The following is a 56,920-nucleotide window of genomic DNA, read 5'->3' on the forward strand; positions in this document are numbered from 1 at the left end:
GCCCGGGCCTTCGCCTTCTTCGGCGGCATCTGCACACGCAGGATATACGACAACATGACGACCGCGGTGGATGCGGTGTTCCCCGGCAAGGAACGCAAGTTCAATCGCCGGTTCCTGCAGTTGTGCAACCACTACCTGTTCGAGCCCGTCGCATGTACGCCGGCGGCGGGATGGGAGAAGGGCCAGGTAGGTATGGTGCGCGAACGCTTCTTCACGCCCCGGCTGCGCTGGGACTGTCAGGAATTCCGTGTGTGGGCGGGCATAATGGGTAAGAAGGAGTCCCACTATGTCCCGACGCAAAGAACCTGCGATCCCCAATGAGCTGCTGGACCAGCTTTTGGCTGGCGGTGCTGCCAGTGCCGCTTTCGAACAAGGCGGCTTGCTGGATTCTCTGAAGAAGGCGCTGACCGAGCGCGCCTTGAATGCGGAGATGGATCACCATCTGACCAGCGACGAAGAAGCCGGGAACACGCGCAATGGCTATGGCCGCAAGAGCGTGACCACCGATGCCGGCAAGCTGGAGATCGATGTCCCGCGCGATCGTCAGTCGAGCTTCGAGCCGCAACTGATCGCGAAGTACCAGCGCCGTTTCCCCGGCTTCGATGACAAGATCATATCGATGTACGCGCGCGGCATGAGCACCCGGGAGATCACCGGGCATCTGCACGATCTGTATGGCATTGACGTGTCGCCGGACCTGATCAGCACCGTGACCGACGCCGTGCTCGACGAAGTCGCCAGCTGGCAGCAACGGCCGCTCGATCCGGTTTACCCGCTCGTTTTCTTTGATGCGATCCGGGTCAAGATCCGCGATGAAGGCATGGTCCGCAACAAGGCGATCCACATCGCGTTGGGCGTCCGCGCTGATGGCGCCAAGGAGGTGCTGGGCCTGTGGCTCGAGCAGAACGAAGGCGCCAAGTTCTGGCTGCGGGTGATGAACGAGCTCAAGAACCGCGGGACCGAGGATATCCTGCTTGCCGTGGTCGATGGGCTCAAGGGCTTCCCCGAGGCCATCACCGCCGTGTTTCCCGAAGCCGTGGTCCAGACATGCATCGTCCATTTGCTGCGCAATTCCATGGACTTCGTGTCCTGGAAGGACCGCAAGGGGCTGGCGACGGCGCTCAAGGAAATCTACCGCGCCCCCAGCGCCGAGGCCGCCGAACAGGCGCTCACCTCGTTCGAGGCTGGTCCCTGGGGCAAGCGTTATCCCGCCATCGGCCAGAGCTGGCGACGTGCCTGGGCCGAGGTCATCCCGTTTTTTGCGTTCCCTGATGAGGTTCGCCGGATCGTTTACACCACGAATTCCATCGAGGCCCTCAACTCGAAGCTCCGCAGAGCCGTCAGGGCGAGAGGCCACTTCCCGAGCGACGAGGCCGCCACCAAACTGCTTTATCTGATCTTGAACCGATCGGAGAAAGAGTGGAAAATGCCGCCGCGTGAGTGGACCATGGCAAAGGCCCAGTTCGCCGTGATATTCGGTGAGCGCTTCATCAAAGCCATGGCGGCGTAATGTTCAACCGCCCGTCCATACACGGAATTCCTGACAGTCCCCACGCTGCGGAAACCATCTTGGCCAGCAACTACACACAGTTGCATCCAAAGGCCGAACATATGCACGCAAACGATCCGATCAAAAATCTTCTACTTCGCCTCTTGTAAGAGGGAGCCGTCCACATACGCCAGATGATCTTGACCAGCGATCCCGTCCGCCCTCGGAACACGAACAGGTCGCCGCCATGTGGATCGCGCTTCAGGCCCTGCTGAACCTGCAAGGCCAACCCCTGCATGCCCTTGCGCATCTATGGACACCCCTTGCTGTGCAAGGTTTTTCTGATCATGTGCAGATCGGATTGGCTGCTGCCATCTATCCGGCCTGAGCGGCAAAGGCTCGGCCTTGGTGAGATCCGCCCATCGACTTCCCATCATATCATCGAACTCAAGGTTCAATGCGCAAACCGGGCTCGTCGACGCCGGTCACCGACCGGTCCTGCCACCATGTTCAAATTGCCCTCACAGTCTCGTTCAAATGTTCGTTATGTCACTCCGATCACGCGTTGATCATGCCGGCTTCCACCGCGTTCCTCGTGCCTGGATCGCCCAAGCGACGCGCGCGAGTTTATTCGCGACCGCGACCGTCACGACGTTAAATGACCGCCTTTGCAGCAGGGCGTTTATCCAATCCCAAAGTCCACCCGATCGTCCGTCCGCAATTCGAACAAGTGAGCGGGCGCCGTTCACGAATTGTCGGCGCATGTAAGCGTCTCCCCGTTTGCTTATGCCGAGCAAACGTTCTTTGCCGCCACTTGAGTGCTGTCTCGGCGTCAGCCCGAGCCAGGCAGCGAAATGTCGCCCGGAACTGAAACGCGTTTCATCAGAGACCGCGGCCGTGACCGCTGTTGCGATCAGCGGTCCAATACCTGGAATTTCGACGAGACGTCGGCAAGCCTCGCTGTCACGCGCCGCATCTTTCACCCGTCGATCGAGGTCGGATATACGCGCATCCATCGAAACGATTTCGTCGACCAGCATTCTGAGGACGGGTTTGAGCGTAGGGTCGAGGCTCTGGTCTTGATCGTCAATGACGAGATCGAAGAGTTGCCGCAACCCGGTTCGCTGAACCTGCGCAACGACACCATACTCCGCTAAATGGCCTCGCAAGGCGTTGATAGTCGCTGTCCTCCGACTGATCAAATGGTCACGAACCCGGTGCAGCGCCATTGCCGCCTGCTGCTCGATTGTTTTCGTTGGGACAAAACGCATCCCCGGTCGCTGGACGGCCTCGCAGCATGCCCCGGCATCGGCGGCATCGTTCTTGTTTGTCTTGACGTAGGGCTTGACGAATTGCGGCGGCATTAGGCGAACGTCGTGCCCCAATTTGGCCAGTTCGCGTGCCCAGTGGTGAGCACCTGAACCCGCTTCAAGCCCGACGATACAGGGAGGCATTTCTCCGAAAAGCTTGAGAAATCGATCTCGCGTCAGCTTCCGGCGCAAGACCACGCCTCCGGTCGCCGCTCCTCCTCGCTCCAACGCCGCCGACGCTCCGGCCCCGTCATCAACGTGATCTGACCCATGGTCCGCTCCTAAGCTCGCTCATACGAGCGCTCTTAAGACCGGTCGTTCACTCGCCGGACAAGGCGGGCCTCACCGGGTGGGTACGGCGCAAGCGGCCCGAACACGTTAGCATCCATGAGGCACTAGCTTTTCAATGAGCCGCCGCAACTCTGCAGGTGTCGTATGGCCGGCTACAACCTCGTGATAGCCGATGCCAGCCTTGCGCAACGCTTCCTTCTTCACCGCGTCGCGGGCAGCTGCGCTGCCTTGGTGGTGCCCATTACCTTGATATTCTAGAGCATGGCGAACGCGGCAATCGGCATCCATAAGAGCGAAATCGACCCGCTTGGAATTTATAGCGGCGTAAGCGCTGCGGTCCGGCGAGGAAAGAAACTCACCGAGCGAAACTTGCGCCATGACCTGCCACGATGGATTCCGCGCTACAACCGCGGCATCAAGCGCCTTGAAGACCTGCGTTTCAGAACGATTAAGCAAGGCACGTGATTTGAAGTCGGCAGCCATGACACGGCGCAATTGCTCCGAAGCACTGGCAAGCGCTTGATCCTCGCCATTCCTAGCGATAACTTTCCAATCTGGCCGAAAATTCCCACGTGCTTTGGGACGGAACCGGTAGTGCCTAGACCTGTTGCGCCGAAGCAGTTCCTTTAAAACCGTGGCCGCCACAAGAAACACTACAAGAAAGATTATAAGCGACGCATTGTCGCCCAAACCAGCAAGCATATCCATCGGCGCCCCCATCGCGCATTCAACCGAATTTTAGTACACAATTTTGCGATGTTCGTACCCCGAAAATTCCTTTTCTGGGGGCATATCCGATGGTTCCAGGAGTACGGTTGCTACCGATCGCTTGCTGGACGGATCAATTCCATATCTCGGAACTACAAAGAGCACATTTGCCTATTATCGGTCGTTCGTCGTGTTCGCGGCCGAACTTGGGCCGCTGTTGTCGTTCGGCCAATGGGCTGTCTACGTACACGGCGTTTTGGTCCGACAGCCTGTTCCACTTGAACTGCGAGCCGCCGGCGCTAATCATAGAACAAAGAGGGTGCGGTAGCAGTGCGAGCAGGGGGAATTTGGCGATGCGAACAAAACCGAACGAAGCAGCTCATGCCGCTCCGCTGCTTTTCCGACATGCGACTCCGCGTACATCGTCGGCGGATCTTCCTGGCTATTACAATCCCAGCATCCAACTATGGGTGATCGAAACCGCCGCTGGGGTAGTGCCTGTCGTGGAAGCAGCGGCCTCCGCACTCATCGAAAACAACACTTCGACCCGTGTTCGCCAAGAAGGCGATGACCAGGATTGCTCGAACACGGTCGGACTGGCGGTGATCGCCTTTGCGGAGACGACCCTGACCGCCATACAGATGGAAGTCGACGACCAAGATGCGTCAACCGATCTCAGAAGCTTTGACGCGCTGCTCGATACCAGCACGCTGACCAAGGTTCGGCAGGAAAGCGCGGATGACGATCTGACCCAAGACGAAACGCTGGCACCGCGTCGCCCTCTTGTCACTCTCGCCGAACTCGCGACCAAGACCGACGTCCAGCAGGAAAGCGATGATCAGATGAGTACGGGCGGCATGCTCGAACTCGAGACTCGAACACTCAACAATCAAGAGGGTGTCGATGATGATTTCCCGGCCATTCTGCTTGAGCTGCAGACCAAGACCTTTAACAATGTCGAGGGAGACGATGACGACCTCTCGATGATCCATTGATCGGATCGTCCAAGTCGTGATCTTGCTCGTCACCAATAAACGCGATCTCACCACCGACTTCATCGTGGTGGAGTTGCGCCGCCGCGGGCGCGCCTTTCATCGCTTGAACACCGAGGATCTGCCACAGGCCAGCGTCCGGTTCAACCCGCGCGCTGGTGGCAGCTGGGCAATCGACTCTTCCGACCTTAACCTCCGGCTCGAAGACGTTGGCGCCGCTTATTATCGCCGTCCCGGTTCGCCCGAACCGGCAGGGGCGAGGGACGAGGCGACCGCCAAGTATCTCGCCGACGAATGGTCGGCGGTTACCAAGGGGCTCTGGAATGCGCTGGAAGGCAGATGGCTGAGCTCGCCGTTCGCGATCCTGCGCGCCGAGGACAAACCGCGCCAGCTGGCGACGGCGTCGGCCTTGGGATTTGATGTCCCCGAGACGTTAATCTCGAACGATTTCGCGGCCGCGAGCGCGTTCGTTGCCAAAGCTGGCGCGATCGGCAAACCGCTACGGCACTCGCTGGTCGAACGCGGCGAGGCAGGTGAAGTGCTGTTCACCGCCCGGCTCGATCCCCTCAAGCCGATCGATCGGACAGCTGTGTCGCTGGCACCGGTCATCTATCAGCATGAGGTGCGCAAAGCCTATGACGTGCGCGCGACCGTGATCGGCGATCGCGTGTTTGCCGTTGCGATCCACTCCCAGGACCATGACGAAACCACAGTCGACTGGCGATCGGGTACGCGTCTCGACCTTCGCCATGAAGCGATCGAGCTTCCCGCCAACATTATCGATAAATGCCGGGCGCTCACCCAAAAGCTCGATCTCCGCTATGGCGCGATCGACCTGATCGCCGACCAAGATGGTCGCTACTGGTTTCTCGAGATCAATCCTAATGGCCAATGGGCATGGATCGAACGGCGCACGGGTTTGCCGCTCGCATCTGCCATCGTCGATGAACTCGAAGCAATCTCGGCATGAAAGCAGCGTTCATCGCAGGAGCCAGCGCGGCGTGGCGCTGGCTCGCCAAACGGTGCTTCGCGATTGGCCAGGTGCTCTGGCCGTGGCTCGAAAAGCTGACGCCGGAACAAAAGAACACTCTCAAGGATAACCTTACGAGAGATGAGGCGCGGATTGATGCGCTTGACTTCGGCAAAGATGGCGATGCGGCGCTGGAGGAGGCCCGCCGCCTCGCCGAAAGCGAAGCGGAACGTCGCCGCGGCACCGACCAGAAAGCGGCGACCTATCTCCCGCTCGTTGCTGCACTGATCCCGCTGGTCCTGACGCTGGTGAGCGCACTGTGGGAGAAGAAAGCGGGCAGCGCGCCGATCTGGCTCAATATGTTGCTACTCGGTCTTGCGGTCGCCTATATTGCCAACGCTGGTCACTGGGCGTTCCGGGAACTGAAGGTCGGCGTCTCGCACGAACCCGGGCTGACCGATTTCGAGAGGGCCTGGGGCGGCCCCCATCCGAGCCAGACCTTGGCGCGCCGCCTGTTGCTTCACACGCGGCGCAACCGCGACGGGCTAAATTGGAAGGTCACCTGCATCAAGATGGCGCACGAATATCTGTTACGCGCCTTTCTAACATTTTCACTGCTACTGCTCGTGAATATTGGGTGGTATCTCGCCGCACCGCTGATCCAGACTTGGCTGTCCGCGCCCGGTCCAATCTTGACGACCCCAAGGTAGGCGATCGCTGCCGTCGCCGAGGTCGATAGCCCCGCCGCGCAACTTCGAACGACCGAGACTTGGACAGTACTCGATAATGACTGTCGGAGACGGACGAATGGCCGGACTGCGCTGACCTTCGCACTGGGCATTGTCACAGCACCCGCGAAAATCCCTTTGATCCTTCGGCCTGCGAAGGGTGAGACGGGCGCCGCGCAAAACATCCGTCTAGCTTGTGCGGGCAAAGCGGTTGGTCTGGCGCGCGCCTGGTTCATCCCGATGCGGTTGGCTGGTTTAAAGCGGTCACCTGGCTTGCCGGATCCGCTCGAATTTTCGGCGACCCACAAAGTCGTCGCAATCATGGGGAATTGGCCGCCGACCGGCACCAAGGATGATCCTGCCAAATTGCCCGCTACGCTGCCTCAACAGGCAGACTTGCGGCGCGACGGTAAAGGCCGGCCAAACGTGTTGGCCATCAACGCAGTCGGCCCGGGTGCTGTTACGACCCTGTAAGTCTCAGAGATTATAGGCGTGGCGCAGCCGATCGATAACGACCTCTCTCGTCATCGCGACCCCAAACTGCTTCGGTGCAAAATCGTCCTGCTCGGCGAGGACGTCAATGAATGTCTGCATATCGGCCTTGATCATCTTGGGCAGGTCGAACGTAGCCTCCGCGCCCAGGAGCTGGAGCAGGCGAGCCACATCGTTGCGGTGCTTCTTTACGTCTCTGTCGTCGACTTTCTCGCCTTCCGCACGACGGCGGCTGAGATCAATATAGGCACGCGCTTTGAAGGGAATAATGCCGGCTTCGTCGAGAACCGTCACGCCGTCCAGCGACCGCCCCATCGTCTTGAGAAACGCATAATATTCGGCGTCGAGCAGGATGGCCGACAGGCTCGCAGCTTCCTCGGCGATCGGGATCGGCGTGAGCTGGCTACCGGGCACTAGCTCAAATCCTTCCGGCGCACTGGAGAACAGCTCCAACATCGTCGGGTAGCCCTCCGTCGACGGTTTGGCGAACCGGTATAGAATCCGTTTGCCTTCGCTCCGCTGCCGGACCTCGTATCCACCAGCCTCGACAAATGCCATGAAGGTCTCGGAGAATGCCGGATCGAGCGCCTCGACGATGAGGACAATATCGAGATCCTTGGTCGCGCGGAAATCAAGACCGACCTCCTCCATGATCAGCTCGCATGCGGCTCCGCCGATCAGCACATATTGTTGCTCATGGCCGGAAAAATGTGCTCGAAAACGGTCGACGCCAGCTACCATCCAAAGGGCTCCAAAAGGTGATCGGCTGCCTGCGCGACTCGTTCGTCGGCGTCATGCCGTGCGCTCAGATAGAGCGAAAGTCGGTCGGCAACCTCATTGTCGCTGAGGACTTGAGGATCATAGGCCCATGTCTGGACCTCGACCCGGTGTTCGTCATAGGCCCAGGCAGTTTCCAATCCGTGATGCCGCGCCATTCGCTTCCATGCAGCGGCCGGCGCCGCCCTGCATTCAATTCGCGGTTCGTTGAGCATTGTATATCGAGCGAGGGCGCTTTCGCCTGCCAACACCGCCTCGTTCAGAGGCAAATTGCCCGTGACATAACGAGTCTTGCGCACCGGCGATTGCAGGCGCCCCTCGACCGCGCGCCAAAGGTCGCCGCCACCAAAGCGAAGGCTGAGGCGACGTTGGCGGCCGACGCGGTGTGGCCGCGCCAGTTCGAGCGCTTCCAGTTCATCGAACGCCCGGCTCATGCTCATGATCGCGACTTGGTAGCGGTCGGCGAGCTGGGTCAGGCTGGCATCGTGCACATCGTGCCCAAGTAGGGCGGCCAGAATGACGACCTGAGTGGTGGGAGACACCTGCTCGGACGACGGCCCCGGTTCGCTGGAATAGGTCTCGCGCAGGTCGACAAACGCTTCGGGCACATAGAATTGTGCACCCGGCGAGATGAACGCGACGCGCTTCTCCACTAGGCGCCGACGCAATGCCGCCGGTACGGCGTCGAGCAACAGCACGAACAAGCGGGCATCGATATGCCGTCGCATCTGGTCCCGATGCTTCAGGAACTCGTCAACACCGCCTATCCCGCCGCTATGCGGAGCGATGAACACGGTCGGGTTGTCGAGCAGTTCCCCGCGCCATAAGGCATAGCGATCATACAAGAAGTGCGGGAGCCCGAGCGGCTTAATGGGATCGAAATAAAGTTGCGCACCAAAAGCCTCGCGCGCATAAGTTTCCGATGCGTTCGCCAGCGCGCGTAATCGCAGGTCAGGGAATTCATCTAACATCGCCACGGCTATTTAACAGCAGTAGTGTTAAACATCAACTTCAATGTTAGATAGCATAGTTCCCATTTGTTCGGCAGCGATCCGCTCCTCGATTTCATGAGCCTCGGACACGCCCAGGCTAAACCAGTTGAGCCCAGCAAGGCCTCAGGGTGTACGTGTTCCTCTAACAGGAAATTTCGTTCGGAATGTCGCGTGAATAGGACGGCCTTTGTCCCAGGCTACGTCATTCCGATCCGTCAATCGGCAATGCACGGAAGGCCGCTCGCGACGAATTCCCCGTAGTGTGCGAAAAACAGCACTGTTGGACAATAACGAAGTTGAACCCCAGTCAGCGCTTTTTCTTGGCTATCGTAGCCGTGAAATCGGGGGCCTTGTTCGCCACCCAATCGACGAATTTGCGGACTGCAGGGTCGGCCAACAGGCTCTCTATGTCCGTCCCAAGCCGTTGCAGTTCGGAATTGGTAAAATTGGCGATCAGCGTCTGCTGACAAATAGAATGCATGGGAACCACGTCTCGCCCGCCTCGGCTTTTGGGCACGGGGTGGTGCCATACAATGGTCTTCCCGGTCGGACGAGCGCAGAGCCAGCAGTGGATCACGCTTTCCGGAACATCTTCCTCCTCGTGCAAGTCGCTATCGGAATCACGTCTGGAATGTTGCGTGCCATCGGTCTGAGTGAATTTTCGTTGTCCGCCTCATAGCGGGTGCAGTCGGGATTACCATCCTTGCTTCGTCAGTCGGAGTGTTCTCCTTCTGATTGAAGATTATCGGGCGGCCAGTGGCAAAACCGGCGATGATCCCTTTCAGATCGTCGCGCCGCGCTGACGGTAATGAAGCACGTCCACCGCCAACGCTCCAAACGCCCAACCGCCCATCACATCACTGGGCCAGTGCGCTCCCAGAAAAAACGGCTGAGCCCGATCGCGCCGGTCAGTGCCACGGCGGCGGTTATGGTAGGGCGGGGGTCGGGCGCAGAGCATGGTTAGGGTTAGATAGAGCGCGGTTGAATTGGCAACATGGCCGCTGGGACAGCTGAACCTCGTCTCGACGATCCAGTGCTCGACATCCGGCGGGCCCGGCCGAATATTTGCTTCTGCATGCCGACGGCGATGCGAGTTGCCAGAAGTACGAGAGCAAGCGCTAGCGCCTCTTTCCTTCGCTGTTGCCAGAACAACCAGAGGGTGCCGAGCACGGCCAGCGGGACGAGAATGGTCCAGTCACCCAGCCAGGTCAGATACTAGGCCGCATGGCCCAGCGCCCCATCCCGGTCCGCATAGAACGCCAACAGCATGCGGCGGTCCCAATCATATTCGGAGCCGCCCAGCAGAAATGCGCCGATCCACACCGCGATCAGGCCAATGACGGTTAGACACCCGGATACGCCGAGAACGCGCTTTTCGGATTTTGCGTCTGCGCTTCGCGAGCGAGCGCCGCGTCCATCACCCATTCAGCGCCGCACCCAGGGTTCGTTCGTCCGGTCGAGGTGCATGGCGCTTCCATAGGGTGTGCATAAGGCCCGTGCCTCTTCCAGCGCGCCGTCCTGCCATTGCGCGCGGTCATTGGGTGCGATGATGACCGGCGACCGGTCGTGGATGCCCTGCATACCGATACATTCCTCGGTCATCACCATCGAATAGACCGGACCCCATTCGTCGCTCTCGCGCCAGATGCCGGCGACAGTGAACACAGGCTGGTCTGGCAGGCTGATCCATGTCCGCGTCTTGCCACCCTTCGCCCCCTCGGCCTCGGCAACGGCCGTCATCGGGATCAGGCAACGCCGCTCGGCAAAGCTGTAGCGCCACATGAAGCTGTCGAGCTTATCCGCTCGCGCGTTGTTAACTGGCTTCGGCTTAAGCTTTTGCCCCGACTTCCCCGTCAAGGAGAGCGGAAAGCCCCATGTCATGGTGCGCACATCACCTCCGGCGAGGACAAGGCCAGGATAGCCGGGATAAATTTCTTCTCCGGCATTGGTGGGGTTCACGCTTGCGCCGAACATCTTGCGATTTCATCCGGGGCTTTTTTCAGGCGATATAGATTGCAGATAGGGACGCTCCCTCTGATAGCCGCGGCGAGTGGACTAGGAGAAGAAAACCTTATCAGACGCCGCCGGGACCGGCACAGAAATTGCGCACAAGTCACGCGTTCTTACCGCAAATCTTATGGCCACTTCACTATGCGTATCATACGATCCCCGGCATTTTACCATGATGAGAATTGCCGAGCCTTAAACCGTTACTAATTGCCAGATGATATGGGGCCTTCATGCGTAGATTACTTATCCTGGCGGTGCTCATGTTTCCGGCGTCGGCGCAGGCCCAGATGCTGTTTGAAAACCCTCGCGTCGTCGATGGGGATACGCTGGCCTTTAACGGATCATACGTTCGTCTGCATGGTATTGATGCTGTCGAACGGGACCAGGAATGCATCCGCGCCAGTGAACGCTGGCGTTGCGGCGAGGAGGCAGGGACTGTCCTCTCGGAACTGGTCGCAAGGGGCACCGTGAATTGCAGGCAAATGGGTACTGACCAATATGGGAGAGCTGTCGCCATTTGCTCTGTCAACAGGGTCGATCTGGGAAAGCGCATGGTGCAGGCAGGTCTTGCAGTGGCTTTGCCCGCCTACAGTCAAGAATATGTCGCTGATGAGCAGGCAGCCAAGGCACAGCAGATTGGCATCTGGGCTTCAGAGTTCGAGCAACCTGCCGATTATCGCGCAGCATACCCGCAAAAGGCGCTGCCTCAAGCGCCGCGACATACCGGAGGGCCGATGCCCACCATCGTTCCGACGTCTCCCAGAAATGAGGTTTATTTCCGGAACTGCCGGGAAGCGCGCGCTGCCGGCTATGCGCCCATGTATCGCGGCCAGCCCGGCTATCGTCCGGAGATGGACGGCGACAATGACGGTGTTGCGTGCGAACCGTATCGTGGTCGCTGAAAATACTGGGCCAGATGCACGGGCGACTGCGCCATCGCCTGCGGTTCGGTAGTTTAACCTCCTCTCGCAGATTTGGATCGTTGGCTCCGAACGTGCTCTTGTCGAATGACTTGTGACAAGTCCTCTGATAATGGAGAAATCCATTCTAGGAATTGTCACATGCTTGCAGCGCCAGTACCCCAACGGGCCAAGCTTCGCGATCTATTCGCTGACCGTACGATTATGCGGGCTGGCGAGCTGCGCGCAGCGGGCATTGGTCCGCAAACGTTCGCGCGTGCGGTGGAAAATGGCGAGATTGAACGGGTTTCTCGCGGCGTATACCAGCGCAGCGAAGCAGACATCGAAGAACATCATATTCTGGCCGAGGCGGCGGCGCGTGTTCCCAAGGGGGTGATCGCCCTCACTTCCGCCCTCGCCTTTCATGGGCTCACCGATCAGATACCGCGTAAAATCTGGATGGCGATCGGCCCAAGCGACTGGTCGCCGGTGCAATCATATCCGCCGCTGCGCATTGTCCGCTTCACCGACCGCTATCTGCGCCACGGCATCGAACATCATGCGATCGCCGGGGTCGATGTACCGATCTACTCGATTCCCAAGACGCTGGCCGACGCATTTCGCAATCCCAAGCTGGTCGATCGTTCGGTCGCAGTCGAAGGGCTGCGGACGGCCCTCGAACAAAGCAAGGCAACGCCCGGTGCGATCGCAGAAGGCGCCAGGGCCGGGGGAGTATGGAAAACCATGCGACCATATCTCGAGGCCCTCACCTCCAATGGCTAAGTCTCCCGTGAACCTTGCCAAATCCGTCAAGGACTGGCTGCTCAATATTGCCCGGAAGGAAGGTCGCGCCTTTGACGTCCTGCTGGTCCGCTTTGCACTCGAGCGCCTGCTCTTTCGACTGTCGATCTCGGATCACAAGGAACGCTTCGTGCTCAAGGGCGGAATGCTTGTCACCGCGTGGATCGACGATGATAACCCGGTCACGCGGGATCACGGACGCAGCAATTCACGCACCAACGAAGGCTTCTTGGCGATCATCGCGAGCAGCACCTGCGCTGGGCCAGTAGGACGGCGGCGGCCATGTTCCCAATTGAGCAGCGTGCCTTTGGCAACGCCGATGCTGCGCGCGAACGCGCCCTGCGAGAGGCCGGTGCTGGCGCGTATCGCGGCAACGTCGACGGCCGGCACTTCCACCTGATGGATCTGCGCTCCGGCCTCGTTGCCTTCCGTAAACGCCAACGCTTCGCTCAGACCTTGCTTGATGCTGTCATAGGCGGTCATGGTCGGTCTCCATAATGTGCGAGCAGAACTTTGCTCATAGCGATCAAATCTGCCTGCTCCGCTTTGGTCAGGTTATCCTTTTCCTTCTTGGCGAATACGGTGACAAGGAAGATGGGAACCTGCACGCCGCCGAACACATAGATAGTCCGGTAGCCGCCGCTTTTACCGCCGCCCTGCCGGGCGATACGGACTTTACGAAGACCTCCGCCCAGTGAAACACCTGCCTCTGGATTGGCGGCAATGTAATTGACCAGCGCCGTTCGATCCTCATCGGACATGATCGCCTTGGCCCTCCGCAGAAATTCGGGTAATTCCACTACAATCTGCAGGTTAGCCATGGTTGCCGCAACTATACGTCATTGGCGTATGCGTCAATGACGTATCTAGGTGCTGTAGCACATCTAGCATTTGATACCGGCATTCTCCTTCGGCCGATCTGGCCTGTGGAGAAATGTCATGGGACCTCAGCGCTCGCCTCAATCAAGAGATATCTGGACGACCCGGTCTTCCTTGATGAGCACAAGCGCATACGAGACCGTGCTTTCAGCCTAGCTATGGTGATGTCGCCCCGTCTCTATCCCAATGGAATAAAGTTAACGACGGGTGATGGCCCCGTGAGGTGCGCATGCCATCCGCATATCGATCTCGGTAGTTTCAGCATCTTAGAGTCGGTTTCGAAACTCAGTCTGATTGCGCCAATCTGCGGATCATGAGCATGGCGGCAGCGGCGTAGAGGAAGGCGGCGGCGGATTTCAGGGTTGCCTCGACGTCATTGGCGAGGCGGCGGTTTCGGTTGATCCATGCGAAGAAGCGTTCGACGACCCAGCGTGTTGATTTCCACTGAGAGCTGACCCGGGAAGTGCACAAATTTCCACTGAGAATTGACCCATGTTCTGATCGTTCTCCTGGCTTGCAGGTCGGGAGATCCTGGAGTGATCGACATGGCGTTACTGAGTGTAATTCGACGCTGGCATTTCCGGCAGCACATCCCAATCCGTGAGATTGAACGGCGCACGGGATTGTCGCGCAATACGATCCGCAAGTACCTGCGGGCGGATACGGTGGAGCCGAAGTTCAAGGTCCCCATCGCCCGAGCAAGCTGGACCCGTTTGCCGAGAAGCTCTCGGCCTGGTTGAGGATCGAGGCCGGCAAGTCACGTAAGCAGCGGCGCACGGTCAAGCAGATGCACGCCGATCTCGTGGCCTTGGGATACGACGGTTCCTACAACCGCGTTGCCGCCTTCGCACGGACCTGGAAGGCCGACCGACAGCGCGACGCCCAGACCAGCGGGCGCGGGACTTTCGTGCCTCTGATCTTCCAGCCTGGCGAGGCATTCCAGTTCGACTGGAGCGAGGACTGGGCCATGATCGCCGGCAAGCAGACCAAGCTGCAGGCCGCACATACGAAGCTGTCGCACAGCAGGGCCTTCATCGTCAGGGCCTATCCGCTCCAGACCCATGAGATGCTGTTCGATGCCATCACCCAGGCCTTCCGGGTACTGGGCGGGGTGCCGCAGCGTGGAATCTTCGACAACATGAAGACCGCGGTCGACAAGATCGGCAGCTGTAAGGCCCGGCAGGTCAACGCCCGCTTTGCGGCCATGGCGAGCCACTACCTGTTCGAACCGGAGTTCTGCAATCCCGCCGCGGGATGGGAGAAGGGTCAGGTCGAGAAGAACGTTCAGGATGCGCGGCGGCGACTGTGGCAGGCCCATGGTCCTTCTGGGCCTGCCTTCCCGGACATCGATGCGCTCAATGCCTGGCTCGAGGCGCAATGCATTGCGCAGTGGGGAGAGATTCCGCATGGCGTGCTGCCCGGCACCATCGCTGATGTGCATGCCGCCGAGGTCGCGAGCCTGATGCCGCTGGGGCGCCCCTTCGATGGCTTCGTGGAACACACCAAGCGGGTGTCGCCGACATGCCTGATCTCCTTCGAGCGCAACCGCTACAGCGTGCCCGCTTCCTTCGCCAATCGGCCGGTAAGCCTGCGGGTCTATCCCGAACGCATCCTCATTGCCGCCGAGGGGCAGATCCTGTGCGAGCATAGGCGGATCATCGAACGATCCCATGATCAACCGGGACGGACGATCTATGATTGGCGGCACTATCTCGCGGTGATCCAGCGCAAACCGGGAGCCTTGCGCAATGGCGCCCCCTTTACTGAGATGCCGGAGGCGTTCCGGCAACTGCAGAGCCAGCTTCTGAAGCGCCCCGGCGGCGACAGGGAGATGGTGGAGATCCTCTCGCTGGTCCTGCACCATGACGAACAAGCCGTGCTGTGTGCCGTCGAACTGGCCCTCGATGCCGGAGTTGCGACCCAGACCCACGTCCTTAATATCCTGCACCGCCTGATCGACGGCAAGGATGGCACGCCGCCCCGGATCGATGCCCCGCAGGCCTTGACCTTGCAGTGTGAACCCAAGGCCAACGTCGCCCGCTACGATACCCTGCGGAATAAGGATCTTCGCCATGCGTCATGACCCTGCCAGCGCCGCCGTCGTGGTCATGTTGCGCTCACTCAAGATGTACGGCATGGCCCAGGCTGTCGGCGAACTCATCGAGCAAGGGGCGCCCGCGTTTGATGCGGCCGTCCCCATCCTCTCCCAGTTGCTCAAGGCCGAACTTGCCGAACGCGAGGTCCGGTCCATTGCCTACCAGATCAAGGCGGCCAAGTTCCCGGCCTACAAGGATCTGGTCGGCTTCGACTTCGCTTCCAGCGAGGTGAACGAGGCCATGGTCCGCCAGCTTCATCGCGGCGAGTTCGTCGATGGGGCTCACAACGTCGTGCTGATCGGTGGTCCCGGCACCGGCAAGACGCACATTGCCACCGCGCTTGGCGTTCAGGCTGTCGAACATCATCGCAAGAAGGTTCGTTTCTTCGCCACGGTCGATCTGGTCAATGCGCTGGAACAAGAAAAAGCGATGAACAAGGCCGGTCAGCTTGCCGACCGGCTGCTGCGCCTCGATCTGCTGATCCTCGACGAACTGGGCTATCTGCCGTTCAGCCCGTCAGGCGGTGCGCTCCTCTTCCACCTGCTCAGCAAGCTCTATGAGCGCACCAGCGTCATCATCACCACCAACCTCAGCTTCAGCGAGTGGGCTGGCGTGTTCGGGGACGCCAAAATGACGACCGCGCTGCTCGATCGGCTCACTCACCATTGCCACATTCTCGAGACCGGAAACGACAGCTTCCGGTTCCGTGCCAGTTCGGCAGCGCCCAAATCCAGAAAGGAAAAATCACCCGCTTGACCCACCGCCCGCACAGCGGGACATAATACCAACCCGGGTCAATTATCGATGGAAAGCCCGGGTCGGCTCTCAGTGGAAATCAACATAGTACCGTCCGGAAGGGTGAAGCTGCTTTGTACCCCGCTAGGGGCAATACTGCACTTGGCCGAGATCGCGTTTGCGGTGGCACCCGGCGCGCATGCTGTCGTGCTGATGGATCAGGCCGGTAAGCGCATGACCGGCAAGCTCAAGGTGCCTGCCAACATCAGCATTGTCGCGCTGCTGGTCAAGTGCCCCGAGTTGAACCCGGTCGAGAACGCCTGGCAATTCATGCGTGACAATTGGCTCTCCGATCGCATCTTCACCTCCCATGACAACATCCTCGATCATTGCTGCGAGGCTTGGAACAAGCTCGTCGATCAGCCGTGGCGCATCATGACCATCGGCCGCCGCAAATGGGCCCGTGGGTTCTGATCAATGCAGGTTGGTATAAAACGCGAGCTGAAGCATGAGATGTTCAGCCAGCGAGGTACTGGCCGAACCTTTATTCATAAAGGAAGTTGTCGATGGTCTCGGTCTTTAAAGTTCAGTGTGGCATGCAATAAAGCGCTCCCAATTTTTCAGAGAATACGAAACCTCCATGTTTGCCTACTTTACGATAACTATTATACTTCACAGACTACTTTACATACGACCAATGAACCATATCTTGTATCGTATAAGCAGCGCCAAAGAAACGAACTAACTGAATGTTATAAGATAATTATTAAGCTGCGATATTAAAAATGGCGAAAATAAAGGTAGCGGTAACAATTATAAATAGGATGAGCGAAAAATTCGCACTAGCCCATTGCTGCTCACCTTTCGCCAGCATCTGCTCAATTTCGATATCCTGATGCGACGCTTCGTCACGCACATCTTTAGGCCGATCGAGGTGGGGGGACAGTAACTCTGCGGCGCTTACGGTCGCCTTGGGTATAGGAGCCAGAAACCTGCAGCCATGCCGAACTCCGTCGATCCATACGATCTCCGCTGCGCATTCCCCTGAAATGGGCAGGTCAATGTATAGAATATCGTTTGGCTCAAGCGATGCGCGGGTTTCCAGCAGAAGCCCGGTTTCAGACAGGTTGCGCACTATTGCCGGGCTTCCGTCGTGTCCGGTCCTAGCCTCAACTTCAATTTGAATGATACGACGAATTTTTGTGCGACCGTCGCGGAGATAACCTTGTGTCTTAATCCTACCAACGAACATATGGCTCTCCAATTGGGGAACCAGAACTGGTTGATAAAGCTTAACAATTTCTAAATGCGAGTGCAATATGCACGTAAATTAGATGAGCGACCCATCACCAAACGCACATATCATTAGGATGCCACTCTGCCCTCTGCGGATAATCGCGAAAGCGTATCAAAATAGGAATGTGGAGGCCGCCTTCGCTTAAGCTTTCAGCCACAACCGGGAAAGAGCCTATCAAAAAGCAGGGTGGCTCTGCCCTAGAGAATGCAATACTTCGTCATTTTATCCGAATGCGCGTTCGCATCGATCACGTAGTGAGTGTGTCATATGCGACGGCTTGGATATTTTCAGACCATGAGGCCAAAGGCTATTATGTAAAAATTTCTGTTAATAAGCAGATTGTAAGACAAGTTCGACCCCAAACGTCATGTCTGCTTTGGAAGCAAACTACTGAAACATGTAAGCACGCTAGAATAATAATCATGCTGAACTGGCGTATTAGCGGGCATTTCGGCATTCGCAAGCACAGCCGCACACGATGCTGCTCCATAAGAGAGCCCGTATTCCGCCACTGCCCCTGAGCGAACATCAACCCATGCCGGCGGTGTTTCACCCTTAGCAAAATAGCTCTGCCAGAAGCCGATGACGGGCCTAACCTGTCCTTCCAGTCCGCTGAGGCCGAGATATAGGGGAATACGAACCGCCTCGAAACCGAACCGAGGTTCCCATCCCGCCGCGGGCCCGGCAACCTTCCCGCCGGAGTAAGAAACCCAATCACAGGGAAGTCGGTGCTCGCCAAACCGGCATTGTTCAAGAATCCAAGCGCCGTCTTCCATCACTTTCACCCATGGGCCATGGGGCTCCATTTCGGCGAACTCAGCCAACGCGGGCCATATGTAATATGCCAGATTGAGGACGATACTATCGCTCTGGACGAATCCCTGTGCCGCCGGCAGTAACAACGACCTCCCGCTATCAATAATGAGATGGCGGGCGACAGATGCTCGGATGGATGTTGCGCGAGTTTCCAAAGCAGAATTCTGCCATCGAGAAGCTGCGCGGCCCAGCGCCCATGCAATCAAGATGTCGCCATCGGTGGCATTATTGGAGTCGGCTAACGGATTGATTGCTCCGGGATCATAGCGCCATATAAATAGCGCCTTATCCGGCTGTGCCAAATTCTCATTTGTCCAACGCCAGACGCGGTCGAAAACCTCGCGGTCCCCGGCCAGTTCGGCCAGAACCAGTGCGTACCCTTGACCTTCGCTATGGCTGATCCCACCGTTTCCGTTATCTACGACGCGGCCGTCTTGCTGGATGTGACGACTTTTGAAATCGGTCCAGGCAATGAGGAACGAGGTCGTTTCGCCAGCCTTGGCCAAATGTTCCGTACGCACTTTCGGCGATGGTGCAGCATAGCTGCAATTGGAACTGCTCATGGCCGCAAGTGCGGCAAGAAAATGCCGACGTTCAAGGTGCATGACGGAGTTCCAGCCGGGAGCCGGAATGCGATACAACCCATGTACGCAATGGAGCTCCTTTCTGGGCCAGCGACTCAAGCCATGCTGAGTAGGCGCCTTCCAATATAGCCGGAATGGCATTGACGATGGCTTCGCTTGCGCCGCTTTCCCGTGAAGGTAGTCCGGCGTGCACGATGTCCAACCCGTGATCGTCAAGTTCGAAATTGACCGCTCCAAGTCTCATTCGGTTCCAGACAATATTCAACGTCAGCTGGATATCATCGACGTTACTCAGATCACCTAGCTGTGCGAGTGCTGCCATGCGCCGTCCTGTTGCCACGAAAAAGCCGTGGGTCTGATCCGCCGATGCCGATGCGCGTATCTGTTCGATCACCATTTCCAGCATGAACTGAACCGTTTCAGCGGTGAAATGCTCATCGACAGGACCAAAAACCGATCCATCCGCTTCAACCGTATTATAAGCCGAATTCATCATTTCGCTCCGAGTGATTGTTTGAGGCCAAAGACGGTCTTCACCTCATTATATTCACCGAAAGTGTTGAGATCCAATTCGCCGCCGATCCGCGTCTGCCCGTTCAGGTCATACCAGAACGAACCACCCAAATTGATGCCAAAGCCTGTTTCGCTGCTGGCATCGTGATAGGCCGTCACGTCGGAATTGAGCATGGAGAGTGCGTCGAGTTCGCCCTGCGCGGCAGGATCGGTGGGATAGAACGGCTCGGCATCCTGTTCATAGCTCTGATAGCCGGGAGACAGATGGCCGGTTACTTCCAACGCGTTCTTTTCATAACGATAGCGCACCGGCAGGCTGACGCTAAGGAAATGCTGCGGGCTGAAATATCCGCCGTGGCCAAAGGTGAAATTGTTCTGGTTGTTGGCGTAGGCCTGATAGTTGCCATTGATCCCCACGGTCAGGACCGAGTTGGCAGTGCCCATCGCCTGCAAATAGCCGCCTGCATTAGCTTGCAGACGATTATTGTTACGCACGTCGCGGCCGTCCATCTCGAAATAGCTGACATCGGCATAAAAACCGCTACCGTTTCTCTCCTGTGCAAAGGATGCTCCGCCGCCGGTGCGCATTACCGATCCCCATTCTTCGCCTGTTACCGGATCATAAGTGCCGGCATAGGACAGCACGCTGTCGGTCACGGGGCGACGCTCGAACCACAACCTGCCGCTACTATAAGGCGAAAGGCGAGGCGTCACCGCAACCCCGCCTTGTACTTCGACATGATCGAACCCCAGCGGGGTGCTGCCCACGTCCACTTCGACAATATCGCTCTTGTATTTGACCGAGACAGCGACGCCGGATGCGTGCTGCGGCCCCGCATCGATCAATTCAGCCTCTTCCTCTGCGATGATGCCGCGCGCCTGCAGCAGACCGTTTCGTCCAAAGCCGAGCAGGCTGTTGTATTCGGGCGTTCCGGCATCGATTGAAATCGCCTTGGCCCGCGCAGCAATCCGCCCTTCGGCAAAATCGGTCGAGATGGCTGCATCAAGCCCCAGTTCGGCCAGTTGCGACAGCCCCTTTTCCCCCGAACGTTCGCGGTAGTGCGTATCCACTTCGACCATAGTGCCGTTTTCACGCCGCAGTGTATCGATTTCAGCCGCGATCGACGCCAGCACCGGGTCGGAACCGATGGTCTGGCTGGACAAAGTCGTCCCGCTCTCTCCAAAGGCGTTCCAACGCGGTGTGGCCGCTGACATTGGTAACGACATGTTTGGCGAGGCAGGACGGATCGTATTGAAAGGTGTGCCCGCATAGTTCGAAAAAGCTTCGGGTGACGGCTCTTGCATTATCGGCGTTGGGGGCGACCCGAACTGTACTGGCGCAGCCACTTTGCCCGCAGCGGACAACGATGCCGGATCAAACGGATTGACCGAACGCTGCGTCGCAAACGGATTGGTGGTTTGCATCGTCGCGAAGGGATTGCCATGGCCGAATGCTCCGCCGCTGATTCCGTGCTGCGCCATGTAAAGTTCGCGCGCACGCTCCAGATAACGACGCTGATCTCCGTTATCGCCCCGCGCTGCGTGAAAGCGTGCGCCAGCCAGATATACGTTATAGTCATCGGGAGCGAGGCGTTCGGCCTGTCGCAGGGCTGCGCGGGCGCTGTCAAAATCGCCGGCGGTGCTGGCCGTATCAATCAGTCCCATCAGAGCGGCCATATTCTCGCCGTCGGATTGCAGCACGAGCCGATAGGTTTGCGTAGCCTGCTGCTCCATCGCCCCCGCCTGATACAACTGTCCAAGCGAAACTAGGATCGCATTATTGCCGGGGGCGGACGACCATCCTGCCTGCAGCACATCGAATGCCTCGGCATAACGGCCTTCTTTGCGCAGGCGGTCGGCCTGTTCGGTTACAAGGAAACCGTTCATCCGGCGCATTATTGCCGCATCCGCTGGCGACCCAGTGGCCAGAGACGATGCCCGCCGGATTGCTGCCTGTGCGGCACCTGGCTGCCCAGTCCCGGCCAAAATTCGCACCAGCGGCTCATAGGCTTCGGCCGCATTTAGCGGGCTTGTCATCAATTCGCTGGCCAGCGAGGATGCGCCTTGCAGATCACCGATATCGTAAAGCGCACCGGCGATCTCGGCGCGGCGTTCGGGCGGCAGACCGGTATTCGCGCCGATCTGGCGAAGACCGGCACTTGCCTGCAACGCCTGACCGCCATCGGCCAGACTGACAGCGCGTTCGATGGCGCGCTGGGCGGCGACCCCCAACGCAAAGCCTTGCATTTCGGCACTGCGCTCCGCTTCGGGAATGCGTTCGACCAGCTGGCGTGCCATATCGGGCTTGTCCAGCCGTTCGGCCAGCAACGCCGCAGCGAACAGGTGATCGGGGTCGGTGAACCCGGTAAGGCTTTGCATCAACGCATTCGCTTCGCTTCGCCGGTTTTGCGAAAGGAGAAAGCGACCAAATTCATAGCGTATCCACGGGTCCTGCGTATAAGTTAGCATCGCGCGCTGGAACAGGCGTTCGGCCGTGGTGCTGTCGCCTGCAGTCCATGCCGCAAGCGCTTCCTGCCGCGCGGCATTCGTTTCCAATTGACCCGACAGTTCAGCCGCAGCTCCCGGCACGGCGAGCGCCTGCCGCGAGGCACGCGCTGCCTCCGCATAGCGGCCCTGTGTTTCATAGATATCGGCAAGTAGGCCATAGGCTACAGCCTCATCGCCCTGTCCTGATGCGACCAGCCGTTCGGCGATGGAGGCGGCCTGGCCAGCCTGTCCGATCGCCAACAAGCGACGTGCCTCTGCGCTTTCGGCATAAAAACTCGCCGATGCCAAGGCGTCGCTCCAGCGGGCGGCATTCCCGTCGCGCGATGCGCGGGTCAGCAAATCGCGCGCATTCGCGAACTCGCCCCGCCGCAGGGCCACGATCCCAAGTCCGCCCAGCGTATCAGCATCATTGGGTATAAGCGCCAAGGCGCTATCGAAGCGGCGCTTGGCGCCCGACAGATCGGATTTGCCAAGCGCGTCGAAACCTGCGGCTCGCTCCTGTCCAGCTCGCTCGCTGGCGGACGGGCGGTAAGGGACCGGCGTCGGCGCGGTCGACGGAGCGCGTCGGGATGACGATGCCAACGATGCCGGCTTGGCAGCCCGAACGGGTGTCGGCGTTGGCGACTCCTGACGTCGGTTCAAAGCGCGCTTGGCCTCGGCATTGTCGGGATCGACATCCAGCACGCGGCGATAGGCTTCATTCATGCGCGATTGCTGGCCCCGTTCCTGCCAATAGCGGGCTTGGTTCAACAAGGCGTCGACTGCGGTTGACTGTGCCCATGTCGGGCTGGTTGCGCATAAGGCCAACGCCGTCCCGCAAATCACGGATTTGGCGATCTTCCGGGTCATTTGCCGTCGTCCATTGCTTTAAGCCGCCGAGCCTGTTGAGCCTGCAAGGTGCGATAGGCCACCCCCGCGATGAAAAGCGCGGACAGCAGCGCGCCAAGCGCCATCAGCAAAGGGTAACGCGACAACCAGTGGGCCAAGGCCAGCCACCATGGCAGATCGCCCACCGTATAGGTTTTCCCAATGTGATAGCTAGACATGCCATCACCGCTCACGATGGACAGACCGCCCTGAACCTGCGCGTTCAGTTCCGCATCGTCGAGATCGTGCATCATCCGCGGCAGGGCTGCGGTGTCGGATGCCAGAACGGCGACCACCGTACGATCCGAGTTGAATGGTGATTGGAAGGATGCAATGCCGGTAAAGCTGTCAGAGGCATATAGCGCCTCGTTTGCCTCCACCGATTGATCCTTGATCCCGGTTAAATTCATTGATTTCTGGATAAAGCTGCGTTCAGCCACGCGCAGACGATCGCTTTCGAAACGGATCGGGGCATTGTCGAATAATCCGCCTCCGGCAGCCATGCTGTCGGGGCCGATCACCAAAATGTCCTTGTCGCCCAGCAACTCGCTGTTCAGCATATTTGTTACGGCAACTCGCGCGGTTGCGATGCCGGTCGCATCGCCCATGCGTCCCATGATCATTAAGAACGTTTCAATGGTCGAAATATCGGCATTGGCTGGGAGAAGCACTGCCGTCGCCGCCAAATCGGGCCTTACGGTGAACGGATAGCCCGCGGATGCGAACATGGACAGGTTAGGCAATTGCGCAGAATGATAGGTGCCGGTTAGATCGATGGTACTGCGCGGCATGATGTTCACGCGTACATTGTCAGGCAGAGTGCCTTCGCATTTGCGTTTGTCGGCTAGGATCAGACTGTAATCGAAGACCAGCTCGTTCTGGCCAAACAGAATGTAGTCGGGCAGGATCACATGCGCTTCACGTTCACGCGAGGAAGCGTCCGGCCCATCCGAAATCCATTTGCTCCACCAATTGCCGCTGCCCATGCCGAGGGTGCGCAGATATTGCGCATTCATCGACACATCGAGCCGCGACGCGCGCAGGTCCAGCCAGCTGGCAGCGGGGTAGCGATAGGCCATGTCGAGCCGGGCACCGCTGCGCGGCCAGAAGAACAGATCAGGCGCCACGCGGAATTGCGCGGTCAGCGGACCGGGAGGCAAGCCGCGTCCTTCCAGGGCGAAGGGTTCGGTGAATTCCGACAGTTCCACCGGCCGGTCGTTTCGCAACCAGCGCGGCGCAGCATAAGGCTTGAAAACTGGTACCCGAACGCTCGACATGGATGCCGTTGCCCCACCTGCCAGCCCTTTGGTAAACGCCAGCCCGTTTGCGGCCAGCTTCAATTCGGCACCGGTGCGCCCCATGACTAGCAGCAGCTTTCCGAACCGGTCGGCTGGATTCCGAATGACCGCTACAGAAGGGCCATTGGGGCGGCGTTCGATGCCCGCAATTCGACTGTTTCCCGAGAGGAAGACGATGGCATTGCCTTTCGGCAGGGTTCCGATCGACGGCGGGAAAGCAAAGCCGCGATAGCTGGCCTTCGACCCCATCCACGATGCAATGACACCCGCGGCTTCCAGCTCGCTGTTGCCGGGCTGATCCGTAAAGACGAAAGGCAGTCGCAGCGGCAGCGGGTCGCGGCTGTCAAAGAATGGCGCGGGCAAATCGGCAAGGTCGGCGGGCAGGGCCAATCGCTGAGTGGTAATGTCGATGAACGATCGCCGGTTGGACAGGTTCAACCAGAGCGAGGAATGAAACGGATCTTCGCAGTCGCGCGCGTAATGGCCCAGAAAACGTATATTAAGCTGGTTGTCTCCCGGCAGGAACAGCGCAGGTTCGACATCCAGCGTCAGTCGCAGACGATCTGACGTATCTGCCGTCAGCGCGACTGTGCGCAGCACTTCTCCGTTCAACAGCACGACAAGCTGACTGATGTCGTCCAAAAGATCGGGCGAGTACGCAAGATCGAGCGTGACGCTCGCGTCAGTGACGACTTCATCTGATCGCAAGCCGAATGGGATACCGATCTCGCCGCGCGTGCCCTGAAGCCTGATCGGCGAACCGATGGACAGATCCTTCAGCGTGATTCTATGCTTGCGCACGCCATCGCCGGTTACGACCGGAACGGTTTTTTCTGTCATCAAAGCTTGCGCTGACGTCTGCGCCATGGCTGTGCCAGTCCCAAACCCGGCAAGCGCGATGCAAGTTGCTAGCAAAACTACCAACAACGCGCTCGTTGCCGGTGCAGGCACATTCGCCGGAACCTTGCGCAACGAAGGCCGAACGATCCGCCGTAGTGTCGTAAGCGCGACGACGGTGATATCGCGCAGCGAACGCAGACCTGACACCGGTTCGTGCCCCTCGGCCCGTTGCCATGCGTCGGCGCGGCCCATCACGGCGCGCACCAGCTGACGCGATTGAAACATCGAAAGCTTCTCGAAGCGCAGGCGTACCGTGCCCGCATCGGTACGAACGGTGTCGACCGGCAGGGTCAGCATGTCGTCTCCCATCGGCATGGAGACGTGGGTTACATCACGGTTGTTGATTTCAAAACCTTTTGGCAGTTGCGCCGCTAGCCCGCCCATCGAAAAATCCGACGTGATACAGTCCACAACCACACCATCCTCGAAGTAAACGGTAACGGGCAGCTTGGTATCGATACGGATCTGACCGCGGATCTGGCGGGTTTCACGTGCGACCGACACGGCCGCTAGCAAGATCAACATGCTGAAAAGCGCCCAACCCAGATTGAGCAGCAGCGTGCCAAGCTGCATGTCGAAGAAGTCCTTCCATAACAAATATTTAGCAATGCCAAGTACCACGCCAAAAATCAGCAGGCCGATAGTGAAGAGATGCGGCTGCACGGTTTTCAGATCGAAATGGGTCCGGTCGAGCACGCTACCCTTATCGGTCACGTTGAACTTGCCCTTGCGGGGCTGAAATAACGTCATGATCGTGGGCCGCGCCAAATGGAACGCCAGCAGAGTTTCATAGATTTCGCCCCAGAACGGCCGGCGGTCGCCGCCCTGCGTCCGCTCACTGGACAGGGTCGAAATGAATAGATGCGGCAGCGCATTGGCAAAGATCAGGGATGCCGATGCAAAAATAATGTTCTGCCCAGCGATCAGGAACGCCAGCGGTGCGGTCAGGAATACGATGCGCGGCAGCGGAAACTGGAAGTGCATCATCGCATTTAGATAACAAAGCCGCTGCTGCCAGCTAAGGCCCCGCCCCATGAGCGGATTGTCGATGCGGAAGATCTGCGTCATCCCCCGCGCCCAGCGGATGCGCTGGCCGATATGAAGGACGAGGCGTTCGGTCGCCAGGCCAGCCGACAGGCGGGCGCCAATATAAGCGGTGTTCCAGCCCATGCGCTGCAGTTTCAGCGCCGTATGCGCGTCTTCGGTCACGGTTTCGCCCGCAAAACCGTTGGTCTGCATCAAGGCTGTGCGCCGGATGATGGCGCAGGAACCGCAAAAGAAGGTCGCGTTCCACAAGTCGTTACCCGATTGCACCGCGCCATAGAACAGATCTCCCTCGCCCGGCAGGTCCTTGACGGTACGCAAATTGCGCTGGACCGGATCGGGCGAATAAAAATGGTGCGGTGTCTGCATCAGCGCCAGCTTGGGATCTTTCTGGAACCAGCCCACCGTCACTTGCAGAAATGCACGGGTCGGCACGTGATCGCAGTCGAAGATCGCGATCAGTTCGCCATGGGTCTTTTTCATGGCAGCATTCAGATTGCCTGCCTTGGCGTGCAGATTGTCGCCGCGCGTCAGATAGCCACATTTGGCCTGACGGGCGAATTCGCGGAATTCCTCACGCTTGCCGTCGTCAAGAATATAGACGTTGAACCGGTCACGCGGGTAATCCATGTCCATCGCCGCAAAAACCGTGTTGCGCACGATATCCAGACTTTCGTTATAGGTCGGGATATAGACGTCGATCGTAGGCCAGGTTTCGGGTTCGCCTTCGATCTCGACGATGGGGCGATGCAATGGCCAACTCGTCTGGATCAGACCTAGCACAAGGATCAGCCATGCATAAGCCTCGGCCAGATAGAGGCCCATGCCCAAGCAATATTCCAGCGGCGTTTCGAATGAAAGCGTCTGCGTCGTGCGCCAAATCATATAGCGGGTAGACGCTAACAGAGCGAGAACGCCAATAATCAGCGTGGCGCGGCGACCGGCAATGCGGTGCACGATAGCAGCGACAACGATCATGCCGATGGCAAAAATCCATTGCTGGGCTTCGTCTAATGGAATGGTGATTATAAGCGCCATGCAGGCGAAAGCGGCCAGCCACAATGGCAGGCGTAAAAGCAGACTTTTAGGCATGGTATCCCCGACGTGTCAGACGGTTTGTCGTTCGGCGGATTGAACGGCGCGCGAATTGATTGGATCGCGCGACTTATGCGTGCGAACCAGTCGCTGATGAATGGAGTCGATTAGGGCATCAATATCGGAGATAATGACGCTGTTGGGAGCATATTCGGCCAGCGATTCAAACCGTGCAATTGCCTCGTTAGCAGCCTCGTCACGACGAATTGATCCTAGGAACTGGTTATCGAACAATTGCTTCATGAAGCGGTGGCAATGTCGTGACAACTTACGCCTATCGTCCAGTTTGTTGAGGACGATAGCAATATCTTCTCGTTCTGTGACCGGGATCTGCTCGCCCAAACGTGTAAGGCTGGCAAGTCCAATGGGATTGGGTTCGACTACGCAAATGCTCAAATCCGCAAAGCGGTGAATTTGCTCCCAGCCTTCCCAGTCGGCGGAGGCAATATCGACCAGTGCTAATTCGTCGGCCGGCGTAGTCTTGATCTGCTCGATCGCCATATCGCGCTCACGCTGGGTCGTGAAATTGCCGACGAGCCTTACCCCTCGCACTACCATCGGTTCGCCGTCGGTTCTGACCGGTTTTTGATCGGGCAGAAGACCGAAAAACAGTTTCAAGGAATCCTGCCGGGTCATGTCATACGCCGTAACAGTCCGCCCGCGTGTGGCGAACCGGCGGGCAATTCCCGCAGTCACCAGCGTATTACCCGCGCCTCCTTTGGGTGAATGAAACGCAAGTATCGTCATTTGGAAAGTCCCGACAGGAACGAGCGCAAGTCGCCCCCACCGTCACCATGCCGCTGTCTGCGAGACTGTGATTGCAGTGCATCCGCTTCGCCATACGAAGCGAAAATATTCGTTGCTGCGGGGTCTGTTCGAATAGGCGCTGCGACGGGTCGATCGGCAATATCCGCGCGTATGGCTTGCCGATGCTCCAGCGGCGTTTTGCGCGGCGGAACGATCCGTGGATCTTTTAATAGTGCCTCAAATATGGGCCACAGTTCCATATCCGCATATTGATCTTCGAACTGGCGATATTGGAAATCTTGCCTGCTCAATTTTTCAAGCAAGGCCTTGGCATCTTGGCGCATGGCAATCTCCGAACTTCTCAAGGTGTCAATCTGACGCAGATTGCTTAATTAACCTTTAAAAGTCGCAGTTTTGCTAAGGTCATCTCGAGATTTCTGTCTTCTGCGACGGTCTAGCGGCGCTGTCGACTGACGAGGCAATGGAAATCTTGCAGCGCGAAGCCGGACGAGCCATTGACGAGAGATACCTCTCAGCACTTCGCAAAGCGCAGATCTGACGGGCGCAGCGAATTACCAGCCCATGAGAATAGGGCATCACCATGGCGTCTACCCACCCAGTTCTCGAAACTAGGGCAGCGCCAGCTGACCGCTGAAACCTAACGACAGTAGGAGAAAGCGGACCGCCAAGTCTAAATCTAAGCTGCCGGCCCGCTCATTAGGGTCGATGTGACGCCGAAGTCGTCGATCAGTCCTCTGTGTTCTCGGAGAGCGTCAGCGCATCTTCAATGTCCACGCCAAGATATCGCACGGTGTTTTCGATCTTCGAATGGCCCAGCAGGATCTGGATCGCTCTCAGATTACCAGTCGCCTTGTAGATGATCGACGCCTTGGTTCGCCGCAGCGAATGGGTGCCGAATTCTTCCTTTCTCAAACCGACTGCCGTCACCCATTCATCTACCAATCGAGCGTACTGCCTTGTGCTCATGTGCTGCGTTGGGTCGAGCCGGCTCGGGAACGCGAAGTCTTCGACGCTGCCGCCGCGCAGTTCAAGCCAAGCCAGAAGGCTGGCGCGAGCATCCGTCATGAGCTCGAATTGAACAGGGCGATCTGTCTTTTGCTGAATGATCGTTGCGCGATGCCAGACTTCCGATCCCGAGACCAGATCGCCGATTTTCAACTTCACCAGATCGCAGCCTCGTAGCTTGCTGTCGATCGCCAGGTCGAAGAGGGCACGGTCGCGAACGCGGTGCTCGCGATCGAGAAAGAAGCGAATCGCCCAGATCTGACGAGGCTTTAGTGGACGCTTTGGCCCAACCTTGCACCCAGCATTCCATCCCGGACGGCGGTGCAGCGGATCTTCGAGGTATGAGTGTGCCATTTGATTTCTCCTGTGGCCTGAATGGCCAAAAGGAAGAACGCAGCTGAACAGGAATTTCTTTTTGGGGCGAGCAGTGGTGAGGCGAAAATGATCGCCATGGCGCTCTACGCCATCAGGGTGTCGACACTACCACCTCGGTCGGCTCTCTACGTGCGCACATCAAAAAAAGCGATCAATTAAGGTGACCGTCCGCTTTCGACAAAAAATGCCCAAAAGCTGCCGGTCCGCAATCGGCCAGGAGGCGCCATAATCTTTCGTTTGAACGAACGGCCGGTTTCAAGCGCAAGCCCAGAGGCCGGGAACGGCAGCAATGTCGGCGAGAGGCCTCACGATCAGTACGATGATTTCAAATATATTTAGCAACGTTCGGTAATCTTGGCTGAAAAGATATTACCAGATCTGCACGATCGACCAGATGGAAAAAGGTTTGATAGGATCATCAGCGCAGCGAACTCAAGGTTCAGCTCCATGCATGCCCTCAAATCAGTGAGCCGCCCTGTTCGGGGTGACCAGAGCGGCTCTTTGACCAGGAATGCTTTTCCTACGAAGCCTGTCGCATCGACCGATCTGTGGGTCAAGTCCGTCGAAGGCCGAGGCAGGACGTTCGGCCTACGATTACTCGTAAATCATTGAGAAACTACCATGTTGGTTTCAATTAGGAGACATACATGGAAATCATCGGAGCCGCGCCCACGCCTGACCAACTGCTGGAAGACCTTAATCTTCCAGACCGAACCCCTTTCATAGGATGGTCGGTGCAATGCCCTGACAACGGAACATTCTACATGGGGACTGAAGAGACCATAGAGTCGATGTTGCGGGTTTTCACCGAACGGCCAGACGAAGCCGCCTCGCTTGATAGTGCTATTGATGCAGGTCGGATTGCAGCTGAGCTGAATTGCGCTGCCCTTATCGTCGCGCTTTTCGACTTTGGGGAAGACATCGGCGTGGTTCCGATTGGCGGCAATCAATTCTCGGAATTTGCTCGGCCGCGCGCGAGGAAAAGCCGCGGTAAATAGCCGCACAAGACGCCGCCTTACAACATTCGCTCTGCACAACGCACGTGTCCGCTCTGCAAGCGTTTCTCATGAGACCTTTGCGCGGCGAGATCTGGATTATACTTCCGCTGGTCCATTCAATGCTGCCAACAGGCACTTTGGAGGCATTTGCGCATTGCTCTATTTGCCAAGAACCTCCTGCCTTTGCGGTGGCGGCGCAGAAACCACTTTCAGGCGGCATTAGCAAACAGACCACTACCACTCCGCGTCCGAAAGGTCGCCACACCCGGCTAACGACTGTTCCTCAAAAGCAATCTTAAATAAGAAGTATTCCTCTTAGGCATCCTCTTTCAATTTTCAGAAGAGCAGATAATTGGTGTGTTGAAGGAACTTGCGCCGCATACACGGCATCGCGCCGGCTGTCGCTGACGCTTTCAACGACAAAGAATGACGCCGGTATCGCGCTCTAGGGAACTGCCATAATGCATCCAGCAAAAGATTTTAATGTATTGGAGCAGACGTACTATAAAATGCGGTCGCGTAGGACGCTCCGTCATGCAATTCGTAATTTACATCCTTGTGATATTTCATAAAGGGTACGCAGTAATCCGGGTGTTTGCCGTGATACTCTTTTTCTGCTCTGCCACCTGAAACTTGGACCATTCGCAGCTAGAGTTTCTGGCCGTAGATTTCCTTGGCTGGGCAAGGAGTCGTGGGATGAAGGCATCGAAGTTTACGGACGCGCAGAAGGCGTTCGTTATTAAGCAAGGTGAGGAAGGAACGCCGGTTGCGGAAATCTGCCGGAAGGCCGGGATCAGCCAAGCAACTTACTTCAACTGGAAGAAGAAGTACGCTGGGCTGATGCCGTCGGAGATGCGCCGCCTACGCGAGCTTGAGGATGAGAACGGACGTCTGAAGAAGATCGTCGCGGACCTGACGCTGGATCGCGAGATGCTGCAGGATGTCATCAAGCGAAAGCTTTAAGGCCGGATCGGAAGCGCGAGCTTATCGACGCTGTTCGGCAGGACTGGCATGTGACGATCCGCAGGGCATGTTCGGCTTTGCAGTTTGATCGTTCGACCTATCATTACCAGTCCCGTCGTACTGATCCGGCCTTTCTGAAGAAGCGCATCAAGGAAATCTGCGAGACGCACGTCCGCTACGGATACCGGCGGGTATATTACATCCTGCGCCGGGACGGTTGGTGCGTGAACTTGAAGAAGGTCTACCGGCTTTACAGGGAGTTGGGTCTGCAGCTGCGGAACAAGACGCCGAAGCGGCGGGTCAAGGCCAAGCTGCGCGAGGATCGCGCACCGGCGGTCCGACCGAACGATGTGTGGGCGATGGACTTTGTTCACGACCAACTGGCGACTGGGCGTAAGCTTCGTATCCTGACCGTGGTCGATACGTTCTCCCGGCTATCGCCGGTGATCGATCCCCGGTTCCGCTACCGGGGTGAGGACGTGGTCGCCACGCTGGATCGCGCCTGCCGGACGATCGGCTATCCGAAGACGATCAGGGTCGACAATGGCAGCGAATTTATCTCGCGGGACATGGATCTGTGGGCTTACCAGCGCGGTGTGATCCTGGACTTCTCCCGCCCAGGCAAGCCCACAGACAATGCGTTCATCGAAGCGTTCAACAGCAAGCTGCGCAGCGAATGCCTGAACGCCCACTGGTTCCTGTCGCTGCAAGATGCTTGCGAAAAGCTGGAGGCTTGGCGTAGACACTACAACGAGGATCGACCGCACAGCGCGATCGGGAATATCCCCCCGATCATGCTTGCAAACTCAGCCGGTGAAACCAGCCCACCGAACCTGAGCAAGGCCGAAAACTCCAGACCTGAGCGGTCCAAGGTTGGGTAGCAGAGCACGGTCTGATAGGCCGACCAGTCCAATGATCTTGGAGCACCGGTTTCCTTGATCGAGTCACTGTTCATGTCGATTGTTCGATTGACCAGGTCGGTATTGACGGTGATCGGCCAGATGGGCCTGATCTGCGCGGCAGCGCGTTGCAGCACGACGAGCTCAAATCCAGTCAGATCCGTGATGTCGTTTTCATAGGGCATATCGCCGCCAAACATGCCATGTTCGGGCAATTCGCACGCGATTTCGATGGCTGTTCTGAGCCGCTCCAAGGCGCCAATCATGAGTAAGCCTGCGAATTCGAGTATCTGATCGTCTCCAATATAATCTTCGGCCTCATCAAAGCAGAGCTGGCCGACGAAATCCTCGGGCCACGGCGTTCTCGCAGTTTTTAGCGAGAAAGGCGATAAACAGCTGATTGAGATACCTGTGCTCCTCCTCGCTATATTCGAGCGGATAGCGGTAGAATTCATCACGGCGCGATTTGATCTGGTTCTTGGTTTCGCTGCCCGGAATGGTCAGGTTCGCCATGTGTGCGGCGATTAATTCGCTGTATTCGCGGATGATCGAATTGATCATTCGATGCCATTGCGTTTGCTGGCGAAGGTCTTCGAAGTCGAGATAATGCAGGAGGCGGCGTTCTATCGTCCCGGCATCCTTGGTCCTGATATCCTTTCGCCATTTACCCCTAATGGCTTCCAAGGCTTCTCTTGCCGACTGGTATTCTGCATTGTCGAAGTCGTCCATTCCCTAACCTTACCCTTGCGAAAAATGGTCCTAGGCATGTTTTAGGATGAAGGACGGCTTGCCCAAAATTACGACTGCCGATCTGGCAGAAAGTTGGTTTTCCGATGAAGGGCGCAAAGAAAAAGCCCGCCGAGCGGTTCGCTCCGGCGGGCTTGAAAAGCGGATACTTACTGATCGTTGGCGGCCTCGCTGACTTCGAACTCGATGGTACCGATATCGATGCCAGTGACGCGCGAGAGGGCCGCGACGCGCTCGGAGGTGTCTTCGCCATCGGCCTGCTCGGCTGCGATCGACGACAGTGCCTGGCGGTATGCTGCTGCAGACATCAAATTTTCCCTTCTAAGCCTTGGATCATCAAGGCTCTTCCCGAAGGGGTGATTGTCTTTGGGCCTGACGGCGGCGGTGCCGTCCGTCTCTCAGCTGGCCTGCCGGTCAGCTGACCTTCGCTGGTGTCTCGGCGATGATCGCGGCGATATCGTCGTCGATCCTGAGGGATGTCTGCGGGAAATAGGCTGTATAGCCCGTCTTCGTGTGCAGGATGACGATCTCGTGATGGCGCTTGTTCTGGCCGATGATCGCGTAGTGCTCGATCTTGCCGGTGGGAGAGTCCGCCTGCCAGAGCAGGTTGAGCTCGATGTCGTGCTCACGAAGGAGGCGTTCGCGAAAGACGTTGAAGGCGACCATGGGGTTCTCCATCAGGGCCCTGCCCGGCGAGGAGCCGGGCGGGAACGGTTGGGGCATGACTGCCCTGGACTAAGGCGGCTGGCGGTCAGGCTGCGCTGAGTTCGCAGATCTTCCCGAAAGCCAGTTCATCCCGGCCGCGAAGGACGCGGATGTCGTGGCAGCTGACGTTCACGTGGGCGCGGCGAAGCTCGCGCACCAGGTGACGCTCACTCGATGGAATGGAAGCGCGCACGGTTCCGTGGCGGCGGGTCTCGATGGTGACGTAATGCTCGCCTGCGATCTCGCGGCTGATGTTCGAGACGAACCCGCGAAGCTGGGTTTCAGGCGCGACGCGGCGCTGATCGACGTGGACCATGGCAGTGTGCATGGCTTTTCCCTCCAGGGTTGAACTCACCTCGAGCGATGGAACCGGGGAACGGCGGCCTTGGCCGCCGTCCATCACATGTGGGTGGCGTAGACGATCTCGCCCGCGCCCAGCTGCACGTCGTTCACGACGATGAAAAACTCATGGCAACTGCCAGCGGCCTGCGCCTCGCGCAGGCTGGCGAGCAGGTCCTGCTTTTCGGCAGGGACATGCGCCTTCACGCTGGCGCCGTGGCGGACGTCGATCTCGACCAGGCAATGGCCTGCGAAAGGTGCGTGGACCTTGCTAACCCAGCCAGTGCGCTGAATGCTCTGGTGCGTGATGGTCGACATGATCTTTTCCCTTCCGATTTCCATTTCAAGGAAACCGGGACCCGAAGGGTGCGGCTGGCCTTCTAACCTGCCGGCGGATTCTATCCTCGATCGCTAGGGCGCATCCGCTGCGATGATGTCGCCGTTATGGATCATCGTTCCCTGTTCATCTTCGATGAACACCTGGGCAAAGCCGAGATTGCGGGCTTCGTCGCTAGCCATCTTGAGAGCTTCCTGTGCATCGAAAGCTCGAACATAAAAGCGATGTCCGTCCGAGGATCCCTCGGAGAAAGGTACACAGCCAAATCTGCAAGGCTCGGCCATCGTTGATCTCCTGTCGGGGTGGAAATTGGGCATAAGAAAAACCCGGCCTCCTTGCTGGAGGCCGGGTTCCCTGATGTCGGAGCGAAGGCGCTTATGCTGCCTTCTTCATCTCGGCATTGCGGTCGTTGTGAGCCTGCATGCGCGATGCTTTGCGCTGGGCCGCGTCGATCTTCGACTGTTCGAGGCGCGCCTTGTGAGCGGCGATATCCGCGTCCTTGCGCGCGGCGCGTGCGGCGCGCATCTCGGCGCCCTTCGCCTTCATCGCCGCCAGATTGGCTTCGACCGCGGCGGCCGAGCGTGCGAGGCGGTCGGCCTTCAGCTGGGCGTTGCGTGCTTCATGGTACTGCTGCGCGTCCGAGATGGTCTTGGTGTCGGTCATGACTGTCATTCCTCTGTGCTGATGTTCGATCTTTTTCCCCTCACCTGAAGGGAGCATATTCAATCCAGTCGATCAGGGACGCTTTCGCCCCGGTCGGCCTTGGCACGACGAAAACCCCGCCGGGCGCGCGGCCTGGCGGGGCTCCGTGTGTTTCGCGATGAGCGAACTGGCGGCGGCTTACGCCGCCCTCTTCATCTCGGCATTGCGGTCGTTGTGAGCCTGCATGCGCGAAGCCTTGCGCTCTGCCGCATCGATCTTCGACTGCTCGAGGCGCGCGTTGTGAGCGGCGATACTCGCATCCTTGCGTGCGGTGCGCGCGGCACGCATCTCGATGCCCTTCGCCTTCATCGCAGCCATGTTGGCTTCAACCGCGGCGGCCGAGCGCGCAAGGCGGTCCGCCTTCAGCTGGGCGTTGCGTGCTTCGTGGGCCTGCTGTGCTTCCGAGATGGTCTTCTGTTCCATGGATCTTCGCTCCTGATTGGCGTGATAAATTTTTTCCCTTCTTCCCGAAGGGGCAAATTCTTCATCATCTGTCTGGGGAAGTCCGGTCGTCGACCGGCTGGCGCTCGCGGAGCCCTTATTGCGGCGGCTTGGAAAGCCTGCCGTCGTCGTCGATCAATTCAAGCATCCCGTCCCATTGCCAAAGGACGAGATTGACATCGTCCGGCCCGGCGCCGCGCACGAAGCTGGGCACGAAGAGCCCTGCGAAGCCGTCGGCGATCATCGTCTCGGCGAGCTCTTGCGTTGGCACCGGCTCGCCAAGGAGTGCCTTCATGCGCCAGCCCTTGTCTGCGAGCATGGACGGCTTAAATTCGTACTGGGCGAGAAGCCCTGAATCCCGGCCATCGAGCAGCGGCCCGATATCTGCGCGATAAGCGACAAGGGTGGTGGGCTGCAGGTCGCCGACCTGGTTGGCCTCGCGAATGGCCGTGTCAGGCGCGAGCGCGGTATAGAGAGTTTCGCGGCCCGGTCGGTTGAAGCGCCCGCCATTGCGGCGGGCGCCCTCACCCGACATGGGGTCGCGCGCATATACCGGGTTCAAGGCCCGGTAGAGCAGTCCGGTATATCGCATGGATCAGGCGTAGACGCCGGCGTCGACCGCATCGATGAACTGGAGGACCGCATCGGCCTTGTCCTCGTGCACCAGCTGCATCGCGGTGCGCCCGTCGAAGCCGGGCAGCGGTTCGGAGCGATACCACGCATAGGCGGCCAGCGGCGAGCCGAAGCGCGGTTCGACCTTGTTTAGGATCTCGATCATCTGGCGCATGCGGCGCTGCGTCCGGTCGGAGCGGATCCGGTCCTTGCGCTGGATCGCGTCCTTGCCGAGGCCGAGCGAGCGCGACAGCTCCTCGACCGTGGTAAGGAGCAGCTCTGCGAGCTTCTTCGGAGCGAAGAGGCCATCTGAAAGGGTCTTCTCGATCATCATTCGCATGTCTCACGTTTTCTGACGCTATATAGTGTCAATATGGACGGCTAACAAGCGCGCTCCATGATGGACCTTGTTCCGCGAACCCGCGGTGGAAGAGTGGGTGAAAACAGTGCGCAGCGAGATGCACGCCGCCTGCGATACGGCTCAGGCTACCAACTGGTTTGGGCGATAGGCCAGCCTTTCCCGAAGTTAAAAGTCGGTACCGCCCTCATCTTCATCCTCGTACGTGCTTTCGTTGGGATCGATATATTCAGTCACGCCCTGAACAACGAAATTGACGATACTCCATACCATGGAGCAAGGCGGTCATCGAAATTCATACCGGCCGGTAGCGTCACTGGCGTTCCCCTATCAATACATTCCAGCGATCTCTTTTCTCGTGTCGATGGTCGGGGAGCTGGTAGTCCTCCCGGCATACAATCTATTCCGGCATTCATTGTTGCGTTGAGGCACTTTCGCACTCTGGCCACGGACAGGCATGAGGAGACGTCGTAGCCGTGAATGGGCTGTCGCGACGGTTGGTCCGCCTTGCTATCAGAGTCGGCCGATCGTACCGACCTTGGTCGCGTCAGACCAAGGATCTGCATTCGAAACCCCCTACCGACGGCGACGTCGGATTGTTCCTTTTCCCGCAAATAGGTCATTTCGGACCGAAGTTGGCTGTCGGGATTGATATCCCGATCCGTGAGATTGAACGGCGTACGGAATTGTCGCACAACACGATCCGGAAGTACCTGCGGGCGGATACGGTGGAGCCGAAGTTCAAGGTCCCCGAGAGGCCGAGCAAGTTGAACCCGTTTGCCGAGAAGCTCTCGGCCCGGTCGAGGATCGAGGCCGACAAGTCACGTAAGCAGCGCCGCACAGCCAAGCAGATGCACGCCGATCTCGTGGCCTTGGGATATGACCGTCCCTACCACCGCGTTGCGGCCTTCGCACGGGCCTAGAAGGCCGACCGACAGCGCGACGCCCAGACCAGCGGGCGCGGGACTTTCGTTTCGCTGATCTTCCAGCCTGCCGAGGCATTCAAGTTCGACCGGAGCGAGCACCGGGCCCAGAGATGCTGTTCGATGCCACGGCCCAGGCCGGCCGGGTGCTGGGCGGGGTGCCGCAGCATGGAATCTTCGACAACCTGAAGACCTCGGTTGACAAAATCGGCAGGGTTAAGGCCCGGCAGGTCAACGCCCGCTTTGCGGCCATGGCGAGCCACCATTAGTTCGATCCGGTGGTCTGCAATCCCGCCGCAGATTGGGAGAAGGGTCAGATCGAGAAGAACGTTCAGGATGCGCGGCGGCAACTGTGGCAGGCCCATGGTCCTTCTGGGCATGCCTTCCCGGACATCGATGCTCAATGCCTGGCTCGAGGCGCAATACATCGCGCAGTGGGAAGAAATTCCGCATCGAGTGCTGCCCGGCACCATCGCTGGCCTAATTCCGCTGGGGCGCCCCTTCAATGGTTTCGTGGAACACACCAGTCGGGTGTCGCCGACATGCCTGATCTCCTTCGAGCGCAGCCGCTACAGCGTGTCCGCTTTCTTCACCAATCGGCCGGTACCGGCATTGTCCGGCGGGTCACCGCTTCTCAAATCGCCACTGCATCAGCTGCATCGGTCTTCCCACCCTGCCCATAGGGTTTACATAGGCGGGCGGCATCAGCCGGATCTCGTGCCCTAATGCGATCAGCTCTCAAGACCAGTGACGAGCGGATGCGCACGCCTCTATACCGACGAGGCAACTTGGAAGATCAGTGACGAAGCCGATCAACTCGGCGCGGACCAACTTCCGTTGCACTAGAACGACCCAATCGAGGCCGATCACGTGTACGCGAAAAAACTACTTCGCCAGATCCGATCCGATGGTGGCAATCTCCTGACACATGTGACGACCCCTAAATGTGGACCTACAACGACCGCATCATTGCACAATTAAGCTAGTGCAGGGATCGTTCACTCATCATGTCCCAGGCAGCCGTCAGCGGCGACAAATTGGCCATTCTTCCGCGAAAGATACTGCGGCTTGCAACGAGCAGAGGCGCACGCGCGATCCGCATGAATGCTGCCATCAGCTCGCCGGAGACAGGCCAAAGGGGATATCCGCATGTCGGAGTAGCTTGATTTATCTGCCCTGCTCTAGCGTCTGCCGCTCGCTCATCGCCCTCCGACCTCGAAACTGACGCGCGTCTCGCAGCGCCAAGATCGCTCTTCACGCATTTGATTGCCGAGGTTTTCGCAAGCTTAGCGCGATCATCAGTCCAATGACGCCCACAACGATTCCGACGATCCCAGCGGTCAGAAATGCATTCTTCATCGATCCCGTGGATTGGTCGAGAATGTGCACGAGTCTCGGCGATTGCGACTGCGCAAGAAAGAATGCGGCGGTCCAGATGCCCATTCCCCGGCCACGCTGTCCGAAGTCGAACTTCGATTGGGTCCACGACAGCAAGGTCGGCACCGCCATGCCTGCCGCAATCTGCTGGACAACGACCCCCGCTGCCATTGCAGTCGGAGTATCGGCCAGGCCGATGGCCGCCAGGCCTGCTCCCAACAGAGCGAAGAACACGCCAAGTTGGAGCGGATAGCTGCGGTTCGCCAGAATGCGGAACAACACCGCGCCCATGAGAAAGAATATCTGGGGCACGAAGATCATCTGCGCATAACGATCGGGTTCGGTCACGCCGACCTCTGCGAATACAAGCGCACCGTTGATGATGAACACGTAATAAAGCATCGCGGCGATAAAGGTCACGAACGCGGTAAGAGCGGCGCTCCCCCAGGGAAAGGCCCCAAGTGGCACCGCTTTTCGTGCCGCCGGTTCTTCTTGTCGTGCCGCCGGTTCTTCGACGTCCGCGTTCTCAGGTTCGAATAGCCAGACGAACATGGCGGCCCAAACGGGAATGGCAGCAAAGTAGATGAAAAACACCCCGTTCCACTGCAGCGTACTCACCTCGCCCACGATCAGCGCGATGACGCCGGCAAACAGCGGGCCGACAAGGCTCTGGAGGAACAGCCAGTTCTTGCGGCCCTTGTCGTCCCAATAGTCGGCAATCAAGGTATTCACTACGGTCAGGATGCCGGCCTCGGAGATGCCGAGCAACAGGCGGGACGTGTAGATCTGGTCCAGTGTATCGAGAAACAAGGGCGCTGTGCCGAATATGGTGTAAAGAGCGGTCGCCAACAGTACCAGTCGTCTGCGTCCGAAACGGTCTATCAACAGCCCGCTGAAGGGAGCCAGGATGGCCATGGTCAACCCCGGCGCACCGATCAGAGCGGGCACCTGCGCGCGTGCGTCGGGATCGTTCGCGAAATGCGCGATGAGCGTCGGCACTGCCGGACCCATCGCGACGATGGCGATCATCGGCAGGAAGCCTGCAAGAACGATGACGATTCCCTGCGGCTTTAATGGAAGCTCTCGCCAGAAATTTTTCAAGGTCCGCACTTCCAGCCTCCCCAGCCGCCGAATTGCGGATCGCATAGATAATTAGAAGCTTCACTTCAATCTGGAATGCCCCCCCCCGCGGGCTCGACAGTCGCTCGCTCCAACCATGGTCTTGAAACGGGCTCGATCGCGGGAGCATCATCATGACCGGCTGGGCAAAGTACGTCTTGTGAATGTGGATCTGTCGTATCGGTTCTAGGTGCGGAAGGATTCGCAGCAGGTTCACTGAAGCGGGGGGCGCCCATTGAGCCAAAGCGGTAAGCGGCTTTTCTGAAACCGATTGTTCGCGCGGCAACCAATATACGGCTTCCCACGACCGCCGCACGATTTCGCCGCTGCATCGTAAAGGTGCAGGCCTGTGTGATTTTCATGAAGGTTGGGTCACCCTCGTGGGTCGCAGGCATCACTGCCAGGAACCTCGGCTAAGCCGGCGCTGGGGCACCCGAAAGAGGGTGCGCCAGCACCGCCAGCACATGAGGATCGTTTGCTGCAGACCCTGATGGCTTGTTTCGCCATCACCAGCTTTCGCCCGACCGCTTACTCACGCAGCCCGCCTCTGCTGAGGCAAAAGCTCAATCTGTTTCGGTCAGATAAGCGGCGCCCTACGATGACACACGCGTTATCTCGATAAGCTCTACACCAGATACCGCCAGTTTGTTTTGAACGGTGACGGAGCTGCCTCGGCCTTCATGAGAGTCGAGCATCTCCCCCTTGTGATCCCGGTCCGCTCGATACCGAACCACTCTGTGCGGGCCATCGCCCCAGGGAAGATGGCCAATTTCAAGCGTGTAGCCTGAATAGCCGGTACTCCGGGCGTCTACGCGTCGCGGAGGAACGTTCAGGGACATATCCGTTTTCTGATCGCCGATCGGGACCTGGAACTCGAATACGTCGCGGTCCCGGGCCGTCAGATACATGTCGGGGATCGCATAGTTCGAAATCAGAATGCGAATGGTATCACCGTCGGCGGTGCGACCGGCCAGCGCCGCGAACCCGTTGTCGTCCCCACCTGTTATGGCAAGGCGTTCCGTTGTGGCCAACGTCTGTCCGACGAGCTGAAACGCACCCGTCCGGGCGTTCTGGCTGCCATCGTCTTCGAAGATCCCGGCTGGGTCGGTGAAGTTGTAGTGGAAATCGGCGCCGGTATCGGCGCGGAAGAAGATCGCTTTGTCGACCTCGGAATCCTGCATGTAGATCGCTGCGGCCGCAAGAAAGGCCGCATTGTCGAAATCCTCGAACTTGGCCGTCGGGATACCGGTCATGCTCCAGTAGGAAAGCAGGAGCTCGGTATCGGTGAAGCCATATTTGTCGACGATCGCGCGGACCTCGGCGGCAATCGTGCGAAAATCCATCGGATCGCGGGAATTGTCGCCGTACCACATCCAGGACAGGAAATCCAAAGGCACTGACTGCTGTTTGACGTAGTCCAGGAAACCTTCGCGGAACGGACCTTCATTGAGCGGAAATGCGACGCAAGGGCCACCGACCTTCAGTGCCGGGTCGACGCGCTTCACAGCGCGCGCGGCTGCCGCGTACATCTCGTAGAACTGATCGGGCGTGCCGGAAAAATGCAATTTGCCGAAGTCGGGCTGATCGCCGAATTCCCAATGCGAGACGGCGTTTTCGAATCCGTCGCCCCAGCCGCATACGTAGTGGCGCACGATATTCTCGACGACCTGTTCGTACTTTGCCAGGTCGCGGGCCGGCTGCTTGTTGGCCGGTATCTCGCTGGCGATGGTAAACAGGATATTCGCTCCGATCGAGCGGGTCTGCCCGACCCATGTATCCGTCGCCGCGAAATTATAGCTGGCCGGATCGCTGGGATCGGCCGACCAGTCGGGGAACAGGCTGGTCGGGTTGTCGATCGTGTCCAGCCTGGAAACCCAATCGTAAGACCGGACAAGCGTGACTTGCGCATTCCTCCAGACATCCAGAATGTCGGGAACGCTGTCGGTGCCGGGAGCAGGTGCGGGAATGCCCGACGTGCCGTGAAGCTGCCGCATGTTGCCAATGGGCTCGCCCGCATTGACGGACAGCTTCGCGATAAGGTCTGAAGTCATCAGTAATCACTTTCCAGGACGCGGTTGATATAATCGATTGCCGCCGGCTCTTCGTTCACCAGATAGTCCAGGCGCCGATCGAGCGCTTCGGGCGTCTCGGAATCGAATTCCTCGTGCATCATTTTCAACGACCAATCCCACACGGTTTTCACGCGCGGGTACCGCCTCGCCATGAATTTGGTTTGCACGTCGTAAAGGGAATCGTCGGTGCGAAGGAGTTTGGCGAAGACCACCCCGTCTTCGATGGCCATCGCTGCGCCCGATCCGAGATAGGGCGTCGTCGCATGCGCGGCATCGCCCATGATCATGACCCGGCCGCGGAACCATGGATAGGGAACCATGATCGTATCCAGAGGGGTGTAGGCAACATTGGTCGCCGTGCGCAGCGATTCTATCGCCTCCGCCATGAAGTCGGAATCGCCCATCATCTCCCGCGCTCTTTCATGCATGAGTGCGGCAAACGCGTCCGGATCGTGGCGAGGTCGGCCAGGCTCGGCATGTGTGACGATCACGTACATCATGCCGCCGGCCAGCGGCACGAAACCGACTTTCCCGCCGAAACCATGGCAGAATAGCGCACCTTTCAGGCTTTCGGGGGCGGGCACTGCGGCACGCCATGCGACGCCGCCGCTACGAACCGGAACGTATTTCTTTCCGAACAGATACTCGCGGATCTGGGAATTGATGCCGTCGAAGCCGATAACAAGATCATATCGACGCGACGATCCGTTGCTCAGCTCCACCGTGACGCCATCGTCATCCTGCTGAATATCGACCGCTGTCGTCGCCATCATGATGTTGCAACCCAGCTCCATCGCGCGTGCACTGGCCATCTCGAGGAAACCAAGTCGCGGAAGCTGGACGTTGTTGGGCATGCCGTCCACTTTCCGCCCATAGGAAATATCGACGACATGGTCGCCCTTGCGATCGTAATAGGTGAGAGGAGGCGTCGGAAAACCGATCTCCAGGGTCTTTTCCAGGATCCCGATCTCGCGCAAGGCGCGCAGTCCATTGGTGCGCAGTCCCCACCCTACGCCAGCCACCGAGTTGTCGGGCTTGATGTCGATGACATCCACCTCGGACCCGTTCTGAACAAGCGCTATCGCTGCGCAAAGCCCACCGATACCCGCGCCGACAATAAGAATCTTGTCAGACCTGGACATTTCGCCTCCTCCCAAATTTTAGCCGATGCAGGCACGGCAATCGACCGCCCCGTCGCCTCGTGATATATCACCATTGCATGCGCCCTATTTCCAGTCAAGGGTTGCAATCTTGCCCGTCGTTGCTGACGGTGGCGCGGATGGGCCCGAAGCAGTGCCGAACTGGAGTTTTTTGATGGCAGAGCGCGAAAAACAAAAGCAGACACTTGCCGACCAGCTCTACGAGATCCTTCGACAGCGGATAGTGTCGCTGAACATGCCGCCACGCATGCGCTTCACCGAGCGAGAGATATCACAGGAGACCGGATTTGGCGCGATGCCGGTCCGCGAGGCCCTGGACCGCCTGAACCACGATGGTCTCGTCGAAACGATTCCTCGCCGCGGTTACCGCGTGGCGGGACTTACACTGAAGTCCGTGGACGACTTCTTTACCGTCTGGAGCGTCGTATCACCGCTGATAATCCAGCTGGCACGGGAACGGGCGACGCCCAAGCAGATCGAGTCCCTCAACACCATCCACCAGGAGCATTTGCGGGCGGTCAGAAAGGCCAGGCTCGATCCGGAGCACTGGATACGGATGTCGCGGCAACGGTTCGATCTGCTTGCAGAGGCTACTCGCAATCCGCAGCTTCAAGCGATCTACCGGAAACTCTCGGCGGAGATGGACCGGATCTTTCATTCCATCAGCCATCACCGGGAGGATATCCGCGCGATCTTCGAGCTTGGCACTCGGTTTGACACTGCGATCCCATCGGTCGACGATGCAAGCGAGTTCATAAAGATCAGCCGCGAGAAAATCGCGGAGGTAATCATCGAGAAGGGCTTCGATTACTCGCAGGGCAGCTAGGGTCTGGTTCCATCGCTTATCGATTGAAGATGACAACGGCCAAGCGCGCGCTGATTGGGAACAAGGCGTTCGGGCATCGGTCGTAGTGTTTGTGCGGCGCAAATGCCCAGCCCGCTCTGCAGGCGATCGGAATTGGGGCTGCAAAGCACCGGTTTGCTGCGACATGGGCCATTTGTTCGAGGCGGTCGGGAGTAGCTATCCGCGTGTCGCGCGGATATGCTGGCGTGATGAAATCTGTCTCGTCGCTGCTCGCTCTTGCCCTCGCCATCGTGCCCGTTCCTGCGTCTGCGCAATGGGAACATCATTATCCAAAGGTGGAAGGCTATGGACACCAGCTCTATCTGGAGCAGGAGCATCTGCCGATCCTGTCTTCGGGCCCGGTCTATCCGGCGCCTTCGCCAGATGGCGCGACCCTCGCCTTCGCGCACCAGGGTTGGCTTTGGCAGCTGGATCTGGACAGCGGTGTCGCGCGGCGGCTGACAAATGCCGCCGGTATCGACTCCCGCCCGCGCTGGTCGCCCGATGGCCAGCGCATCGCGTTTGTCCGGGACTCGGGATCGGACACCGGCATAATCGTCATTGCGCGCGGCGGCAGGCAGTTGCTGACGATCGATACGCCGGCAATCGATCTCGATCCCGAGTTCACGCGCGATGGCAAGGCGCTGCTCTATACTTCGGCGCGGGCCGGAAATCTGGATCTATGGCGGCGCGATCTGACGACCGGCACCGACGAGCAGCTGACGAAGGGCTCGAGAGTCGCCCGGGCGGCACGGACTTTGGCGGACGGCAGGCTGGTCTATCAGGAGGCGGCGGGACCCGGCCAGAGCGTCGTGATCCGTGATCTGCATCCGGCGCCGAACGCGACCGGGGAGACTGCCTCGGGCAAGGTCCTGTTCCAGCAGGGCTGGATGGCGCATCTAAGCCCTGATGTGCATCCGGCGGAGCGGGCCATCGTCTATGGCGTGGGCGAAGGCAATATGGTCCGGCTTGCCGTCATGGACGTCGACCGTCCGGCCTATCCGCGCTGGCTGACCGCGCCCGGTAATAAGGCCCTGTTTCCCGCATGGTCGGCCGACGGTTCGCACATCTATTTCGTCGAGGCCGACGCACGGCAGCAGTTCCATCTGATGCGGATCGGCGCAGCCGGGGGCGCGGCCCAAGAAGTTCGCGTGACCCGGTGGGGTTACGGCACCGGCCTGGGCGATCTGGCGATTGCGGTACATAGCGCGGACGGGGACGGCGGCGAAAGCAGCGCAGCCACGCCGATCGCCGCGAGGGTGTCGATCACGCGGGCCGATGGGCACCCGGTTACGAACCCCGCCGGATCGACCTTCGTCGATAATCAGAACGGGCCGGTCTATTTCTACATCGACGGCACCACGAAATTGAACCTCCCGGCAGGCGAATATCGCATTGTGGCGACGCATGGCCCCTTCTCCTTGCCAGAGACGAAAACCGTGCGCGTCATCGCGGGGCAAGAGACTGATGCCGAGCTGAACGTGCAGCGGATCTGGAATGCGCATGCGGCCGGCTATGTGTCCGCCGATTATCGCACCCATCTCAACGGCAGCGGTGTCAACGAGCTGGCTTTGCCCGATCTGCTGTTGCCGATGCGGGGCGAGGCGCTGGACTATGGCGCGCCGATGGCCTGGAACCAGTATAATCGGTTCATCGACGCGGACCGGATCGGGCAGAAGGCTTCCGCGCCCGATGGCACGACCGCCTGGCTGACGCAGGAGGTCCGCTCAGACTATCACGGCCACATCGGGATGATCGGTGCCACTTCTCCGTTTCAGCCCTGGTTCTTCGGGCCGAACGTTCCGGTCTATGGCAACCGCGACCTTCACAATGGCCTGGTGAACCCGTTCGCCAAGGCGCAAGGGGCCCTCGCGACCTATGTCCATCCGGTAGGCGGCGATGCGGATCCTTTCGCGGACCTGTCGGCAAACCCGCTACCGCAGGAGTTGGTGATCGACGGTGTATTGTCCGACGGCATCGGGCTCGAGCTCGTCTGCCAGTGGACCAGCCCCCTTGGGACTGCGCAGGCCTGGTATCGCTTCCTTAACATCGGACGGGCGATACCGGTTACGTCGGGCACGGACATGATGGCGAATTTCTACCGCCTCCCGGCGATCGGCACCGCGCGGTCCTATCTGCCGGCGACCGATGCGGAAGATGGATATTCCGCCGCGCTCGATCAGGTCCGTGATGGCCGGGGTTTCGTCACCACCGGCCCCGCGATCCTGTTCGCGATCGACGGACAGGCACCGGGCGATGTCGTCGGCAGCGGGATGCGGGAATGGTCGCTGGACCTTATCAGCGTCGGACCTGTCGACCGGGTCGAAATTCTGGTTAACGGCACGGTCGTCCAGACGCTGGAAGGGTTCGAGGGGAAGGGCCAGCGGACCTATCGCGGGGCCGTGAACCTGCCCGCCGGCGGATGGATCGCGGCGCGCGCTATCGGCGGCAAGACCGCGTGGCCGGTCATGTCCTTCACGCATTTCGCGCACACCCAGCCGGTCTGGATCGACTATGTCGGCAGCACGGACGCGCAAGCGGCCCGCGCCGCAGCGCAGGACCTGCTGGCGGCGCTGGACTTCTCGGGAGCGAACTTCCGCGAGAGCTATGGCGCCGACATTCCGCCCGGACTGGTTACGCGAATGGGCGAAGCGCGTTCGAAACTGACGGCGATAGCGCGGGAGTGAAGCGCTGCCGTCGCACCAGCCTGGCCGAACAATAGGATGACCGGAACTTCCTTGCCGAGATCGCGCTTGCCGCCGGTCTGAATCTCGCCAGGCGACAGAACACGTGCAGAACATGTCATCGCTCCCTATTTATGGGCGATGACAGCAACGACCCGGATACGCGTGATCGATCTTGAGACAACCGGTTCGAGCCCTCCGGCTCATGCGGTTTGCGAGGTCGGCTGGCAGAATGTCGTCCTTCGGGACGATGGGCATTGGTCCCTGGACGCCGATCATGGAGCACGCTTCGTCAATCCGGGTAGATGCATTCCCCCGGTAACGATGGCCGTGCATCACATCATGGACGATGATGTGAAGGGTGCACCGTTCTGGCAGGAGGTCGCTCCATCGATTTTGAGACCGGAAGCCGGGGCAGTCGCACTTGCCGCGCACCGCGCATCGTTCGAGCAGCGTTTCTGCACGCCCAAGCTGTCGGGCAATGCAAAGTGGATCTGCACGTGGAAGTGCGCGCTGAGACTGTGGCCAGACAGCCCGAGTTTCTCCAATCAGGTGCTGCGCTACTGGCGAATGCCGGACGGCCTTGATCAGCCGAAGGGCCTACCGGTCCACCGGGCCTTTCCGGATGCCTATGTGACAGCGCACCATCTACGCGATCAGCTCAACGAAGCCGGTCTCGAACAATTGCTGGCATGGAGCGCCGAACCGGGATTGCTGCCCCGGGTGCCTTACGGAGCCGACCGGGGACGCTACTGGGGTGAACTCGATGATGAAGCGCTGGGACGCTATACGTCGGACCGGAACGAAGATGTCCGTTTCTCGGCGCAGAAGGAAGTCGAGAACCGGACGGGCGCTATCTCGCCGACCGGCGCAGGCCCCGTGCAAGGTCGACTTCTTTAGCCGCATCCGTGAAACGGGAACCATCGAGTGGGTGGGCTACCCTTCCCCTAGCCACCGCAGCACTCCCCCGCTTCCGCTTGCGATAATAGGATGCTAGTCGAAGCAGATGAAGCCTGAGCGACACCCGCGTGAAGATGACCGACTGCGCGAACTGCGTCGCTATGGAATTCTCGATACCGACAAGGAGCGCGAGTTCGACGAGCTCGTGGAGATAGCGTCGGATATATGCGAAGCCCCGGTGTCGGTCATCAATTTCATCGACGAAGGCCGGCAATGGTTCAAGGCTGAGGTCGGGCTGGGCGTCAGATCGACGCCGCTCGACACAAGCCTGTGCGGCCATGCGATCTTGCAAGGCGATTACATCGAAATCCCGGATACGCTCGACGATAAACGGATGGCCGACAATCCCCTGTGTACGGGCGATCCGGGATTTCGCTTCTATGCGGGTTCCGTTCTGAAGGGAGCCAATGGCCTTCCTTTGGGAACGCTGTGCGTTCTGGACCACAGACCGCGCGCATTGTCGGATCACCAGCGCAAGGTGCTACGCGTATTGTCGCGCCATATCATGCGTGAACTGGATCTTCGTATTGCGCTGGATCGAGAGCAGACGCTGCGACGCGAGGTCGATCATCGGGTCAAGAACTCGCTCGCGTCGATCGGCGCGCTGCTTTCGATGAAGGCGCGGAGAGAAACCGATAGTGCCGCAAGGCTTGCGCTTGAGGACGCAAGTAACCGCATTCGATCCCTGTCGTCGCTTCATGCAGAACTGCATGAACTGGATGGTCAGGCTTCCGTGAGCTTGCAATCCCTGTTCATGCGCATCGAGATCGATCTTCGGCAATTACTTCCCGAAGGAATTCAACTGACGATAAGCGTCGGAGATGATCGGGTCGGTCCGCAACTGGCAAATTCGCTGGTCCTGATAGTAAACGAATTTGTCGCCAATTCCGTCAAGCATGCGTTCGGATCAGGCCATGGTTCAATCAAAGTGGAAATCGAAGCAAAGGGTGATCGATGGTCACTTGTTTGCTGCGATGATGGATCAGCAGGAGCGAAGGAAGCCGAAAGGGCAGCGACGGGATCGGGTCTGGGAACGAGGGTGATACATTCCATTGCGTCATCGATGGATATCGCCCCCCAATGGCGAGCTGACGGCTATGGAATGGAATTGAAACTGGACAGCTCAACCGCCAACTCTGTTGGCTGACGCAACAATATCCAACGGAACGGAAGCCTGCCATTCGGGTTCAAGCACAATAGTGCTGGCCTCGGGAGGAAGACGTGATTGGCTGAGATGGCAGGGTTTCGCGCCAGAATTGTAGCAGTGCTTGTCGGGGGAGCGCTTTGTCTCGGCCTGACACCGCACGGTGATATGGCGATGGCTGAGGAGAATGCGGTCCCGGCGCTCGGGGCCGAGCTCCAGCGCTTCGACTACCCGTGGGAAGTGCACCGCCTTGATGTCATGGTTGGCACTACGCCTGCTCGGATGGCCTATATGGACGTTCGGCCCGACCGGCCCAATGGGCAAGCCGTCATCCTGCTGCACGGCAAGAACTTTTGCGGCGCGACCTGGGAGGATACCGCCGGCGCGTTGCTCGATTCCGGCTACCGCGTGCTCATCCCCGACCAGATCGGCTTCTGCAAATCCTCGAAGCCGCGCGAGGCGCAATACAGCTTCGCCATGATGGCCAGCTTCACGCAAAAGCTGATGGATGAGCGCGGGATCGCCGATGCGGCGGTTATCGGCCACTCGACCGGCGGCATGCTGGCGATGCATTTCGCGCTGATGTATCCGGATCAGGTCACGCATCTGGTGCTGGTCAACCCGCTGGGCCTGACCGACCGGATGGCGGAAGGCGTACCCTATGTTCCGCTGAACGAGCTGATCGAACAGGAGCGGCAGAAGGACTTCGCCAGCATTAAGGCCTATCAGCGCGACGTCTATCACCATGGGCAATGGCAGCCGCGCTACGACCGCTGGGTCACGATGCTGGCCGGCCAGTATGCCAGCGCAGACGGCGAGGACGTCGTCTTCGCGCAGGCTAAGACCAGCGAGATGATCCTGACCCAGCCAGTCTCGCAGCATCTGGAACGATTGGCCATGCCGGTCACGCTGATGATCGGCATGCTGGACACGACCACTTTCGGCAAGGGACAGGCGCCGCAGCAGGTTGCGCAGCGGCTGCGGCCGATCCCCGAACTGGCGCCTGAGGCTGCCGCCCGCATTCCCGATGCGCGGCTCGTCCCCTTCCCCGATCTGGGCCATTCGCCCCAGGTGGAAGATCCGAAATTGTTCGAGAGCCGCCTGATTGCCGTGCTGCGCGATCGCCAGGATGGCAGCAAGGAACCGCAATGACAGGTCACCCAACCGATTTCCCCCTGCGCCGAAGGGGTTTCGTGAAAGCAGCAGCGTTCTCGGTACTGGCGGCTGGCGCGACCCGAAGCTTCGCCCAGCCCCGGACCGAGCGACCGCTGCTGATCCGGGGCGCCTATGTCATGACGATGGGACCGCAGGGCGACCTGCCCGAGACCGATTTGCTGGTCCACGGCGGACGGATCGCGGCGACCGGCACAGGGCTGGCGAGCGACGGCGCGGAGACGATCAACGCGCACGGGCAGATCCTGCTGCCCGGCCTTGTCGATACGCACAACCATCTCTGGCTATCGCAGATGCGAGGGCTGTTCGGTCGGTCCGAACAGACCCGCTATTTCCCGCTGACGGAGCGGCTTGGCGCCGCCTATGAGCCGGAGGACATGCGGGTCGGCACATTGTTCGGCGCGTCGGGCGCGCTGGCGGCCGGCGTCACCACCACCCTTGCCTATTGCGACAATATCCGGATTCCCGGCCATGCGGAGGCGGCGCTGGACGCGCTGGTGGAATCGGGGATCAGGGCCCGTTTCCTCTACGCCGGGCATGACCGGCTTCCAGCCGACGCGCCGCTGGACATCGATCACCTTCGGCAGCTGCATCTGAACAGGGCCGGCTGGGCCGGCGACGCTCCGATCGAACTGGGCCTGGGCTGGCGAACGCCGACGACCGGTTCGGGCGATGCAGTGGTCGCCACTGCACTTGAGGAGCTTCGCCGCGCGCGAACGCTGGGCCTGCCGATTTCAACCCATATCAGCGGAGAGAACGGCCCGGCCCAATTGCAATTCCTCATGCAGCGCAGCCTGCTGGGCCCGGACATGCTGCTCGTCCACGCCACGGGCGCTGATCCGCAAGCCCTGCGCGAGGTAGAGGAGGCGGGTGCGGCGATCTCGCTTACGCCGATTACCGAACATCGCATCGGCTTCGGCCTGACGCGGCTCAACCATTACACCGATCCTGTCAGCCGTGTGGGGCTGGGGATCGACGGCGCGCTAGCCGGGGCGCCGGACATGTTCGCGGTGATGCGCGCCGGCCACATGGTGCAGGCAGCCGTCAGCGGCGACGAACTGGCCATCCTGCCGCGCGAGATACTGCAGCTTGCGACGATCGGCGGCGCACGCGCCATCGGCATGGATGCCGCCATCGGCTCGCTGGAGACCGGCAAGCAGGCCGACATGATCCTTGTCGACCCCGCCGCGCTCAACATGGGATTTTCCCAGACGGATCCCACCGCGCTGCTAGTCTATTCCGCCAAGCCGCAGAATGTCGCGATGGTGATGGTCGGCGGGAAGATCCTCAAGCAGGGCGGAAGGATGACCCGAACCGACGAAGCGCAGCTGCTTGAAGCGGCCACTTCGTCTCTGGCGGCAATCCAGGCCCGGGCGAATATTTCCGCGAGCCAGAACGCCGGATAACGGCGCACAAGAGCGTTTTGCAATTGCGGAACCGACTTGCCGCATCAACCAGGCTGGTCATGCCGATTGCGTCACATGCTAGGCGCCTGACGCAAGGACCTGCGCGCTACGCGGCTTTTTCCAGCAAATTGGTGCCAGGCACCTCCACCGTTCCGCGGCAGACGCGGTTTCGCCCGTTCGCCTTCGCCTGGTAAAGGGTCTTGTCCGCCAATTGGAACGCGGATTTCATCGAGTGCTCGCGGCCATAGGCGGCGACCCCGAAGCTGGCGCTGAGCTCGGTGTCTTCGCCAATCAGCTCATGCCTGTACCGGCGGAACTCCGAACGGATGGTGTCTGCCATGAGGACTGCTTCCTCAAGCGAGGAGATCCCTTCGACCAGTTTGCATGTCACAGGCATATAAGAAAACCTGACATCCTATTGCACCGGACGCCGAGCAAGGGATGAGGCCGGGGCAGTACGCCCCGGCCTCCCTTCCTGGTCCGCAGGAATATCACAGAACCGTCTACCTGCCTCACCAACCGAACTGGAAGCCCGCCCGGGCGCCAAGCTCTCCGCTATCGAAGCCGACACCTACACCGGCGGAAACCGATGCGGCCGATCCCACGCGGGCGGCGAAGGCCGCGGTTCCGGCGGTGCGCTCTCCGTAATAGCCGAAGCCGCCCGACACGCCATAGCTTTGGCCAGGCATTATGACCGGCGAATCCATCGCCAGCGCCATCGCAACGCCTTCATTCGCCTTGCGGATGTCGCGACGGTTCTCGTCAGCCAGATCATAGAGTTCTGCCGTTTGTCCTTGCAGGTCCATGATCGCCATCGAATTCATGCCGATCGCACTGGTATTGGCGGAAATGGCGGCCGAGTTCATCTGCACATCGTTGAAGCTGGCCAGCTCCGTCAGGCCGGGCGTGGTGCTGAGCCCGATAGTGCCATTGCTGTCCGCGGTCACGACCGAGATCGGCCCGGTCTGCGACGCGGTGCTGGCATCCAGCGATGCGATGACGACCTGCCCGTCGTTCGTGGCGGTCGCGCCATTGCCGATCGCGACCGAATTGGTCCCGCTCGCCGAAGCCAGGTTGCCGATGGCGACCGACGTCTCGCCCGATGCGGATGCCGCCTCGCCCACCGCGGTGGAGCGGGTGCCCGATGCATTGGCGAGATGGCCCAGCGCGGTTGCGCGTTCGGTGGAGGCCTGCGCACGCCAGCCATAGGCGGTCGCGCCCGGGCCCATCGCCTGCGCCTGTCCGCCAACCGCCGTGGTTGAAGGACCAGTGGCAATGGTCTGCATCCCCATTTCGCCATCGCGATTGCCGCCGATGGCAATGGAATCGCCTCCTTCGGCCAGTGCGGTATTGCCGATGGCGATGGCATTGCTGCCCGAGGCGACCGCGTCTTCCGCGCCTGCAAAGGACTGGTCGCCCGATGCCGTGGTCTGGTGGCCGACCGCCGTGCCCATCGCACCCGTCGCCTGCGCCTGCCAGCCCAGCGCAGTCGCGCCCGGCGTTGTCGCCACAGATTCGCCGCCGACCGCAGTGGTGGAATTGCCCATGGCCACGGCCGTGTCCCCTACCGCAAGGGCATCGATGCCGTTGGCGATCGCTTCATTGCCGATGGCGGTGGCGCTGTCGGTCTGGGCGTCGGCATTCTCACCCACCGCCAAGGACCGCACGCCTTGGGCGGTTGCCAGATGGCCTAGCGAAGTGGCGCGCTCCGCCGTCGCCGCCGCACGCCAGCCATAAGCGGTTGCGCCCGGACCCATGGCCTGCGCCTGTCCGCCGACGACCGTGGTGGAGGGACCCGAAGCGACCGTCGGCGCGCCCATTTCGCCATCGCGATTGCCGCCGATGGCGATGGCGTCGCCGCCTTCGGCCAGTGCGGTATTGCCGATGGCGATGGCGTTGCTGCCCGAGGCGACCGCATCTTCCGCGCCTGCAAAGGACTGGTCGCCCGATGCCGTCGTCTGGTGGCCGACCGCCGTACCCATCGCGCCGGTGGCCTGCGACTGCCAGCCCAGCGCGGTCGCGCCCGGCGTGGTCGCCACGGATTCGCCGCCAACCGCCGCGGTGGAATTGCCGGTGGCCACGGCTTCATATCCGATCGCCGTGGCATCGGCGCCGTCCGCGCTTGCCTCGCTGCCCAGTGCCAGGCTGCCCTCGCCATTGGCGGCGGCGTCGGTGCCGCAGGCCAGCGCGCCGGTCCCTGTCCCGGTCGCGCCTTGGACCGTCGCATCGTCCAGCAGGCATTCCTCTGCCGCTGCGGGGATGGCCAGCATGGCGATCATTGCGCCGGCGCTGACGGTGATGAAGCGGGCTGCACGCCCGTTACGATGGCTTGCCATGTCGATTATACCTCTTCCTTGTTTCGGACCAGTTGGCGCGCGCGTGCGGTCCGCGGTCAGGAAGTGGACAATATGAAACCGGCATGCCCGAACCCTTCGCTGTCCTCGGCGGCAACGCCGCGTCGATGGCGCGGAATTGCGCGATCGGGGGCAGCTACGAAGGCAAACCCGTCATGGATGCAGGGCGCGGTAAAAATTATTGCGCGCATTGGCCTGCGGGCCAGCGTCGTCAGACGCGGTCGAGCGTTCCGGCCAGCACGATCGGCGGCGTCGGCGCCTGATGCGGCGCGGTCGTCTCATCCTCGAAAGTGACGGCCAGCGTCGCGCCCGGGACCAGCAGGTCGGCTTGCTCTGCCGAGAGGCTGCGTTCGGTGCTGCCCGCCTGCGGGATCAGGCCGAGCGAAACGGGCGCGCCGTCCTGCGGCACGACCCAGAGTTCAGGCGCGGTGCCAGGCTGCGCATCCAGCCCCTCGATCGAAAGCGACAGGCGGCCCGATGCGGGATCGATCACGCTGGCAAGGCGCATCACGCCATCATCACCCTGAAGCTGCGCGATCAGCACCGGTTTTGGTGCCGGAGCCTCGGCGGGCGGTGCGACCGGTACGGGTCCGGGTGTCGAGACATAGAGCGCGATGGCTGCCGCGGCCGCACCCAGCCCGGCGAGCGCCGTGGCAATGCTCCAGCGCGAAGGTCCGGGGTTTTCGCGCGGCGGCGGCAGGCGGTGGATGTCGGCGCCCTGATGATCGTCGGCATTCAGCCGCAGATCGATGGCGCGCCATACGCCGTCCGACGGTTCGACACTGCCCGCCTTCTCGGACAATGCGCCAAGCCGGTGCCGCCACCATGCGACCTCGTTCGCGAAGGCGCGGTCCGCCATGCGGCGCTGCGCTTCGGCCAGTGCCTCGCCCTCCAGCACGCCTAGCGCCATTTCGCCCGCCAGCATGTCGGGATCGCCACCGTCGGCGCCGGGGCCTTCGGGGCCGGTAGGTGGCATATCGTCACTCACCGCCCAGGCACCCCTTCAGGCTGGCAAGGCCGCGGCGGATCCAGCTCTTGACCGTGCCCAGCGGCGCGCCGATCCGTTCGGCCAGCTGCGAGTGGCTCAAACCGTCGAAAAATGCGAGGCGGATGCTGTTGCGATGTTCGTTCTGCAATTGCTTGATACACAGGCGGACGCGTTCGTGGTCTTCCATGTCGCACAGGAAATCGTCGGCGGCGATGGTATCGTCCTCGATCTCCTCCATCGCCTCGGCAGGACCCGACACGACCGGATCGCCGCGACCTTGGCGGCGGGCGCAATCGATGGCGGTATTGCGCGCGATCACGCACAGCCATGTCACGGGGCTGGCGACGGCGGGATCGAAGCGGCCTGCGCGGCGCCAGACCTTGAGGTAAACATCCTGCAGAACGTCTTCCGACGTCTCCCGGTCGCGCACGATGCGAAGGATCACGCCGAGCAGTTTGGCGGAGGTCATGTCATAAACGGTCTTGAGCGCGGCACGGTCGCCATGGGCGACCTGTTCGACCGCCGCGGCCAATGCCTGGCGTCGCTGCGCCGACCGGTCATCCCCGCGGTTCATGCGGCGAACCTATACGCATTGAAAGCCGTGACAAGCCGCATTCGATCAGGCGACAATCAACGGCACGCGCTGGACCAGCCACCAGCTGCCGCACAGGGCGATTCCGACCGCCGCGGCGGTGCGATAATGCGAAAAGCGGGGCCTGCGGGCCAGCAGCATCAGCGGGGGAACCGCGATCGCCAGCACGGCCAGCTGACCCAGTTCGATGCCCAGGTTGAAGCCCAGAAGCGACGGCAGGCTCTGCGCCATCCGTGCATCGGTCTCGGCCAGCAGCGTCGCGAAGGCGAGGCCGTGGATCAGGCCGAAGCCTATCGAAACCCATGCCTCGCGCCCCGGAAAAATCGGACGGATCGCATGCACGGCGGTCAGTATGACCGAAAAGGCAATGGCCGCCTCGACCGGCGCTGAGGGCAGTTCGATGGCGGTCATTCCGGCCAGCACCAGCGTTGCCGAATGGCCCAGCGTGAAGCCGAAGGTGATCTGGACGAGGCGCGAGAAGGTGCCGCGCATCGTCCGGATCCCGTCCCAGCGCGACCCCCGCGCGATCAGCGGAGCGGCCAGCAGCAGGGCCAGCAGGAACAGCAGATGATCGTATCCCTCGCCAATGTGGATCGCACCCAGCGAAACCGCGCTGGTGAAGGCGGCCCATGAGGAGGGCACCGGATCGACCGCAATTTCCTGCAGGTCATGCCGCAGCGCGCCGATGACGCGGCTGTCGCCTGCCGTGTTCACGACCACCAGCGCGAAATGGTCGGGCACTACGTCGATCACGGCGGACCAGCGCATGACAAAGCGTTCCGGCGTCGGCTGCGGCGGGGTGAAGCGGACGCGGGCGAGCAGGTCGGGCGGCCCCTGCACCTGCGCGAAACGCAGGCTGTCTAAATGCTGCGGCCATAAATCGCCGTCAGGGCCAGCCAGAGCGAAACGGTCTGCCAGATAGGCTCTCGCGGCCCGCAGAGAGGCAGCATCGCCGGACACGCCATTGCCGCTGGCATAGGCATATTCGGAACGCGGAATGATGACATCGGCGACCACCTCGCCTGACCGGACGGTCAGGGTGATCTCGCTATTGGGCGTAAGATGCGCGAGGGCCGGCTGGGCGAAGGCTGCCAGCAGCATGGCCGCGATCAGGCACCATGCGGACCTTATCCGTGACCCAGCCATGCAAGCCTCGCTTCCGGTGTGAATATACGGGGGTTTATCGCCAGCGCCTGTTCGCGCGCTTTGGCAGCGGCCTCGGCATCGCCCGCCATTGCCTCCACATCGGCCATCGCGGCATAGAGAGGCGCGCTGCGCCAGCCACCGCGCTCGGCGGCGGCCAGTTCCGCGCGCGCGGCCTCGATCTCGCCAACGGCCATCAGCGTGTTGGCGTATAGAAGCCGCGCCTCGCCATAGGGACGCGCGTCCAGATTGCGGCGCGCAAGAGCCATTGCGCGCTCGGGCGATCCAAAGACGAGTTCGTGTTCCGCCGCATGCGCCGCCGCTGCGTCCGGGGCCTGCTGCATGCGTTGCTGCCAAATGGCCCCTGCCCTTTCCGCCCATGCCCGGCTTTGCGTGCGCTCGCCCCTGCTGCGGTACATCATCGCGAGCGCATCCATCGCTTCGGGCGCATCGGACAGTTCGGCGGCTTCGGTCATCAGAGAGAGCGCGCCCGCCATGTCGCCGTTCAACGCATGGGCCTCGGCCAGATGTGCCCTGGTCAGCCAGTATCCGGGAAAGAACCCATCGGCCGCCTTGTAGAAGACCAGCGCCCTCCCCCAGTTGCCGCGCGCGCTTTCCGACGCGCCGATGCGCAGAGCGAG

The 56,920-nt window shown here is 60.0% G+C and carries 53 protein-coding genes and 6 pseudogenes (2 of these 59 cut by a window edge); 20 read left to right on the forward strand and 39 right to left on the reverse strand.

Translation table 11 applies throughout. From position 1 onward, the window contains the following. Both istA (A9D14_RS20160) and A9D14_RS15335 read left to right on the forward strand, forming a co-directional pair. Positions 1–255, forward strand: a pseudogene (gene istA / locus A9D14_RS20160) (IS21 family transposase); its annotated part reaches 541 nt to the left of the window's first position; the annotation flags it as partial. Positions 256–286: 31 nt separating this feature from the next. Next, on the forward strand, positions 287–1,510 hold the full coding sequence (locus A9D14_RS15335) for an IS256 family transposase (protein WP_066842340.1): 1,224 nt from the start codon (positions 287–289) through the stop codon (positions 1,508–1,510). 70 nt (positions 1,511–1,580) lie between these two features. Here A9D14_RS15335 and tnpB read toward each other — a convergent pair whose 3' ends face one another. After that, positions 1,581–1,799 (reverse strand): IS66 family insertion sequence element accessory protein TnpB, encoded by a 219-nt coding sequence (gene tnpB / locus A9D14_RS20505; RefSeq protein WP_083988103.1) that lies wholly within the window; start codon positions 1,797–1,799, stop codon positions 1,581–1,583. Between tnpB and A9D14_RS19905 the strand changes: the two genes are divergently transcribed. Continuing rightward, entirely contained in the window at positions 1,737–1,877 is a 141-nt protein-coding gene (locus A9D14_RS19905) for a hypothetical protein (RefSeq protein ID WP_198302098.1), read from the forward strand. The genes tnpB and A9D14_RS19905 overlap by 63 nt on opposite strands. A 181-nt stretch (positions 1,878–2,058) precedes the next feature. Here A9D14_RS19905 and A9D14_RS15345 read toward each other — a convergent pair whose 3' ends face one another. After that, positions 2,059–2,991, reverse strand: a complete 933-nt coding sequence (locus A9D14_RS15345) for an IS110 family RNA-guided transposase (protein ID WP_463054480.1) — start codon at positions 2,989–2,991, stop codon at positions 2,059–2,061. Positions 2,992–3,177: 186 nt separating this feature from the next. After that, positions 3,178–3,798: a DUF2726 domain-containing protein gene (locus tag A9D14_RS15350; RefSeq protein ID WP_232469096.1), complete on the reverse strand. Its 621-nt coding sequence runs from the start codon at positions 3,796–3,798 to the stop codon at positions 3,178–3,180. A gap of 470 nt (positions 3,799–4,268) precedes the next feature. Between A9D14_RS15350 and A9D14_RS15355 the strand changes: the two genes are divergently transcribed. The 3 genes from A9D14_RS15355 to A9D14_RS15365 are packed head-to-tail and all read left to right on the forward strand — an operon-like array spanning position 4,269 to position 6,470. Continuing rightward, entirely contained in the window at positions 4,269–4,793 is a 525-nt protein-coding gene (locus A9D14_RS15355) for a hypothetical protein (protein ID WP_157668267.1), read from the forward strand. A 16-nt stretch (positions 4,794–4,809) separates the two neighbouring features. Then, complete coding sequence (locus A9D14_RS15360) at positions 4,810–5,760, forward strand: MvdC/MvdD family ATP grasp protein (protein ID WP_066849877.1); 951 nt, start codon at positions 4,810–4,812, stop codon at positions 5,758–5,760. After that, positions 5,757–6,470 (forward strand): hypothetical protein, encoded by a 714-nt coding sequence (locus A9D14_RS15365; protein WP_066849879.1) that lies wholly within the window; start codon positions 5,757–5,759, stop codon positions 6,468–6,470. The genes A9D14_RS15360 and A9D14_RS15365 overlap by 4 nt, the downstream gene beginning before the upstream one ends. A 495-nt stretch (positions 6,471–6,965) precedes the next feature. Here A9D14_RS15365 and A9D14_RS15370 read toward each other — a convergent pair whose 3' ends face one another. From A9D14_RS15370 to A9D14_RS15385, 5 genes are all read right to left on the reverse strand, one after another. Then, positions 6,966–7,721, reverse strand: coding sequence for a hypothetical protein (locus tag A9D14_RS15370; RefSeq protein WP_066849881.1), 756 nt, complete (start codon positions 7,719–7,721; stop codon positions 6,966–6,968). After that, positions 7,715–8,728: a hypothetical protein gene (locus A9D14_RS15375; RefSeq protein ID WP_066850665.1), complete on the reverse strand. Its 1,014-nt coding sequence runs from the start codon at positions 8,726–8,728 to the stop codon at positions 7,715–7,717. Before A9D14_RS15375 ends, A9D14_RS15370 begins: the two co-directional genes overlap by 7 nt. A gap of 328 nt (positions 8,729–9,056) precedes the next feature. Continuing rightward, entirely contained in the window at positions 9,057–9,356 is a 300-nt protein-coding gene (locus A9D14_RS15380) for a hypothetical protein (protein WP_066849884.1), read from the reverse strand. 608 nt (positions 9,357–9,964) lie between these two features. Beyond that, complete coding sequence (locus A9D14_RS19640) at positions 9,965–10,174, reverse strand: hypothetical protein (RefSeq protein WP_157668268.1); 210 nt, start codon at positions 10,172–10,174, stop codon at positions 9,965–9,967. After that, the gene (locus A9D14_RS15385; protein WP_157668269.1) at positions 10,175–10,723 is read right to left on the reverse strand and encodes an SOS response-associated peptidase; all 549 of its coding nucleotides are present in this window, start codon (positions 10,721–10,723) and stop codon (positions 10,175–10,177) included. A 266-nt stretch (positions 10,724–10,989) separates the two neighbouring features. On the opposite strand from A9D14_RS15385, the gene A9D14_RS15390 reads away from it, so the two are divergent. Together A9D14_RS15390 and A9D14_RS15395 are read left to right on the forward strand one after the other, a co-directional pair. Then, positions 10,990–11,661 (forward strand): thermonuclease family protein, encoded by a 672-nt coding sequence (locus A9D14_RS15390; protein WP_066849886.1) that lies wholly within the window; start codon positions 10,990–10,992, stop codon positions 11,659–11,661. 159 nt (positions 11,662–11,820) lie between these two features. Continuing rightward, positions 11,821–12,441 (forward strand): type IV toxin-antitoxin system AbiEi family antitoxin domain-containing protein, encoded by a 621-nt coding sequence (locus tag A9D14_RS15395; RefSeq protein ID WP_066849888.1) that lies wholly within the window; start codon positions 11,821–11,823, stop codon positions 12,439–12,441. A gap of 210 nt (positions 12,442–12,651) precedes the next feature. Here A9D14_RS15395 and A9D14_RS15405 read toward each other — a convergent pair whose 3' ends face one another. The 3 genes and pseudogenes from A9D14_RS15405 to A9D14_RS15415 all read right to left on the reverse strand — a co-directional run. After that, entirely contained in the window at positions 12,652–12,942 is a 291-nt protein-coding gene (locus A9D14_RS15405) for a helix-turn-helix domain-containing protein (protein ID WP_066849894.1), read from the reverse strand. Next, positions 12,939–13,280, reverse strand: coding sequence for a type II toxin-antitoxin system RelE/ParE family toxin (locus A9D14_RS15410; protein ID WP_066849897.1), 342 nt, complete (start codon positions 13,278–13,280; stop codon positions 12,939–12,941). The genes A9D14_RS15405 and A9D14_RS15410 overlap by 4 nt, the downstream gene beginning before the upstream one ends. A 343-nt stretch (positions 13,281–13,623) precedes the next feature. Further along, positions 13,624–13,770: pseudogene (locus A9D14_RS15415) on the reverse strand (IS5/IS1182 family transposase); the annotation flags it as partial. Between the two features lie 113 nt (positions 13,771–13,883). Between A9D14_RS15415 and istA (A9D14_RS15420) the strand changes: the two are divergent. The 3 genes and pseudogenes from istA (A9D14_RS15420) to A9D14_RS15430 form a co-directional block, all read left to right on the forward strand. Then, a pseudogene (gene istA / locus A9D14_RS15420) lies at positions 13,884–15,421 on the forward strand (IS21 family transposase). Continuing rightward, positions 15,411–16,190, forward strand: a complete 780-nt coding sequence (gene istB, locus A9D14_RS15425) for an IS21-like element helper ATPase IstB (RefSeq protein WP_066843517.1) — start codon at positions 15,411–15,413, stop codon at positions 16,188–16,190. The pseudogene istA (A9D14_RS15420) and the gene istB overlap by 11 nt, the downstream one beginning before the upstream one ends. A 138-nt stretch (positions 16,191–16,328) precedes the next feature. After that, positions 16,329–16,643, forward strand: a pseudogene (locus tag A9D14_RS15430) (IS630 family transposase); the annotation flags it as partial. 292 nt (positions 16,644–16,935) lie between these two features. On the opposite strand, the gene A9D14_RS15435 reads toward A9D14_RS15430, so the two are convergent. The 8 genes from A9D14_RS15435 to A9D14_RS15465 form a co-directional block, all read right to left on the reverse strand. Continuing rightward, on the reverse strand, positions 16,936–17,421 hold the full coding sequence (locus A9D14_RS15435) for a PilZ domain-containing protein (RefSeq protein WP_066849900.1): 486 nt from the start codon (positions 17,419–17,421) through the stop codon (positions 16,936–16,938). 410 nt (positions 17,422–17,831) lie between these two features. Beyond that, positions 17,832–18,887: a glycosyl hydrolase family 8 gene (locus A9D14_RS15440; protein WP_157668270.1), complete on the reverse strand. Its 1,056-nt coding sequence runs from the start codon at positions 18,885–18,887 to the stop codon at positions 17,832–17,834. After that, entirely contained in the window at positions 18,877–19,362 is a 486-nt protein-coding gene (gene bcsD, locus A9D14_RS15445) for a cellulose biosynthesis protein BcsD (protein WP_083988108.1), read from the reverse strand. The genes A9D14_RS15440 and bcsD overlap by 11 nt, the downstream gene beginning before the upstream one ends. Continuing rightward, a complete protein-coding gene (locus A9D14_RS15450; protein ID WP_066849908.1) occupies positions 19,359–22,736 on the reverse strand; it encodes a cellulose biosynthesis protein BcsC in 3,378 nt (1,125 codons plus the stop codon). The genes bcsD and A9D14_RS15450 overlap by 4 nt, the downstream gene beginning before the upstream one ends. Beyond that, entirely contained in the window at positions 22,733–27,088 is a 4,356-nt protein-coding gene (bcsA, locus tag A9D14_RS15455; protein ID WP_066849911.1) for a UDP-forming cellulose synthase catalytic subunit, read from the reverse strand. The genes A9D14_RS15450 and bcsA overlap by 4 nt, the downstream gene beginning before the upstream one ends. Before the next feature lie 15 nt (positions 27,089–27,103). Beyond that, the gene (locus tag A9D14_RS15460) at positions 27,104–27,838 is read right to left on the reverse strand and encodes a nucleotide-binding protein (protein ID WP_083988109.1); all 735 of its coding nucleotides are present in this window, start codon (positions 27,836–27,838) and stop codon (positions 27,104–27,106) included. Further along, the gene (locus A9D14_RS19645; protein ID WP_083988110.1) at positions 27,835–28,182 is read right to left on the reverse strand and encodes a hypothetical protein; all 348 of its coding nucleotides are present in this window, start codon (positions 28,180–28,182) and stop codon (positions 27,835–27,837) included. Before A9D14_RS19645 ends, A9D14_RS15460 begins: the two co-directional genes overlap by 4 nt. Before the next feature lie 403 nt (positions 28,183–28,585). Beyond that, positions 28,586–29,218, reverse strand: coding sequence for a tyrosine-type recombinase/integrase (locus A9D14_RS15465; RefSeq protein WP_066849917.1), 633 nt, complete (start codon positions 29,216–29,218; stop codon positions 28,586–28,588). A 668-nt stretch (positions 29,219–29,886) separates the two neighbouring features. Between A9D14_RS15465 and A9D14_RS15470 the strand changes: the two genes are divergently transcribed. Together A9D14_RS15470 and A9D14_RS15475 are read left to right on the forward strand one after the other, a co-directional pair. Beyond that, the gene (locus A9D14_RS15470; protein WP_087910582.1) at positions 29,887–30,237 is read left to right on the forward strand and encodes a hypothetical protein; all 351 of its coding nucleotides are present in this window, start codon (positions 29,887–29,889) and stop codon (positions 30,235–30,237) included. Positions 30,238–30,933: 696 nt separating this feature from the next. Continuing rightward, positions 30,934–32,081, forward strand: a protein-coding gene (locus A9D14_RS15475) for an IS3 family transposase (protein WP_415877361.1) whose coding sequence is annotated in 2 segments (ribosomal slippage) — positions 30,934–31,189 and positions 31,189–32,081 — 1,149 coding nt in all. Because the reading frame shifts where the segments join, the coding sequence is not laid out codon by codon here. A 339-nt stretch (positions 32,082–32,420) separates the two neighbouring features. Here the strand turns inward: A9D14_RS15475 and A9D14_RS15480 are convergent. The 10 genes from A9D14_RS15480 to A9D14_RS15515 form a co-directional block, all read right to left on the reverse strand. Further along, positions 32,421–32,828: a hypothetical protein gene (locus A9D14_RS15480; RefSeq protein ID WP_066849923.1), complete on the reverse strand. Its 408-nt coding sequence runs from the start codon at positions 32,826–32,828 to the stop codon at positions 32,421–32,423. 167 nt (positions 32,829–32,995) lie between these two features. Beyond that, a complete protein-coding gene (locus A9D14_RS19650; protein WP_157668271.1) occupies positions 32,996–33,154 on the reverse strand; it encodes a hypothetical protein in 159 nt (52 codons plus the stop codon). A gap of 106 nt (positions 33,155–33,260) precedes the next feature. After that, a complete protein-coding gene (locus tag A9D14_RS15485; RefSeq protein WP_157668272.1) occupies positions 33,261–33,512 on the reverse strand; it encodes a hypothetical protein in 252 nt (83 codons plus the stop codon). Positions 33,513–33,597: 85 nt separating this feature from the next. Then, a complete protein-coding gene (locus tag A9D14_RS15490; RefSeq protein ID WP_066849928.1) occupies positions 33,598–33,879 on the reverse strand; it encodes a hypothetical protein in 282 nt (93 codons plus the stop codon). Positions 33,880–33,950: 71 nt separating this feature from the next. Beyond that, the gene (locus A9D14_RS15495; protein ID WP_157668273.1) at positions 33,951–34,208 is read right to left on the reverse strand and encodes a hypothetical protein; all 258 of its coding nucleotides are present in this window, start codon (positions 34,206–34,208) and stop codon (positions 33,951–33,953) included. Positions 34,209–34,301: 93 nt separating this feature from the next. Then, complete coding sequence (locus A9D14_RS19655; protein WP_157668274.1) at positions 34,302–34,511, reverse strand: hypothetical protein; 210 nt, start codon at positions 34,509–34,511, stop codon at positions 34,302–34,304. 91 nt (positions 34,512–34,602) lie between these two features. Continuing rightward, the gene (locus A9D14_RS15500) at positions 34,603–34,890 is read right to left on the reverse strand and encodes a hypothetical protein (RefSeq protein ID WP_066849934.1); all 288 of its coding nucleotides are present in this window, start codon (positions 34,888–34,890) and stop codon (positions 34,603–34,605) included. A 177-nt stretch (positions 34,891–35,067) separates the two neighbouring features. Continuing rightward, positions 35,068–35,352, reverse strand: coding sequence for a hypothetical protein (locus A9D14_RS15505; protein ID WP_066849938.1), 285 nt, complete (start codon positions 35,350–35,352; stop codon positions 35,068–35,070). Positions 35,353–35,467: 115 nt separating this feature from the next. Next, positions 35,468–35,962 carry an RES family NAD+ phosphorylase gene (locus A9D14_RS15510; RefSeq protein WP_066849942.1) on the reverse strand — a complete coding sequence of 165 codons (495 nt, stop codon included), beginning with the start codon at positions 35,960–35,962 and terminating at the stop codon, positions 35,468–35,470. Positions 35,963–35,965: 3 nt separating this feature from the next. Beyond that, positions 35,966–36,313: an MbcA/ParS/Xre antitoxin family protein gene (locus tag A9D14_RS15515; protein ID WP_232469098.1), complete on the reverse strand. Its 348-nt coding sequence runs from the start codon at positions 36,311–36,313 to the stop codon at positions 35,966–35,968. Between the two features lie 641 nt (positions 36,314–36,954). Here A9D14_RS15515 and A9D14_RS15520 point away from each other — a divergent pair. After that, positions 36,955–37,869 (forward strand): annotated as a pseudogene (locus tag A9D14_RS15520) (IS21 family transposase); the annotation flags it as partial. Positions 37,870–37,900: 31 nt separating this feature from the next. Here A9D14_RS15520 and A9D14_RS20170 read toward each other — a convergent pair. The 4 genes and pseudogenes from A9D14_RS20170 to A9D14_RS15540 form a co-directional block, all read right to left on the reverse strand. Then, a pseudogene (locus tag A9D14_RS20170) lies at positions 37,901–38,133 on the reverse strand (IS110 family transposase); the annotation flags it as partial. A 384-nt stretch (positions 38,134–38,517) separates the two neighbouring features. Next, positions 38,518–39,750 (reverse strand): MFS transporter, encoded by a 1,233-nt coding sequence (locus A9D14_RS15530; RefSeq protein ID WP_066850667.1) that lies wholly within the window; start codon positions 39,748–39,750, stop codon positions 38,518–38,520. A gap of 602 nt (positions 39,751–40,352) precedes the next feature. After that, complete coding sequence (locus tag A9D14_RS15535; RefSeq protein WP_066849948.1) at positions 40,353–41,810, reverse strand: GH39 family glycosyl hydrolase; 1,458 nt, start codon at positions 41,808–41,810, stop codon at positions 40,353–40,355. Then, a complete protein-coding gene (locus A9D14_RS15540; protein ID WP_083988111.1) occupies positions 41,810–42,973 on the reverse strand; it encodes an FAD-dependent monooxygenase in 1,164 nt (387 codons plus the stop codon). The genes A9D14_RS15535 and A9D14_RS15540 overlap by 1 nt, the downstream gene beginning before the upstream one ends. Positions 42,974–43,082: 109 nt before the next feature. On the opposite strand from A9D14_RS15540, the gene A9D14_RS15545 reads away from it, so the two are divergent. The 6 genes from A9D14_RS15545 to A9D14_RS15570 all read left to right on the forward strand — a co-directional run bounded on the left by A9D14_RS15545 (position 43,083) and on the right by A9D14_RS15570 (position 51,202). Then, complete coding sequence (locus A9D14_RS15545; protein WP_066849955.1) at positions 43,083–43,817, forward strand: GntR family transcriptional regulator; 735 nt, start codon at positions 43,083–43,085, stop codon at positions 43,815–43,817. A gap of 227 nt (positions 43,818–44,044) precedes the next feature. Then, on the forward strand, positions 44,045–46,522 hold the full coding sequence (locus A9D14_RS15550; protein ID WP_066850668.1) for a CehA/McbA family metallohydrolase: 2,478 nt from the start codon (positions 44,045–44,047) through the stop codon (positions 46,520–46,522). 138 nt (positions 46,523–46,660) lie between these two features. After that, on the forward strand, positions 46,661–47,419 hold the full coding sequence (locus A9D14_RS15555) for a 3'-5' exonuclease (protein WP_066849957.1): 759 nt from the start codon (positions 46,661–46,663) through the stop codon (positions 47,417–47,419). 106 nt (positions 47,420–47,525) lie between these two features. Beyond that, positions 47,526–48,626 carry a sensor histidine kinase gene (locus tag A9D14_RS15560; protein ID WP_066849960.1) on the forward strand — a complete coding sequence of 367 codons (1,101 nt, stop codon included), beginning with the start codon at positions 47,526–47,528 and terminating at the stop codon, positions 48,624–48,626. Between the two features lie 171 nt (positions 48,627–48,797). Then, positions 48,798–49,775 carry an alpha/beta fold hydrolase gene (locus A9D14_RS15565; protein ID WP_232469100.1) on the forward strand — a complete coding sequence of 326 codons (978 nt, stop codon included), beginning with the start codon at positions 48,798–48,800 and terminating at the stop codon, positions 49,773–49,775. 41 nt (positions 49,776–49,816) lie between these two features. Next, entirely contained in the window at positions 49,817–51,202 is a 1,386-nt protein-coding gene (locus A9D14_RS15570) for an amidohydrolase family protein (RefSeq protein WP_232469102.1), read from the forward strand. Positions 51,203–51,308: 106 nt separating this feature from the next. On the opposite strand, the gene A9D14_RS15575 is transcribed toward A9D14_RS15570, so the two are convergent. From A9D14_RS15575 to A9D14_RS19665, 6 genes are all read right to left on the reverse strand, one after another. Continuing rightward, entirely contained in the window at positions 51,309–51,542 is a 234-nt protein-coding gene (locus A9D14_RS15575; protein ID WP_232469104.1) for a GGDEF domain-containing protein, read from the reverse strand. A gap of 172 nt (positions 51,543–51,714) precedes the next feature. Beyond that, complete coding sequence (locus A9D14_RS15580; protein WP_066849967.1) at positions 51,715–53,538, reverse strand: hypothetical protein; 1,824 nt, start codon at positions 53,536–53,538, stop codon at positions 51,715–51,717. Between the two features lie 229 nt (positions 53,539–53,767). After that, a complete protein-coding gene (locus tag A9D14_RS15590) occupies positions 53,768–54,532 on the reverse strand; it encodes an anti-sigma factor (RefSeq protein WP_157668275.1) in 765 nt (254 codons plus the stop codon). A gap of 4 nt (positions 54,533–54,536) precedes the next feature. Then, positions 54,537–55,118, reverse strand: a complete 582-nt coding sequence (locus A9D14_RS15595; RefSeq protein WP_066849969.1) for a sigma-70 family RNA polymerase sigma factor — start codon at positions 55,116–55,118, stop codon at positions 54,537–54,539. Between the two features lie 45 nt (positions 55,119–55,163). Then, a complete protein-coding gene (locus A9D14_RS19660) occupies positions 55,164–56,282 on the reverse strand; it encodes a HupE/UreJ family protein (RefSeq protein ID WP_083988115.1) in 1,119 nt (372 codons plus the stop codon). Further along, a protein-coding gene (locus tag A9D14_RS19665; protein ID WP_157668276.1) for a tetratricopeptide repeat protein crosses the window boundary here: on the reverse strand, positions 56,264–56,920 show its 3' portion. It continues 756 nt past the right edge of the window; only the last 657 of its 1,413 coding nucleotides appear in the window; its start codon lies beyond the right edge, outside the window; it ends in the stop codon at positions 56,264–56,266. The genes A9D14_RS19660 and A9D14_RS19665 overlap by 19 nt, the downstream gene beginning before the upstream one ends.

It is taken from the genome of Croceicoccus marinus, from assembly GCF_001661675.2.
Taxonomy (GTDB): Bacteria; Pseudomonadota; Alphaproteobacteria; order Sphingomonadales; family Sphingomonadaceae; genus Croceicoccus; species Croceicoccus marinus.

Coding starts and splice junctions, on each gene's coding strand:
- A9D14_RS19650 (WP_157668271.1), bottom strand. CDS start 33,154: ATGTCTGCAGCAGCATACCGCCAGGCACTGTCGTCGATCGCAGCCGAG.
- A9D14_RS15350 (WP_232469096.1), bottom strand. CDS start 3,798: ATGGATATGCTTGCTGGTTTGGGCGACAATGCGTCGCTTATAATCTTT.
- A9D14_RS19905 (WP_198302098.1), top strand. CDS start 1,737: ATGTGGATCGCGCTTCAGGCCCTGCTGAACCTGCAAGGCCAACCCCTG.
- A9D14_RS15490 (WP_066849928.1), bottom strand. CDS start 33,879: ATGCACACTGCCATGGTCCACGTCGATCAGCGCCGCGTCGCGCCTGAA.
- A9D14_RS15550 (WP_066850668.1), top strand. CDS start 44,045: ATGAAATCTGTCTCGTCGCTGCTCGCTCTTGCCCTCGCCATCGTGCCC.
- A9D14_RS15390 (WP_066849886.1), top strand. CDS start 10,990: ATGCGTAGATTACTTATCCTGGCGGTGCTCATGTTTCCGGCGTCGGCG.
- A9D14_RS15535 (WP_066849948.1), bottom strand. CDS start 41,810: ATGACTTCAGACCTTATCGCGAAGCTGTCCGTCAATGCGGGCGAGCCC.
- A9D14_RS19660 (WP_083988115.1), bottom strand. CDS start 56,282: ATGGCTGGGTCACGGATAAGGTCCGCATGGTGCCTGATCGCGGCCATG.
- A9D14_RS15335 (WP_066842340.1), top strand. CDS start 287: ATGTCCCGACGCAAAGAACCTGCGATCCCCAATGAGCTGCTGGACCAG.
- A9D14_RS15500 (WP_066849934.1), bottom strand. CDS start 34,890: ATGACCGACACCAAGACCATCTCGGACGCGCAGCAGTACCATGAAGCA.
- A9D14_RS15385 (WP_157668269.1), bottom strand. CDS start 10,723: ATGTTCGGCGCAAGCGTGAACCCCACCAATGCCGGAGAAGAAATTTAT.
- A9D14_RS15470 (WP_087910582.1), top strand. CDS start 29,887: ATGGAAATCATCGGAGCCGCGCCCACGCCTGACCAACTGCTGGAAGAC.
- A9D14_RS15510 (WP_066849942.1), bottom strand. CDS start 35,962: ATGCGATATACCGGACTGCTCTACCGGGCCTTGAACCCGGTATATGCG.
- A9D14_RS15395 (WP_066849888.1), top strand. CDS start 11,821: ATGCTTGCAGCGCCAGTACCCCAACGGGCCAAGCTTCGCGATCTATTC.
- istB (WP_066843517.1), top strand. CDS start 15,411: ATGCGTCATGACCCTGCCAGCGCCGCCGTCGTGGTCATGTTGCGCTCA.
- A9D14_RS15465 (WP_066849917.1), bottom strand. CDS start 29,218: ATGGCACACTCATACCTCGAAGATCCGCTGCACCGCCGTCCGGGATGG.
- A9D14_RS15575 (WP_232469104.1), bottom strand. CDS start 51,542: ATGGCAGACACCATCCGTTCGGAGTTCCGCCGGTACAGGCATGAGCTG.
- A9D14_RS15495 (WP_157668273.1), bottom strand. CDS start 34,208: ATGTCGACCATCACGCACCAGAGCATTCAGCGCACTGGCTGGGTTAGC.
- A9D14_RS15555 (WP_066849957.1), top strand. CDS start 46,661: ATGACAGCAACGACCCGGATACGCGTGATCGATCTTGAGACAACCGGT.
- A9D14_RS15565 (WP_232469100.1), top strand. CDS start 48,798: ATGGCTGAGGAGAATGCGGTCCCGGCGCTCGGGGCCGAGCTCCAGCGC.
- A9D14_RS15485 (WP_157668272.1), bottom strand. CDS start 33,512: ATGGTCGCCTTCAACGTCTTTCGCGAACGCCTCCTTCGTGAGCACGAC.
- A9D14_RS15595 (WP_066849969.1), bottom strand. CDS start 55,118: ATGAACCGCGGGGATGACCGGTCGGCGCAGCGACGCCAGGCATTGGCC.
- A9D14_RS15460 (WP_083988109.1), bottom strand. CDS start 27,838: ATGACGATACTTGCGTTTCATTCACCCAAAGGAGGCGCGGGTAATACG.
- A9D14_RS15440 (WP_157668270.1), bottom strand. CDS start 18,887: ATGCACCTTGAACGTCGGCATTTTCTTGCCGCACTTGCGGCCATGAGC.
- A9D14_RS15515 (WP_232469098.1), bottom strand. CDS start 36,313: ATGATCGAGAAGACCCTTTCAGATGGCCTCTTCGCTCCGAAGAAGCTC.
- tnpB (WP_083988103.1), bottom strand. CDS start 1,799: ATGCGCAAGGGCATGCAGGGGTTGGCCTTGCAGGTTCAGCAGGGCCTG.
- A9D14_RS15480 (WP_066849923.1), bottom strand. CDS start 32,828: ATGGACGACTTCGACAATGCAGAATACCAGTCGGCAAGAGAAGCCTTG.
- bcsA (WP_066849911.1), bottom strand. CDS start 27,088: ATGCCTAAAAGTCTGCTTTTACGCCTGCCATTGTGGCTGGCCGCTTTC.
- A9D14_RS15405 (WP_066849894.1), bottom strand. CDS start 12,942: ATGACCGCCTATGACAGCATCAAGCAAGGTCTGAGCGAAGCGTTGGCG.
- A9D14_RS15370 (WP_066849881.1), bottom strand. CDS start 7,721: ATGGTAGCTGGCGTCGACCGTTTTCGAGCACATTTTTCCGGCCATGAG.
- A9D14_RS15410 (WP_066849897.1), bottom strand. CDS start 13,280: ATGGCTAACCTGCAGATTGTAGTGGAATTACCCGAATTTCTGCGGAGG.
- A9D14_RS19645 (WP_083988110.1), bottom strand. CDS start 28,182: ATGCGCCAAGATGCCAAGGCCTTGCTTGAAAAATTGAGCAGGCAAGAT.
- A9D14_RS19655 (WP_157668274.1), bottom strand. CDS start 34,511: ATGGCCGAGCCTTGCAGATTTGGCTGTGTACCTTTCTCCGAGGGATCC.
- A9D14_RS15375 (WP_066850665.1), bottom strand. CDS start 8,728: ATGTTAGATGAATTCCCTGACCTGCGATTACGCGCGCTGGCGAACGCA.
- A9D14_RS15450 (WP_066849908.1), bottom strand. CDS start 22,736: ATGACCCGGAAGATCGCCAAATCCGTGATTTGCGGGACGGCGTTGGCC.
- A9D14_RS15560 (WP_066849960.1), top strand. CDS start 47,526: ATGAAGCCTGAGCGACACCCGCGTGAAGATGACCGACTGCGCGAACTG.
- A9D14_RS15365 (WP_066849879.1), top strand. CDS start 5,757: ATGAAAGCAGCGTTCATCGCAGGAGCCAGCGCGGCGTGGCGCTGGCTC.
- bcsD (WP_083988108.1), bottom strand. CDS start 19,362: ATGATGAATTCGGCTTATAATACGGTTGAAGCGGATGGATCGGTTTTT.
- A9D14_RS15540 (WP_083988111.1), bottom strand. CDS start 42,973: ATGTCCAGGTCTGACAAGATTCTTATTGTCGGCGCGGGTATCGGTGGG.
- A9D14_RS15435 (WP_066849900.1), bottom strand. CDS start 17,421: ATGTTCGTTGGTAGGATTAAGACACAAGGTTATCTCCGCGACGGTCGC.
- A9D14_RS15505 (WP_066849938.1), bottom strand. CDS start 35,352: ATGGAACAGAAGACCATCTCGGAAGCACAGCAGGCCCACGAAGCACGC.
- A9D14_RS19640 (WP_157668268.1), bottom strand. CDS start 10,174: ATGGGTGATGGACGCGGCGCTCGCTCGCGAAGCGCAGACGCAAAATCC.
- A9D14_RS15590 (WP_157668275.1), bottom strand. CDS start 54,532: ATGCCACCTACCGGCCCCGAAGGCCCCGGCGCCGACGGTGGCGATCCC.
- A9D14_RS15580 (WP_066849967.1), bottom strand. CDS start 53,538: ATGGCAAGCCATCGTAACGGGCGTGCAGCCCGCTTCATCACCGTCAGC.